The sequence below is a fragment of the Enterococcus sp. AZ089 genome (assembly GCF_050547225.1).
Classification (GTDB): domain Bacteria; phylum Bacillota; class Bacilli; order Lactobacillales; family Enterococcaceae; genus Enterococcus_D; species Enterococcus_D entomosocium.
This window is the reverse complement of sequence record NZ_CP172954.1, coordinates 2,161,373-2,217,529: the sequence shown is the minus strand read 5'-3', so window position 1 is coordinate 2,217,529 and position 56,157 is coordinate 2,161,373. Positions and strand designations below refer to the sequence as shown.

The 56,157-nt window shown below is 43.7% G+C and carries 60 protein-coding genes, 1 tRNA gene and 3 other annotated features (2 of these 64 only partly in view); of the genes, 50 read left to right on the top strand and 11 right to left on the bottom strand.

Annotated features, from left to right (window positions below):
- The 4 genes from IGJ01_RS10370 to IGJ01_RS10355 all read left to right on the top strand — a co-directional run.
- Positions 1–432: the end of an aldo/keto reductase gene (locus tag IGJ01_RS10370; protein WP_005235260.1), read on the top strand. It extends 549 nt beyond the left edge of the window; only the last 432 of its 981 coding nucleotides appear in the window; its start codon lies beyond the left edge, outside the window; it ends in the stop codon at positions 430–432.
- 75 nt (positions 433–507) lie between these two features.
- Entirely contained in the window at positions 508–912 is a 405-nt protein-coding gene (locus tag IGJ01_RS10365; protein WP_005235261.1) for a MerR family transcriptional regulator, read from the top strand.
- 66 nt (positions 913–978) lie between these two features.
- Positions 979–1,539 (top strand): NAD(P)H-binding protein, encoded by a 561-nt coding sequence (locus tag IGJ01_RS10360; protein WP_244731927.1) that lies wholly within the window; start codon positions 979–981, stop codon positions 1,537–1,539.
- Positions 1,540–1,707: 168 nt separating this feature from the next.
- A complete protein-coding gene (locus IGJ01_RS10355) occupies positions 1,708–2,325 on the top strand; it encodes a YitT family protein (protein ID WP_008378566.1) in 618 nt (205 codons plus the stop codon).
- A 52-nt stretch (positions 2,326–2,377) separates the two neighbouring features.
- Here IGJ01_RS10355 and IGJ01_RS10350 read toward each other — a convergent pair whose 3' ends face one another.
- From IGJ01_RS10350 to IGJ01_RS10335, 4 genes are read right to left on the bottom strand one after another with little or no spacing between them, the layout of a single operon-like run.
- Positions 2,378–3,142 carry an ABC transporter permease gene (locus IGJ01_RS10350; RefSeq protein ID WP_086332476.1) on the bottom strand — a complete coding sequence of 255 codons (765 nt, stop codon included), beginning with the start codon at positions 3,140–3,142 and terminating at the stop codon, positions 2,378–2,380.
- Positions 3,139–4,050: an ABC transporter ATP-binding protein gene (locus tag IGJ01_RS10345; protein WP_008378547.1), complete on the bottom strand. Its 912-nt coding sequence runs from the start codon at positions 4,048–4,050 to the stop codon at positions 3,139–3,141. The genes IGJ01_RS10350 and IGJ01_RS10345 overlap by 4 nt, the downstream gene beginning before the upstream one ends.
- Positions 4,047–4,274 (bottom strand): PLD nuclease N-terminal domain-containing protein, encoded by a 228-nt coding sequence (locus IGJ01_RS10340; RefSeq protein ID WP_005235274.1) that lies wholly within the window; start codon positions 4,272–4,274, stop codon positions 4,047–4,049. The genes IGJ01_RS10345 and IGJ01_RS10340 overlap by 4 nt, the downstream gene beginning before the upstream one ends.
- 13 nt (positions 4,275–4,287) lie before the next feature.
- Positions 4,288–5,457 carry a helix-turn-helix domain-containing protein gene (locus IGJ01_RS10335; protein WP_430601043.1) on the bottom strand — a complete coding sequence of 390 codons (1,170 nt, stop codon included), beginning with the start codon at positions 5,455–5,457 and terminating at the stop codon, positions 4,288–4,290.
- 167 nt (positions 5,458–5,624) lie between these two features.
- Between IGJ01_RS10335 and IGJ01_RS10330 the strand changes: the two genes are divergently transcribed.
- Positions 5,625–6,791: a glycerate kinase family protein gene (locus tag IGJ01_RS10330; RefSeq protein ID WP_086373064.1), complete on the top strand. Its 1,167-nt coding sequence runs from the start codon at positions 5,625–5,627 to the stop codon at positions 6,789–6,791.
- Between the two features lie 69 nt (positions 6,792–6,860).
- Here IGJ01_RS10330 and IGJ01_RS10325 read toward each other — a convergent pair whose 3' ends face one another.
- Positions 6,861–7,199: a RidA family protein gene (locus tag IGJ01_RS10325; protein WP_008378531.1), complete on the bottom strand. Its 339-nt coding sequence runs from the start codon at positions 7,197–7,199 to the stop codon at positions 6,861–6,863.
- 269 nt (positions 7,200–7,468) lie between these two features.
- Between IGJ01_RS10325 and IGJ01_RS10320 the strand changes: the two genes are divergently transcribed.
- Positions 7,469–10,033 (top strand): HAD-IC family P-type ATPase, encoded by a 2,565-nt coding sequence (locus tag IGJ01_RS10320; protein WP_086299354.1) that lies wholly within the window; start codon positions 7,469–7,471, stop codon positions 10,031–10,033.
- A 16-nt stretch (positions 10,034–10,049) separates the two neighbouring features.
- Here IGJ01_RS10320 and IGJ01_RS10315 read toward each other — a convergent pair whose 3' ends face one another.
- Entirely contained in the window at positions 10,050–11,501 is a 1,452-nt protein-coding gene (locus IGJ01_RS10315) for a helix-turn-helix domain-containing protein (protein ID WP_005235280.1), read from the bottom strand.
- An 812-nt stretch (positions 11,502–12,313) separates the two neighbouring features.
- Positions 12,314–12,526, top strand: a binding site (T-box leader).
- Between the two features lie 66 nt (positions 12,527–12,592).
- Positions 12,593–12,838, top strand: a binding site (T-box leader).
- A gap of 58 nt (positions 12,839–12,896) precedes the next feature.
- On the opposite strand from IGJ01_RS10315, the gene trpE reads away from it, so the two are divergent.
- The 7 genes from trpE to trpA are packed head-to-tail and all read left to right on the top strand — an operon-like array spanning position 12,897 to position 19,306.
- Positions 12,897–14,303: an anthranilate synthase component I gene (trpE, locus tag IGJ01_RS10310; RefSeq protein WP_034872251.1), complete on the top strand. Its 1,407-nt coding sequence runs from the start codon at positions 12,897–12,899 to the stop codon at positions 14,301–14,303.
- Entirely contained in the window at positions 14,284–14,880 is a 597-nt protein-coding gene (locus IGJ01_RS10305; protein ID WP_005235288.1) for an aminodeoxychorismate/anthranilate synthase component II, read from the top strand. Before trpE ends, IGJ01_RS10305 begins: the two co-directional genes overlap by 20 nt.
- A complete protein-coding gene (gene trpD / locus IGJ01_RS10300; RefSeq protein ID WP_086373063.1) occupies positions 14,880–15,914 on the top strand; it encodes an anthranilate phosphoribosyltransferase in 1,035 nt (344 codons plus the stop codon). The genes IGJ01_RS10305 and trpD overlap by 1 nt, the downstream gene beginning before the upstream one ends.
- Before the next feature lie 26 nt (positions 15,915–15,940).
- Positions 15,941–16,699: an indole-3-glycerol phosphate synthase TrpC gene (trpC, locus tag IGJ01_RS10295; RefSeq protein WP_244731919.1), complete on the top strand. Its 759-nt coding sequence runs from the start codon at positions 15,941–15,943 to the stop codon at positions 16,697–16,699.
- Positions 16,696–17,343 carry a phosphoribosylanthranilate isomerase gene (locus IGJ01_RS10290; protein WP_008378521.1) on the top strand — a complete coding sequence of 216 codons (648 nt, stop codon included), beginning with the start codon at positions 16,696–16,698 and terminating at the stop codon, positions 17,341–17,343. The genes trpC and IGJ01_RS10290 overlap by 4 nt, the downstream gene beginning before the upstream one ends.
- A complete protein-coding gene (trpB, locus tag IGJ01_RS10285) occupies positions 17,340–18,533 on the top strand; it encodes a tryptophan synthase subunit beta (RefSeq protein ID WP_244731916.1) in 1,194 nt (397 codons plus the stop codon). Before IGJ01_RS10290 ends, trpB begins: the two co-directional genes overlap by 4 nt.
- The gene (gene trpA, locus IGJ01_RS10280) at positions 18,530–19,306 is read left to right on the top strand and encodes a tryptophan synthase subunit alpha (protein WP_196043996.1); all 777 of its coding nucleotides are present in this window, start codon (positions 18,530–18,532) and stop codon (positions 19,304–19,306) included. Before trpB ends, trpA begins: the two co-directional genes overlap by 4 nt.
- Before the next feature lie 153 nt (positions 19,307–19,459).
- Here trpA and IGJ01_RS10275 read toward each other — a convergent pair whose 3' ends face one another.
- Positions 19,460–20,317: a PhzF family phenazine biosynthesis protein gene (locus IGJ01_RS10275; RefSeq protein ID WP_244731913.1), complete on the bottom strand. Its 858-nt coding sequence runs from the start codon at positions 20,315–20,317 to the stop codon at positions 19,460–19,462.
- 114 nt (positions 20,318–20,431) lie between these two features.
- Between IGJ01_RS10275 and IGJ01_RS10270 the strand changes: the two genes are divergently transcribed.
- The gene (locus tag IGJ01_RS10270; RefSeq protein WP_016613398.1) at positions 20,432–20,755 is read left to right on the top strand and encodes a hypothetical protein; all 324 of its coding nucleotides are present in this window, start codon (positions 20,432–20,434) and stop codon (positions 20,753–20,755) included.
- A 39-nt stretch (positions 20,756–20,794) separates the two neighbouring features.
- On the opposite strand, the gene IGJ01_RS10265 is transcribed toward IGJ01_RS10270, so the two are convergent.
- The 3 genes from IGJ01_RS10265 to IGJ01_RS10255 all read right to left on the bottom strand — a co-directional run bounded on the left by IGJ01_RS10265 (position 20,795) and on the right by IGJ01_RS10255 (position 22,475).
- Entirely contained in the window at positions 20,795–21,217 is a 423-nt protein-coding gene (locus tag IGJ01_RS10265; protein ID WP_430601042.1) for an HIT family protein, read from the bottom strand.
- Between the two features lie 340 nt (positions 21,218–21,557).
- Positions 21,558–21,631: transfer RNA gene (locus IGJ01_RS10260), tRNA-Arg, on the bottom strand.
- Positions 21,632–21,776: 145 nt separating this feature from the next.
- Positions 21,777–22,475 (bottom strand): O-methyltransferase, encoded by a 699-nt coding sequence (locus IGJ01_RS10255; RefSeq protein WP_008378512.1) that lies wholly within the window; start codon positions 22,473–22,475, stop codon positions 21,777–21,779.
- 575 nt (positions 22,476–23,050) lie between these two features.
- On the opposite strand from IGJ01_RS10255, the gene IGJ01_RS10250 reads away from it, so the two are divergent.
- Genes IGJ01_RS10250 through leuD form a run of 4 tightly spaced genes read left to right on the top strand, consistent with a single transcriptional unit; the run spans position 23,051 to position 27,582 of the window.
- A complete protein-coding gene (locus IGJ01_RS10250) occupies positions 23,051–24,571 on the top strand; it encodes a 2-isopropylmalate synthase (protein WP_194188721.1) in 1,521 nt (506 codons plus the stop codon).
- Positions 24,568–25,632, top strand: coding sequence for a 3-isopropylmalate dehydrogenase (gene leuB / locus IGJ01_RS10245; RefSeq protein WP_430601041.1), 1,065 nt, complete (start codon positions 24,568–24,570; stop codon positions 25,630–25,632). Before IGJ01_RS10250 ends, leuB begins: the two co-directional genes overlap by 4 nt.
- Complete coding sequence (gene leuC / locus IGJ01_RS10240; protein WP_430601040.1) at positions 25,613–26,995, top strand: 3-isopropylmalate dehydratase large subunit; 1,383 nt, start codon at positions 25,613–25,615, stop codon at positions 26,993–26,995. The genes leuB and leuC overlap by 20 nt, the downstream gene beginning before the upstream one ends.
- A complete protein-coding gene (gene leuD, locus IGJ01_RS10235) occupies positions 26,995–27,582 on the top strand; it encodes a 3-isopropylmalate dehydratase small subunit (protein WP_005235316.1) in 588 nt (195 codons plus the stop codon). The genes leuC and leuD overlap by 1 nt, the downstream gene beginning before the upstream one ends.
- A gap of 17 nt (positions 27,583–27,599) precedes the next feature.
- Here the strand turns inward: leuD and IGJ01_RS10230 are convergent, their stop codons facing one another.
- The gene (locus IGJ01_RS10230) at positions 27,600–28,253 is read right to left on the bottom strand and encodes a uracil-DNA glycosylase (RefSeq protein ID WP_008378509.1); all 654 of its coding nucleotides are present in this window, start codon (positions 28,251–28,253) and stop codon (positions 27,600–27,602) included.
- A gap of 169 nt (positions 28,254–28,422) precedes the next feature.
- Positions 28,423–28,493 (top strand) — a sequence feature (ribosomal protein L21 leader region).
- Between the two features lie 19 nt (positions 28,494–28,512).
- On the opposite strand from IGJ01_RS10230, the gene rplU reads away from it, so the two are divergent.
- The 32 genes from rplU to pstB all read left to right on the top strand — a co-directional run.
- Positions 28,513–28,821 carry a 50S ribosomal protein L21 gene (gene rplU, locus IGJ01_RS10225; protein WP_005225751.1) on the top strand — a complete coding sequence of 103 codons (309 nt, stop codon included), beginning with the start codon at positions 28,513–28,515 and terminating at the stop codon, positions 28,819–28,821.
- 26 nt (positions 28,822–28,847) lie between these two features.
- Positions 28,848–29,192 (top strand): ribosomal-processing cysteine protease Prp, encoded by a 345-nt coding sequence (locus IGJ01_RS10220; protein ID WP_005225752.1) that lies wholly within the window; start codon positions 28,848–28,850, stop codon positions 29,190–29,192.
- 12 nt (positions 29,193–29,204) lie between these two features.
- Positions 29,205–29,498, top strand: a complete 294-nt coding sequence (gene rpmA, locus IGJ01_RS10215) for a 50S ribosomal protein L27 (protein ID WP_003126181.1) — start codon at positions 29,205–29,207, stop codon at positions 29,496–29,498.
- A gap of 109 nt (positions 29,499–29,607) precedes the next feature.
- Positions 29,608–30,072: a GNAT family N-acetyltransferase gene (locus IGJ01_RS10210; protein WP_005235322.1), complete on the top strand. Its 465-nt coding sequence runs from the start codon at positions 29,608–29,610 to the stop codon at positions 30,070–30,072.
- A 463-nt stretch (positions 30,073–30,535) separates the two neighbouring features.
- Positions 30,536–31,471, top strand: a complete 936-nt coding sequence (phnD, locus tag IGJ01_RS10205; RefSeq protein ID WP_005235326.1) for a phosphate/phosphite/phosphonate ABC transporter substrate-binding protein — start codon at positions 30,536–30,538, stop codon at positions 31,469–31,471.
- A gap of 95 nt (positions 31,472–31,566) precedes the next feature.
- Positions 31,567–32,355, top strand: coding sequence for a phosphonate ABC transporter ATP-binding protein (gene phnC / locus IGJ01_RS10200; protein ID WP_144330571.1), 789 nt, complete (start codon positions 31,567–31,569; stop codon positions 32,353–32,355).
- On the top strand, positions 32,352–33,134 hold the full coding sequence (gene phnE / locus IGJ01_RS10195; RefSeq protein WP_005235330.1) for a phosphonate ABC transporter, permease protein PhnE: 783 nt from the start codon (positions 32,352–32,354) through the stop codon (positions 33,132–33,134). The genes phnC and phnE (IGJ01_RS10195) overlap by 4 nt, the downstream gene beginning before the upstream one ends.
- Positions 33,131–33,922 carry a phosphonate ABC transporter, permease protein PhnE gene (gene phnE, locus IGJ01_RS10190; RefSeq protein ID WP_008378503.1) on the top strand — a complete coding sequence of 264 codons (792 nt, stop codon included), beginning with the start codon at positions 33,131–33,133 and terminating at the stop codon, positions 33,920–33,922. The genes phnE (IGJ01_RS10195) and phnE (IGJ01_RS10190) overlap by 4 nt, the downstream gene beginning before the upstream one ends.
- 145 nt (positions 33,923–34,067) lie before the next feature.
- A complete protein-coding gene (locus tag IGJ01_RS10185; protein WP_430601039.1) occupies positions 34,068–34,976 on the top strand; it encodes a diacylglycerol/lipid kinase family protein in 909 nt (302 codons plus the stop codon).
- Between the two features lie 96 nt (positions 34,977–35,072).
- A complete protein-coding gene (locus IGJ01_RS10180) occupies positions 35,073–35,606 on the top strand; it encodes a GNAT family N-acetyltransferase (protein WP_008378501.1) in 534 nt (177 codons plus the stop codon).
- A 230-nt stretch (positions 35,607–35,836) separates the two neighbouring features.
- Complete coding sequence (locus IGJ01_RS10175) at positions 35,837–38,611, top strand: sigma-54-dependent transcriptional regulator (protein ID WP_430601627.1); 2,775 nt, start codon at positions 35,837–35,839, stop codon at positions 38,609–38,611.
- Positions 38,612–38,840: 229 nt separating this feature from the next.
- Complete coding sequence (locus tag IGJ01_RS10170) at positions 38,841–39,335, top strand: PTS system mannose/fructose/N-acetylgalactosamine-transporter subunit IIB (RefSeq protein ID WP_026008065.1); 495 nt, start codon at positions 38,841–38,843, stop codon at positions 39,333–39,335.
- 68 nt (positions 39,336–39,403) lie between these two features.
- Positions 39,404–40,396: a mannose/fructose/sorbose PTS transporter subunit IIA gene (locus IGJ01_RS10165; protein WP_008378493.1), complete on the top strand. Its 993-nt coding sequence runs from the start codon at positions 39,404–39,406 to the stop codon at positions 40,394–40,396.
- 30 nt (positions 40,397–40,426) lie between these two features.
- The gene (locus tag IGJ01_RS10160) at positions 40,427–41,230 is read left to right on the top strand and encodes a PTS mannose/fructose/sorbose transporter subunit IIC (protein ID WP_008378492.1); all 804 of its coding nucleotides are present in this window, start codon (positions 40,427–40,429) and stop codon (positions 41,228–41,230) included.
- 20 nt (positions 41,231–41,250) lie between these two features.
- Positions 41,251–42,162, top strand: a complete 912-nt coding sequence (locus IGJ01_RS10155; RefSeq protein WP_005235347.1) for a PTS system mannose/fructose/sorbose family transporter subunit IID — start codon at positions 41,251–41,253, stop codon at positions 42,160–42,162.
- A 116-nt stretch (positions 42,163–42,278) separates the two neighbouring features.
- Positions 42,279–42,644 carry a DUF956 family protein gene (locus IGJ01_RS10150; protein ID WP_005235348.1) on the top strand — a complete coding sequence of 122 codons (366 nt, stop codon included), beginning with the start codon at positions 42,279–42,281 and terminating at the stop codon, positions 42,642–42,644.
- A gap of 74 nt (positions 42,645–42,718) precedes the next feature.
- Complete coding sequence (locus tag IGJ01_RS10145; RefSeq protein ID WP_005225767.1) at positions 42,719–42,958, top strand: GlsB/YeaQ/YmgE family stress response membrane protein; 240 nt, start codon at positions 42,719–42,721, stop codon at positions 42,956–42,958.
- 213 nt (positions 42,959–43,171) lie between these two features.
- On the top strand, positions 43,172–44,236 hold the full coding sequence (locus tag IGJ01_RS10140) for a M24 family metallopeptidase (RefSeq protein WP_430601038.1): 1,065 nt from the start codon (positions 43,172–43,174) through the stop codon (positions 44,234–44,236).
- A gap of 209 nt (positions 44,237–44,445) precedes the next feature.
- Positions 44,446–44,871, top strand: coding sequence for an Asp23/Gls24 family envelope stress response protein (locus IGJ01_RS10135; RefSeq protein ID WP_005225770.1), 426 nt, complete (start codon positions 44,446–44,448; stop codon positions 44,869–44,871).
- The gene (nusB, locus tag IGJ01_RS10130) at positions 44,864–45,328 is read left to right on the top strand and encodes a transcription antitermination factor NusB (protein ID WP_005235350.1); all 465 of its coding nucleotides are present in this window, start codon (positions 44,864–44,866) and stop codon (positions 45,326–45,328) included. Before IGJ01_RS10135 ends, nusB begins: the two co-directional genes overlap by 8 nt.
- 293 nt (positions 45,329–45,621) lie before the next feature.
- Positions 45,622–46,473, top strand: coding sequence for a bifunctional methylenetetrahydrofolate dehydrogenase/methenyltetrahydrofolate cyclohydrolase (locus tag IGJ01_RS10125; protein WP_005235351.1), 852 nt, complete (start codon positions 45,622–45,624; stop codon positions 46,471–46,473).
- Complete coding sequence (gene xseA, locus IGJ01_RS10120) at positions 46,474–47,826, top strand: exodeoxyribonuclease VII large subunit (protein ID WP_005235354.1); 1,353 nt, start codon at positions 46,474–46,476, stop codon at positions 47,824–47,826. It begins immediately after the preceding gene.
- Positions 47,807–48,028: an exodeoxyribonuclease VII small subunit gene (locus IGJ01_RS10115; protein WP_005235356.1), complete on the top strand. Its 222-nt coding sequence runs from the start codon at positions 47,807–47,809 to the stop codon at positions 48,026–48,028. Before xseA ends, IGJ01_RS10115 begins: the two co-directional genes overlap by 20 nt.
- Positions 48,025–48,921, top strand: coding sequence for a polyprenyl synthetase family protein (locus IGJ01_RS10110; protein ID WP_429961320.1), 897 nt, complete (start codon positions 48,025–48,027; stop codon positions 48,919–48,921). Before IGJ01_RS10115 ends, IGJ01_RS10110 begins: the two co-directional genes overlap by 4 nt.
- On the top strand, positions 48,918–49,739 hold the full coding sequence (locus tag IGJ01_RS10105; RefSeq protein WP_016620449.1) for a TlyA family RNA methyltransferase: 822 nt from the start codon (positions 48,918–48,920) through the stop codon (positions 49,737–49,739). Before IGJ01_RS10110 ends, IGJ01_RS10105 begins: the two co-directional genes overlap by 4 nt.
- A gap of 97 nt (positions 49,740–49,836) precedes the next feature.
- A complete protein-coding gene (argR, locus tag IGJ01_RS10100; protein WP_005235362.1) occupies positions 49,837–50,286 on the top strand; it encodes an arginine repressor in 450 nt (149 codons plus the stop codon).
- A 15-nt stretch (positions 50,287–50,301) separates the two neighbouring features.
- Positions 50,302–51,975, top strand: a complete 1,674-nt coding sequence (recN, locus tag IGJ01_RS10095) for a DNA repair protein RecN (protein ID WP_086299368.1) — start codon at positions 50,302–50,304, stop codon at positions 51,973–51,975.
- A gap of 96 nt (positions 51,976–52,071) precedes the next feature.
- Complete coding sequence (locus tag IGJ01_RS10090) at positions 52,072–52,803, top strand: alpha/beta hydrolase (RefSeq protein WP_176285413.1); 732 nt, start codon at positions 52,072–52,074, stop codon at positions 52,801–52,803.
- A 399-nt stretch (positions 52,804–53,202) separates the two neighbouring features.
- Positions 53,203–54,057: a phosphate ABC transporter substrate-binding protein PstS gene (locus IGJ01_RS10085; RefSeq protein ID WP_429961319.1), complete on the top strand. Its 855-nt coding sequence runs from the start codon at positions 53,203–53,205 to the stop codon at positions 54,055–54,057.
- A 97-nt stretch (positions 54,058–54,154) separates the two neighbouring features.
- Positions 54,155–55,075, top strand: a complete 921-nt coding sequence (gene pstC / locus IGJ01_RS10080; protein WP_005235375.1) for a phosphate ABC transporter permease subunit PstC — start codon at positions 54,155–54,157, stop codon at positions 55,073–55,075.
- Positions 55,075–55,959 carry a phosphate ABC transporter permease PstA gene (gene pstA, locus IGJ01_RS10075; RefSeq protein WP_008378478.1) on the top strand — a complete coding sequence of 295 codons (885 nt, stop codon included), beginning with the start codon at positions 55,075–55,077 and terminating at the stop codon, positions 55,957–55,959. Before pstC ends, pstA begins: the two co-directional genes overlap by 1 nt.
- 13 nt (positions 55,960–55,972) lie before the next feature.
- A protein-coding gene (gene pstB / locus IGJ01_RS10070) for a phosphate ABC transporter ATP-binding protein PstB (protein WP_005225783.1) crosses the window boundary here: on the top strand, positions 55,973–56,157 show its 5' portion. The gene runs 622 nt beyond the window's last position; only the first 185 of its 807 coding nucleotides appear in the window; its start codon is at positions 55,973–55,975; its stop codon lies beyond the right edge, outside the window.

Sequence of the window (56,157 nt, the reverse complement as noted above, 5' to 3'; positions counted from 1 at the left end):
ATGCAAAATCACTTAAACTTGCTTTATCGAGAAGAAGAGCGAGAAATGATGCCCTTGTGTGCCGATCAAAAAATTGCCGTGACGCCATATAGTCCTTTGGCTGCTGGACGTTTAACAAGAGATTGGGGTGCAGAGACCAAACGGTACTTAACGGATAAAACCGCCAATCAAAAGTACGACAAAACGATGGAACAAGACCGGGAGATCGTGGCACGAGTCGCAAAGATCGCTGACAATCACCAAAGCAAACGGTCGCAAATCGCCTTGGCTTGGTTATTGCAAAAAGAACAAGTGGTCGCACCAATTATTGGCGCAACAAAAGAAAGCCACTTATTGGATGCTTTACCTGCCCTTGATCTAAAGCTGACTGCCGAAGAGATTGCTTATTTGGAAGAGCCTTACTTGCCTCATGCAGTGGTAGGAGCGGAATAACGAGTAACAAAAGGGCTTCTGGCTCGTAGCATGTAAAACGATCTAGGAAAAAATGCAAAACAAGGAAGTGAAGTCATGAATATCAAAAAAGTCAGTGAACTGAGCGGTGTCTCAGCTGATACCATCCGTTACTATGAAAAAATTGGGCTGATTCCGCCGGTCAAACGCAATAAAAACGGTGTTCGTGAATTTGATGATGACGACTTAAAATGGATCACCTTTACTAGGCAAATGCGTAATGCTGGACTATCGATTGACGGGTTGAGTCATTACCTGGCTTTATTTGAAGAAGGGCGAGGGACGGTTCCTGAGCGCAAGCAGCTCTTAGCAGAACAAATTGCGGTACTCAGGGAGAAAATCTCAGATATGACGGAAGCTGTTGAACGTTTAGAATACAAACTAGAACATTACGACGAGCATGTTCTGCCGACAGAAGAACGATTGCGTCAACGAAAAGCCAATTTGGTCACTAAGTCTTAATGACTGAATTCTCTACTATGGAAATTGAAACGTTCTGCTCAATGGAATCCAATAGAAAGGAAGCTTATGAAACGACTTGCGATTTTAGGTGCTGCTGGAACGATTGGGCAGCTGACACGCCAAACACTTTTAGAAAGAACCAATTTCTCCCTAGTACTCTATGCCCGCCAGGCAACGGAGCGTTTGCAACAGATTGATGCTGCGCGTGAGACGATCATTGATGGTGACTTTCTCGATTTAGGGCGACTCGTTCGGGCATTGCAAGGTTGCCAGTCGGTTTTTTTGACGGATATCCATGATCCGCGGGCAACGCTGCGGGTGGTCGAGGCGATGAAATTAGCAGAGGTCAGCCAATTGATCAGTGTCGCACCAGAAAGAAACCTTTGTCATCCAGAGGCATTAAAGCAATTGGTGTCCGCAACTGATCTTTCCCTTTCCCCGAAAAAGCATCAGCTGTTATTGCAGCAAAAAAATCGCTTGATGTCCTATCAATTGATTAAAGGATCAGAATTGTCGGTTTACTTTGTTCATTTGCCGTCAGAGAAGAAACGTATGGCGAATAGAAGAGCATGGCGGGAATCTGTTGTAGAAGAAATCCTTTCCGCTTGTGATTGCTGTGCAGCTTAACAGCAATCTTAAAGGAATGAAAAAATAGCAGAATACTTTCTTGAAGGTCAGAATCAATTTTTTCATGTTTTCATGAAAAAATTGGTTCTTTCTTTTACGATTTTTTTGATAGAATAGACAGAAGCTTTTATACATAAAAATAGTTGCCAGATCGAAAGGAGAACGTTGATGGAAACACTTATCAAAAAAAATCTTGCTTTATTGCTTGGGGTGCTATGGATCTGCATCGCATTAAACTTCTTCCTTTTACCTCACAGCATTGCTTCTGCCGGTGTCGGGTCGATTGGCTACCTCATCGAAACTGGCTGGTCGATCAATCGCCATATCGTTGTCTGGGGTATAAATTTATTGATGCTGGCCCTTGCGTTTTTACTTTTGAAACGAGAGGTCTTTGTCAATACGGTTATCGGTAGTTTGGCATTTCCCGTTCTTCTAGCACTTTTACCAGAAATTATGCTGCTGCGCTTTTATTCCATCTCATTGATTTTAGGTAGTTTCTTCTTTAGCTTCGGCATCTTTTCGCTCTACAAAATTGGTGCGTCTAATGGCGGCGTGACGATTCCGCCACTAATTTTGGAAAAATACTATGGCATTCGCAGATCTAGTGGGGTTTTCTTGACCAATTTGATCATCATCTTATTGAACCTTCTGATCTTTTCTTGGCAAGAAGCACTTATTTCTGCCTTTTCAATCTACTTGATTGCCTTCTTCATGCGGCTCTTCATGAGAATCGAACAAAAAATGCAGGCCAAGAAATCTGTGAAAGTCCAAGGAACAGCAAAATAGAGTAACATTTCAGAAGCAAAACATCGGTGCAAAAAATCTTCACCGATGTTTTTTAATATTTTCTTTTTCTTAGAACAGCTATGGAACCAGTCAAACAAGCGATGATCAAAAAGCAAGTTAACAACAGTGCTGGCAGCAGTTCCCCTAGTTTGATTTGGTCGGTTAAGTAGTTAGGAAATTGGCTGGAAAGGGAATATGGATTCCAGTTTGTTACTTGACTCCATAGGTTGCCTAACATGCCCATCAGATAACAGACGCCAATAAACAACAAACCTTGATAGATACTTTTAGCAAAGCTGGAACCTAGCAGCAGGATGCTGATTGCTAGTAAACCGAAAAGCCAATAGCTGACCAAAGCGCTAGGGACTTGAGCAGCGCTGGAATCATCGAAATAAATCATCGTATAAAAAGCACTGACACTGGCACTTAGGAGGTAACTCAAAGACCAAAGAATCATTAAATAGCAAGCTTTTGCTATGACGATCGTGGTTTTTGGTAAGCCTCTGGTGATCAGCTGAATAAAGGTACCCTGATTTATTTCGGCTGAGAGCGTATCGGTAAAAAGAATCACAAATACTAGCAGGCCAATCGTGCCGATGTTGCTGTAAAACTGAAGCCACGCATCGATCGATGTCGGATCAGCAATTGTGATTTCAATCGATTCCGGCATCATACTGGCCATCAGATCTGGCATGATTTTGGCAGTAAAGGGAGAAAGCATACCAATCAGGGCAAACAGGATCAAGCAAATCAGTAGTTTTTTGCTGCGAAGACCGCCGAGAAACTCTTTCTTTAAGAAAACAAGAAACGCATTCATTTGATCACCTCCAAATAAATCGACTCTAACGATGGTTCGATTCTTTGAAAGGATTCTGGGACAATGTGTTGTTCGTTCAGCAATTGTAGCAGCTGTGAACCGATATTGGTTCCAGTTTGTTCATCGATCAGTAATTGATTGTTCTTTCTTTTCGCCGAAATGCCATGGATTGCTAACACTTTGGCAAATTTTAAATGGTCTCCTTCGTCGGTAAAGACAATCCCAAAGACGGTTTTTCGATAACGGTTTTTTAAGGAATCCATCGTTTCGAACGCACGGATCTGACCTTTGTGCAAAATTGCAATATAATCTGACAGCTGTTCGACATCTGCGAGAATATGAGAGGAAAAAAGCACTGTCGTTTCTTCTTTGATTTTTTCCAATACATCAAGAAATGCTTTGCGTCCGAGAGGGTCTAGTGCGGATGTTGGTTCATCACAAATCAAGATGGCGGGGCGGTTGATCAGAGCTTGGGCTAACCCTAGACGTTGCTTCATGCCGCGAGAAAAGCCAGCGATTTTTTGTTTCGAAGCTTCCAGGCCTACCAACTCTAAGACTTCCATCACTCGCTGAGGCTGAAAAGATTCTTTATTTGGCTGAATTTTTCCGCAGAAAGTCAAATATTCTACAGCTGTCATAAAAGAGTAAAACTGCGGCACATCTGGCAAATAGCCGATCCAGCGATTGGTCTTGGTTGAGCCAAATTGTACTGGTTCGCCACAGACAGTGATTTCGCCTTCATCAATAGGGAGTAACCCTAAAATCGCTTTCATGGTGGTTGTTTTGCCGGCGCCGTTTTCCCCTACAAATCCCACGACACTCCCTTTGGGGACCGAAAAGGATAGGTCTTGTAGCACTTGTTTGTGCCCAAAACGTTTGGATAAGTGATTGATCTCGATCATCTTCATTGTTGATCCCCTTTTCCAAAAGCAAAATAAAGGATAGGACCGATCAGGCTAACAAAACAGGCGATGAAGAGCCAAAGAATACGAGAGCCAAACTTAAATTGTTCTTGTTTTAAAATATCTCGAACTGCCAAAACGATCAAGATCAATTGCAAAAGAATCAGAGGGATCAGTATGGGCAAATAATCAGATATATTTTCTGGTACGTTTAGTGAAAAACTATTCATGTGAGTCACTCCTTTACGAATTAGATACTTGTTCAGCCAGATTGCTCAAGCGCTGAAACAACTCTTTAAATGGGGGTTTTTCTTGATACGGTTCAAACAAGGGTGTCAGCTGTGCTATTGCAAGAAATTGTTTTTTGACACTACCTGAGTTACGCGGGATCTGACTCCCTAATTCTAATTCACTGATCCACTCATCGATGCTGTTGAAATAATCATCTCCTTTCAAAACGATTTCCTCTGGAGTAGCTTCTAATGTTTTGACATACAGCGTTAATGCTTGTAACAATAAGCTTTCTTTTCCTAAAGCAGCAAACGAAACCATCCCAGCGGCTAGAAAATTCAGTAAAGAGAGGGGATGCAATTCGGCCAGTTGGAAGCTCTCGCTGAGTGCCAGTCCACGTGCATAGGTTTTTTCCAGTTGCTCCTCGTCTTGTGTGAGCATTGCTAAATAATTCGTTAGCAAACTCATAAAAATAATTAAGTACTGGTAAATCGCACTTTGCGTAACGATCTCAGCTTGTTGCAACTGATTTTTTTGCTGAAATGCTGCGGCAATCAACGGTTCGCTAGGTAAAAAAGAGAGAGTTTTCGTGCCAAGGATCGCCAAGACTTCTTCTGGCTTGTTTCTCATCAGAAGACAATAAGCATCGATCTGTTTCGCTTGTTGTGCCAGCTCACTGTCTCCTTGGTCCATGATCCGTTGGTACAGGGTTTCTGCTTCCTTCAAATAGGTATTTTTCTTTGCTTCCATCAAAGCGTCTTCGTAAGTTTGCCCTTTCGGGACGCCTTCTACGGGGACATCCGGCAACAGATCCCAATGATTCAAGTAAAAGGACCCCATTTGTAATAAGAATGGATAACAAGAGTAATACCGTTTGGTAAAACTTTGAGCAAGAGCGAGAACTTCCGTTGGTGTTTTTGTTTGGAAGGCGTCTTTTAATAATTGGTAGATTCGCTGGATCTCTTTAGGTGATAGGTGCGAATCTAAAATCAATAATTCATCGACGCTGCAATCAAAATACGCCGCTAATAAGGGCAGTGAAGTGATATCTGGATACGTCTGTCCCGTTTCCCATTTTGAAACGGATGCTTTTGACACGTTCATAAATGCTGCTAATTCTTGCTGCGTAACGCCTCTGTGTTTTCTTCTCCGGGCGATTTCCTCGCCAATTGGTAAGTCCATAGTACACCTCCGATAGGTTTGTTTGATATACTTCTATCATAAGAGGAGAAGGGATAACTTACAATGGATTACTAGTTAACTTTTGGTTGATTTGATTAACCATAGGTTGATTATTAACGTAGGTGCCCCCATCTCTGACAAAGAGATGATCTAGAAGGAGAGGCAGAATGATGAAAATTATAGCAGCGATTGATTCCTTCAAAGGAAGCGCCACTTCCGCAGAATTAAATCAAGCGGTCTTAAGCGGGTTTTCAGACCAGTGGGAAAAATGTAGTATTCCCATCGCTGATGGGGGAGAAGGCTCGATGGCAGCAGTTTTTGCTGCGTTTGGAGGCAATTACGAAACGGTTCCAGTGACCGACCCATTAGGTGGTAAGTTGCAAGCCCGTATGTTGGTCACAAAAATCAATGAAGAAAAAATCGCTTTGATTGAATCTGCGGAAGTGATCGGATTGCAACTCGTGGAACCTAGTGACGAGACCACCCGCAATAGCTCTTCTTTTGGTTTAGGCCAAATGGTCTTAGCAGCTTGCAGACAAGGAGTGAAAAAAATTTACCTGACCCTTGGCGGTAGCGGCACTTCTGATGGGGGCGTAGGCTTTTTACTTGCGTTAGGAGCAACCATTCAAAGAAACGTGCGAATGGAAAACAATCCTTTGCTACAGGCAGAATCTCTGGAGCTCAGCCAGTTGAACCCTCTGCTTGCACAAATTGACCTGTTTGCTTTAGCCGATGTAACAAATCCTTATTCAGGTGAACAAGGATTTGCGTCAGTTTTTGGTTCACAGAAAGGGGCAACCAAAGAAACGATCCAGCAGTTGGATCAACAAGCAAAGCGTTTGGCTGAACACATCAAGCGGACCACGGGGATCGATTTGGAAGTCCCTGGTGCTGGTGCAGCTGGGGGCCTTGGTGGTGCGGTTTATTTGGCAGGTGGTCAGTTGGTTCCGGGATTTTCGACGATTGCTTCCTTGATTGGATTTGAGGAAAAAATCAAAGGAGCAGACTTATTGATCACCGGTGAAGGTCGTATCGATGGCCAAACAGCTAGGGGGAAAGTACCCTATGGTGTCGCTTTGATCGCTCAAAAACGCCAACTCCCAATTGTTGCAATCTGTGGCTCCCGAACCGAACGTCTCGGTGAACTGTCGCAATTGCTTCCAACAGTCTTCAGTATCCAACAAGGACCAGTTTCCTTGGCAGAAGCGATGGAAAAAAAGCGAACCTTGATTAATGCTCAACAGATTGCTCAAGCCATCGCCGGCTTTGTGGAGCAGTGGCAAAAAAAGACCGGATCAGCTCCTTCAGAAGTCACTGATTTTCCAACCAAATAAGAAGCAAACACCAAAAAACTTCGTAGGGAAGGCAATCGCCAGTACGAAGTTTTTTGGTGTTGCGCCTTTTTAAGCCAAGGTGGCTTGTGCTTCAATCTCCACTTTAAATTCAGGGGCAACCAAGCCGGCAACGATGACGAGACTCATGGCCGGTTTGTTTTCTGCCAAAATGGTTGTGAATGCCGTACGGACAGCAGCTAAGTAAGCAGCATCCGTTAAAAAGACGGTCATTTTGACCACTGATGACCAAGACAGTTGATTGGCTGATAAATGCTCTTCGATTTTCTTCAAAACGATGGCTGTTTGCTCTTGCGGGTCCTCAGGTGTGGCTCCGTCTTGTGACGGCGTTTGACCAGAAATGAAAAGAAAAGGTCCCTGCGTGATTTTTGTATCGGTATAGATTGCCATTAATTTGGCTCCTTTCTTCTATCTTACCTTTGGATGATAGGGACAGATAGCAATTGATTGGGTGTGTCTTAGTTTACTTGATTACACCTGCAAAAACAATCAACAAACGTTTTCTGTTGGTTTTGTGAAACCACGGGACGAAGCCGCCCTTCCCCTTTAATAAAAACACTCATTTTTTTCAGGCTCCACTGAAATTATCGCCAGAATTTTATGGTTTTAATGTCTTATACTATGTTCAGATCAAATAAATAAACAAGGAGGAAAAAAATATGAATTGGTACAAAAACACAACAGAAGAACTATTACATACGTTGCAAACAACACGGCAGGGCCTTTCCTCCGAAGAACGCAACCAGCGTTTAGCAAAGCAAGGTGAAAATAAAATTACTGAGGCTGCGCAGATCCCTACATGGAAGAAAGTCGGCAAGCATTTTACAGACTTACTGATGTTGGTCTTAATCGTCGCAGCCGTTTTAAAAGGGGTTTCGGGTGATTATATCGAAAGCGGCATTATTATGGCGGTCGTCGTCATCAATGGATTAGTCGGCTACTGGCAAGAGCGTAAAGCCCAAGAGTCACTGGATGGGTTGAAGCAATTCATGGGGCAAGAAGCAACAATTTATGTTCATGGCCGCAAGAAGAAAATTGCTGTTTCTTCCTTAGTAAACGGAGATTTAGTCGTTTTAGGACCAGGAGATGTCGTACCAGCAGATATGCGCTTGATCGAAACCCATGATCTTGTGATTGAAGAGTCTATCTTAACCGGCGAATCTGAGCCAGTTCAAAAAATGACCGAACCCATTACTCAAGAAAGTACGATTGGTGACCAGCGGAACATGGCGTTTTCTGGTACCCATGTAGAAAGCGGAACTGCCAGCGGGATCGTCGTTGAAACAGGAGACGATACACAAATCGGCCAGATCAATCAAGCAATTCAGTCTGTGAAAGCGCAAGAAACCCCGTTGATCAAAAAAATGAAGCAATTGAATCACCAAATCTTTAAAGGCATTATCGGATTAGTGATTTTCTTGATCTTCTTTACTACCTTCCGCTACGGCTTTGATCTTGATCTCTTGTTCTCATCAGGTATCGCATTAGTTGTAGCAATGATTCCTGAGGGCTTGCCAGCCGTGCTGACCATGATTTTATCGATGGGTGTCAAGGAAATGTCTGAGGAGCAAGCAATCATCAAAACGATGCCATCAGTGGAGACACTAGGTGCCATGACGGTGATTTGTTCAGACAAAACAGGAACCTTGACCAAAAATGAAATGACGGTCGTCGATGTCTTAGTTGAGTCAAACGTGGATAAAGCAACGGTGCTTGATATCATGGCAAATTGTCAAGATTTGAAGCAAGACGAAGGACAAAAGGCGGCTGAACTCGTTGGAAACCCAACCGAAAAAGCCTTGTTACAATACGCAGAATTAGCGCAGCAACCATTGCGTAAAACAGTCGATAAAATTCCTTTTAGTTCCTCTTACAAGTACATGGCAACACGCCATCAAAATCAAGAAGAGCCGAATGACTCGGTAGTGTTTGTCAAGGGTGCGCCCGAAGTGTTGCTTGAGAAAAGCCAACTGACTTCAGATCAAAAGCAATGGTGGTTAGATGAAAGTGCAAAATTAGCAGCGAAAGGGCAGCGACTGATCGGCTTTGCGCATCTGACGCTGTCGGCACAGGAGTCCTTGTCCCACGAAGCACTCATCAATTTAACCTTTGTTGGGATCGCTGGCATCATTGATCCTCCGAAAGACAGTGCCATCAAAGCAGTAAAAGAGTGCTTGCAAGCGGGCATCCAAGTCAAAATGATCACAGGAGATCATGGCAAGACCGCTCAAGCTATCGGCAAGCAAATTGGATTGAAGCACACGAATCACGTGTTGGAAGGGCTGGAAATCGATCTGCTGTCTGAGGAGGAGTTGCAGCAAGCAGTCCAAAAGACAGATATCTTTGCTCGAACGACCCCAGAGCATAAATTACGGATCGTTAGTGCTTTGCAGGCGAATGAAGAGATTGTCGGAATGACCGGCGATGGTGTAAACGATGCACCAGCGCTGAAAAAAGCCGACATTGGGATCGCTATGGGGATCAAAGGCAGTGAAGTAACCAAGCAAGCAGCCGATATGGTTTTGGCAGACGATAATTTTCATACGATCGCCAATGCCGTCCGAGTGGGTCGACGGATCTACGATAATTTGAAGAAAACCATCAACTTCTTCTTACCAACGGCTGTTGCACAAGGATTGATCGTTATTGCGGCACTCTTGTTGAACCGACCACTGCCACTGACACCTGTACAAATTTTATGGGTAAATATGGTGACAACCATCACGCTTTCTTACGCACTCGGTTTTGAGAAGGCAAGTGCGGATGTCATGAATCGACCACCACGGCCAATCAAAGAAGGTATCTTATCTTGGTACAGTCTGTTCCGCATCTTCTATGTCTCGCTGTTAATCATGATTCCTTCCTACGTCTTAGCGATTCAGTTTGAAGGAACGGTCCTTCAACAAAGCATGCTACTGCAAAGTATCGTCTTTGCTCAAGCAGTCTACTTACTGAACTGTCGTGAGCTGGTAAAGCCGGCGTTGAATCGCCAACTCTTTGCCAATAAAGCACTCTTAGTCTCCCTGGCACTACTGATTGTATTGCAGGCAGCGATTTTCCTAACACCTATCGGACACCAGCTTTTAGGGATTGGTTCTTTGACGCTGATGCAGCAGTTGAGTATTGCAGCCAACGGGGCACTTCTTTTCACAGTCGTCGAAGGTGAGAAATTTATTACAAACAAGCTGCAAGGACGTCAAAAAGCTGCCCCAGTGAAACAATAAAGGCAGCTTGATGATTCTAGTGATAACTTAAATAATAGGTTTGAATGAGCTCAGTCACTTGATTGAGCTCATTTTTGGTCGGTACCATCGATAAATAAAAGACTGGGACAGGGGCATCATCTAATGGGAAGTTTGACAAAACAAAATCAACGTCGGTTGCCGATAGCCCTTCTAGTTGACCTGGTTCGATCGCCGATAGTAGAATACGTGCTCCGAGAAAGTCATTCAATTCTTGCATAAGGTAAGCTTTCCATGCTGGCTCCCCTTGAAAGATAAAGTATCCCTTTGCCCGGATAGGGTTGATTTGTAAAATAGCCTGTTGGATCAACAAGGTGGTGGTTGACCATAAAGGAAAACTCGTTTCCCTTTGACTGTTTGTCTGTTCTTCTAAAAAGTCATGGATCGTTGCTTCTATCGGTAGCGAATAGGGCTGATTCAAGCGCTGGATCTCGTGAAATTCTAACCCAAACCATTCTGAAAGTTTGGCAGACTCTTGCGTTTTGATCAAGAGCAGCAACAGATTCTCAATCAGCTGCGTCCCGCTAGCGAGAGGTAGCTGCAACGAGCGGGCTAATTGTTCGACAAAATGGGTCGTTTTATCGTGAATGGTTTGATACGTTTCAAGAGTCGCTTGAATCGTTTGGGACCAATCGTTATTGTAGTTCCAGCTTTCTAAAAAACAGTAGAAGCTAAAGAAGTGTTCGCTGCATTCTAAATATACGCCTTCTTTTTGGTAGAGATAACTTAATGGCTGTTGGAAAAGACCGTAGAGGGGATCATCCCCATTAAATTCGAAGGAATCCATGCGGCAATTGGCCTTGATACGGATTGTATTGATAAAAAACCAGCAAGTACCGAAGATTTGTTCTACGTCGATTTGGAGTTTATCTTTGCCCAGACGCTGTAAAAAATGTTGATAGTGGGACTCATGAATTGTATATTCCTCAAAAAAGTAATTGTTATGGGTATAAGGCAGTAAAAGTCGATGGAAAAAGACCCGAATATTGATCTCACTTCCTTCAAAGCGGATCACGCGATTTGTGATGCGAATCCGTAAGGAAAAATCCGTCAAACTTTTATTTAATTTTGTAATATGCCGCCGCAAAGTTTCATAGGAAGTTCCCGCTTGGCCAAGAATTTCTTGCGTGCTAAGTTCGCTGGAAAAAAGCAATGCTTTCATTAAAGAAACACCGATCGATTGAGGGAAAAACGTTTCCCATAGCTGACTCATCAACAATGGCCCATCATGGGTCAAAGCAAAGCCATTACTGGCGGCTTCAATCTGCCAACCTTCGGGTAATTGTTGACGAATATAGGTTATATCAGAAAAAACCGTTCGTTCCGTCGTATCGATCAATTTTGCTAGTTGCTTGGCAGTGATCATTTTGTGATTCGCCAGTTGTTCCAAGAGAAGGATCTGACGTAATAAATCCTTCTCGGTAATGATTTTTTTCATCATCCCATCCATGACAAAAACTTCCTTTCTGAGTCTTTCGTGTTCTTTTTGATTTTATACGAAAAAGGCAAGTTTTGCTATTTCCAATTCACCGAATGATGTTTTTCTATTAAAAAAGATGGAATGGGTATCCTTCTGAGTAACTGTCTAAAGGAATGAGGTTTTTTATGTGTTTTAACGGTTAGAGGTCTATCATATGTTCGTATTTCTTCATTCGCAAATACAAAGAATAACTTTCTTTCGATAATTTTATTTTTGAGGAAAAAAGACTCTTTTTGCGAGAGGCGTAGAGTTTTCGATGGAGAGCAGAGTCGATGATCCATTCAATTTCTGCTTGTTCTTCCTCTGATAAATCGGCATTTTTCTCATTGGATTGAATGAGAGAGTAAGTAAATTCTAAGCAGCTCATTTTATAAATAAAGGTGGAGAAATATAATTTGTCTATGTGCATTTAATCACCCTTTCTTATATCCGGTTCAATCATATAGAATAATATTTTGAATAACAATTCTGTTTTTTCATGATGTCATGAAAATTTTGGGTAAATGTCTATTTTTTGGTAAAAGATAGCGAATATTTCGTAGCTTGATCTTCACGAAAGGGTTATAAAAAAACAAATATTATTTAAATGGATCAGCAACTATAATTAAGTAATCTGAAAGAAGTGAAGGGCATTTTTGGCCTAAAGAATGTGTCGTCATTTTGGTTAAGACAAACCGTTGCAGGATGTTTTCTTGTTTTGTCAAAAGGAGTCAAAAAAATAAAATTCGCTTTTTCCTGTTGACAGATCAACAAAAGCCGCGTAATATAGCTACCAATAACTCATTAAGACTAGACAAAAGAGAAGTATGAGGACGTTCGTCTTGCAGAGAGCTGATGGTGGTGCAAATCAGCAGATTGACGCTTCAGAAATGGACTTTTGTGTCGAAAGGCTGAAATCAGTAGGCTTTTTCCGGGAACTCCCGTTACAGAGAACGATCGTTGATAGACGATCTAGAGAACCAATTGAGGTGGCACCGTGAGTAATCGCCCTCAGGCAGACAAGTTTGTTTGCCTGAGGGCTTTTTTGTTTTTCTTGCCCTTCAACCAATAAAAAAATAAACGTAAAATCAAACTAAGAGAAGTACTTGAGTCTTTTTTGGTTACAGAAAGTCGGCGGTGATGAGAGTCCGGCACCAAGAAATCAAGGAAATGGCCTTAGCCGATCATTTTTTGAACCCTTTTTTGGCAGTAGGAAAATGCGGGAACTCCCGTTATAGAGGAAGACCGTTGTTAGACGGTTGATAGAGAAGAAGTTGTTTATTTGGGCAACTTCAATTGAGGTGGTACCGCGATCATTCGCCCTCAAGCAGACGTTTTTATGGCGTTTGCTTGAGGGCTTTTTGTTTACAAAGAAAGGAGCAGCTTATGTATCGAATGGAACGAATCAACAGCGATTGTTTGACACCTGTCTCAGTTTTTTTACGGATTCAAGGGGCGCATAAATGTTTATTGGAAAGTATTCCCAGAGAAGAAGATACCGGACGCTATTCGATCCTTACCTTTGATCCCGTTCAGAAAATGACCTTTAAGGATGGTGTTTTTCAAGTGGAGGATCTTTTGAAAAAAACGGTCAACAAGTACCCGTGTCAGGACCCTTTAAAAGAAATGGAAGGGTATGTAGTCAAAAAGGAAATTAGCGCTTTACCGAATCTACCGCTGCAAAGTGGGGCTATCGGGTATGCGGGCTATGATATCGCCGCTTGCTATGAAGACATCGGACAACTGCCCGCAGATGAATTGCAAGTGCCTGATATGGCCTTTTGGCTTTTCGAAACTTTTCTCGTTTTTGACCATCAGACGGAAACTTTAACGATCATTCTTGAAAATTGCTATAGCCAAAGAGGAACCGTCGAGATGGAGCAGGTAATGCAAGCAGTGAAGCAGCAGTTAAGGACACCAGTCGCCGCTGAGACCCGTGTATTGTCAAACGAAAAACTGCATTTTACTAGCAATGTCACACAGCAAGCCTTTGAAGCGATCGTTCAAGAGGCGAAAGCCCGAATTACGGCGGGAGACATGTTCCAAGTCGTTCCTTCGCAACGTCTGAAAGCGTCATTTAAACAAGAGCCCTTTGACTATTACCGCAAACTACGAGTGACAAATCCTTCCGCGTATCTCTATTATCTTGATTTCGATCACGGATTTAAAGTGATTGGTAGCTCACCTGAAAGCCTGATTCGCGTTCAAGGCGACGAAATCACCACGAATCCGATCGCTGGTACCCGCAAACGAGGTGCAACCAAAGCAGAAGACGAAGCTTTGGCAAATGAACTATTGGCAGATGAAAAAGAACGTGCAGAGCATCAGATGCTGATCGATCTTGGGCGCAATGATTTAGGGCGGATCGCTGAACATGGGACGGTTCATGTTCCTTTATACATGGTGATCGAGAAATACCGCTATGTCATGCATATCGTTTCGGTAGTGGCTGCCAAGCGCAGAGCAGGTGTGACGGCAATGGATGCCTTGAAAGCAACCCTGCCAGCAGGCACGGTCAGCGGGGCACCAAAGATTCGTGCCATGACTCGCATCTATCAGTGGGAAGCTGTTCGAAGAGGGGTCTATGCTGGTGCAGTTGGTTATTTTTCACGAAATGATCAAGCGGATTTTGCCATCGGGATTCGGACATTGGTATTGAAAGACGAGATCGCTTATGTCCAAGCAGGGGCGGGGATCGTTTATGATTCTGATCCTTCATCTGAATACCAAGAAACATTACACAAAGCCAAAGCACTATTGGAGGTGTCAGCCAATGATTTTACTCGTCGATAATTATGATTCCTTTACGTATAACTTAGTCCAGCAATGTCCAGCGGATACGATCGTCTTGCGAAATGACGATCCAGAGCTTTTTATTGTTGCAAAAGAAGCAGATGGCATCATTTTTTCCCCGGGACCAGGCCGTCCCGAAGAGGCAGGATTCATGATTTCTTTGATCAAAACATACCATGATAGCAAGCCGCTTTTAGGCATCTGCTTAGGTCATCAAGCCATTGGTGAAGCGTTTGGTGCCAAAGTGGTCCAAGCACCAGCTATTATGCATGGCAAGCAATCGACCCTTACGTATCAGAAAAAAGGCGTATTCGAAACCTACCTAGGAGATATGACTGTCATGCGCTATCACTCGCTTGTCATTGAGCCAGCGACACTTTCAGCGGAATTTGAGGTGTTGGCTGAAACAGAAGGGATCATCATGGCGATTCAGCATCGCGAAAAACCAATCGTAGGACTCCAATTCCATCCAGAATCAATGGGAACAAACGAGGGGGCATTTTTCATAGAACAGTTTCTTAAACTCGTCTCGGATAATACAGAAAAAACACAAGATGAAAAAAGGAGGAATCTTTAATGCAAGCACTAAAAAAGCAGCCGCCGCAACAAATCACTCAGCAATTATTTAATGGCCGTCATTTAAGTTATCAGGAGATGCGTCACTTTGCTCAAGGAATTTTAAGCGGGGTGTTTTCAGAAAGTCAATTGGGCGCAGCATTAGTTGCGATGAAGATCAACGGCATCACAGCTGCCGAATTGACTGCTTTAGCAGAAATTATGTTAGAGCATGCCGTGACCATTCCTTATGAAGGAGGAGACACCATGGACAATTGCGGCACTGGTGGCGACCACGCCAATAGTTTTAATGTCTCCACTACGGCTGCCTTCGTTTTAGCAGCTGGGGGAATCACGATGGCAAAACACGGCAATCGCAGTATCTCTAGTCGTTCAGGCAGTGCTGATGTCTTAGCATGCTTGGGGGTGGCAATTCAAGCATCACCAGAAAAAATCGCCGATCTATTAGCGACAGTCGGCATCGCTTTTCTCTTCGCCCCGTCGTTGCATCCGGGCATGAAAGCAGTGATGAAAATACGGCAAGAATTAGCGACACCAACGATTTTTAATCTATTAGGCCCTTTGATCAATCCTGTGCCATTGACTACGCAACTGATCGGTACTTACGCTGGCGAGAGCTTGGTAGACACCGCTCAGGCGTTAGGCAGTCTTGGTCGGCAACGAGCAATGGTGATCCATGGATGTAATGGGATGGATGAAGCCAATTTGGCTGGTGAAACGGCGATCAGTTTTTATCACGAAGGAAAGGTGACGAATTTTTCTTTGGATCCGCAAGCGTATGGCTTTACGCCAGCACCGATCGAGGCGATCGTCGGCGGAGATGCGGCTCAAAACGCCGCGATTTTAACAGCAGTTTTGAAAAATCACCCTTCCGTTTATCTAGAGACAGTGGTCTTAAATGCAGGGTTAGGCTTTTATACCAACGGCAAAGCCGCCACCCTAGCGGAAGGCTTTGCGATGGCACGAGCGTGTATCGCTTCGGGCGCGGCCTACGACAAACTGCAGATGCTGATTCGTCAGTCAAATAGCCATTAACTACGAGAGCTGTAAGGAGGAGAATCATGGATTTTTTAGAAACGATCATCCAGAAAAAAGTTGAAGAAGTTGCCGCGATGCCACAAGAAATCGAAAAGGTCGTAGCGAAACGTCCATCATTTTATCAGCAAGTCAAGGACCAACCACAAAAGATGCACCTCATTGCTGAAATCAAGCGTGCTTCACCCTCAAAAGGAGACATCAACCAAGGAATCGACCCAGTCACACAAGCGGAAACTTATGAAGCCGCGGGTGTCAGCGGGATTTCCGTTTTGACCGACCAGCAGTTTTTTAAAGGCTCGCTGGCAGATCTTGAAGCAGTCAGTAATGCCGTTTCGGTGCCTATACTATGCAAAGACTTTATTATCGACAGAAAACAATTGATTCGCGCCAAGAATGCGGGTGCCAGTATTGTTTTATTGATCGTGGCCGCTTTAAAACCAGAACGCTTAGCCATACTTCATCAAGAGGCAATAGCACTAGGGTTGGAAGTACTCGTTGAGACTCATAATGCGGCTGAATTTCAACAAGCCCAAGCCTTAGGGGCCAAAATCATCGGCGTCAACAATCGTGACCTAAAAACCTTTGACGTTTCCTTGGATGTCAGTGTTGCTTTAGCACCTCAGCCGTCAGAGGCGGTTTACATCAGTGAATCTGGTATTCGAACTGCCTCCGATGTGCTGCAGCTTGCACCGTTTTATCATGGAGTCCTCGTTGGAGAAACGTTGATGAGAAGCAATCGAATTGCTGAAACAGCTGCAGATTTGCAGGTGAGCCGCCGATGACCAAAGTGAAAATTTGTGGACTCACCGAACGGCTGCATGTCGAAACTGCCATCAGTGCAGGAGCAGATTACCTTGGCTTTGTTTTTGCCGAAAGCCGTCGGAGAATCGATCCGACACAAGTCCGCAAGATAACGGAGCAAGTACCCCAAAATGTAGGGAAAGTTGGGGTTTTCGTTTCTCCAAGTTTTGAAGAAGTGCAAGCGGCAATTCAAGCCGCCCAGCTGACAGCGATTCAGCTCCATGGAAAGGTTCTGCCATCTTTGCAAACAGCCATCCAGACAGGCATTTTTGCGCATCAAAAGATCGCAGTGATCCAAGCCTTTGATGGAGAAGCAGAGACTTTAGAACAAGATTTCCTAAGCTGCGATGCAGATTTTGGGTTATTGGACGCTCCAGTAAGAGATCACCCTTATGCTGGCGGCAACGGCCAATCCTTTGATTGGCAAAAAGCGGCGAGAAAACCGTTACCGTTGTCTGAGCGATTTTTTATTGCTGGCGGTTTGCACGCGGAAAATGTAGAAGAGGCGATCCAACTTTTTAGGCCTTATGCTGTCGATGTTTCTTCAGGCGTTGAAACCCAGGGGAAGAAAGACAGTCGGAAAATCGAACAATTTATTTACTTAGTAAAGGAGAAGATAAAATGACCCAATACCCCACAGAAGCAGGTTTTTATGGTTCTTTTGGCGGGCAGTTTGTGCCAGAGACATTGATGTATGCAGTCAAGCAATTGGAAACTGTCTATCGTGAAGCACAAGCGGACGCAAGTTTTCAAGCAGAATTACAGGAATATTTGCAAGAGTATGTAGGAAGAGAGACCCCCCTTTATCATGCACAGCGCTTGTCACAACACTTAGGCGGTGCCAAAATTTATCTGAAGCGAGAAGATTTGAATCATACGGGCGCCCATAAAATCAATAATGCGCTAGGGCAAGTGTTATTAGCAAAGCGGATGGGGAAAAAGAAAGTGGTAGCGGAGACCGGTGCTGGACAGCATGGCGTCGCCACAGCGACTGCGGCCGCGTTGTTCGGTATGGAATGCACGATTTTTATGGGTGCGGTAGATGTTCAGCGGCAAGCACTAAACGTCTTTCGAATGGAATTGTTGGGAGCAAAAGTGGTTTCAGTCACTTCAGGCAATCAGACATTGAAAGATGCTGTCAATGAAGCGCTGCGTTACTGGGTCGCAACCGTCGAGGACACCCATTACGTGATGGGTTCCGTACTCGGTCCGCATCCTTTTCCAGAGATCGTTCGAGATTTTCAAAGTGTGATTGGCAGTGAGACACGACGGCAACTATTAGAAAAAGAAGGACGACTACCGACGACAGTCGTTGCTTGTGTTGGCGGCGGCAGCAATGCGATGGGAATGTTTTACCCTTTTATCGATGATCAGACCGTTCGTTTGATTGGCGTTGAAGCAGCTGGGAAAGGTGTGGATACTACTGAGCATGCGGCGACCTTGACGAAAGGCAGTATCGGTATTTTACATGGTACCAAAATGCATCTGCTGCAAGACGATGATGGGCAAGTGATCGAACCTTATTCGATTTCAGCTGGTTTGGATTATCCAGGGGTCGGTCCCGAGCATTCTTACTTGAAGGAGATTGAGCGAGCGGAGTATTTCGCTGTCACTGATGAAGAAGCCGTTGACGCCTTTTATCACTTGTCTCAAATCGAAGGCATTATTCCTGCTTTGGAAAGTGCTCATGCCGTTGCCTATGCCCTAAAGCTAGCCCCAATCATGACACCCGAAGAACGCTTAGTGATCTGCTTGTCTGGGCGAGGGGACAAAGATGTTCAACAAATCAAAGACCGGAAAGGAGCAGCGAAATGACCAGCAAAACATTGACGATGAAACTGAAGGAGCGCCAAAAACAAGGCAAGCCACTATTTGTTCCTTATATTATGGCGGGGGCCAACGGACTGGAACGCCTGCCAGCAGAAATCGAGCTGTTGACGACACATGGCGCAGCGGCCATTGAAATCGGCGTGCCCTTTTCAGACCCAGTCGCAGATGGACCCGTCATCCAAGCAGCTGGAATGCAGGCATTAGCCAATGGGACCACTTTAAAAAAGATCATTGCTGCGCTGCAAACCATCCATTCCGAGGTTCCACTGGTATTGATGGGGTATGCCAATTCATTCTTTCATTATGGGATTGAACAGTTAGCAAATGAGTTAAAAGCGACAAATGTGAAAGGGTTGATTATTCCAGATTTACCTTTTGAACATCGATCACTAGTAACGCCTACTTTTGATGCGGCGGATCTCGCGCTGATCACACTGGTCTCTTTGACCAGTCCTCCAGACAGAATTCAGACGCTGATCGAAGACGCGGAAGGATTCGTTTATGCTGTGACAGTGAACGGTGTCACTGGAGAAGATCGCCAATACAACGAACAGCTGGATCAGCATTTGCAAGCCATTTCGGAAAAAAGTCCGATTCCAGTATTAGCTGGTTTCGGGGTCTCGACCCACGCAGATGTGCAGCGCTTTGCCAGTGTGTGTGAGGGGGTAGTGATCGGTTCAAAAATCGTAGCAGCGCTACAAAACGAGCCACTGCCTAAAGTCAGTGAGCTGTTAGCAAAACTTGTTGGTAAGCCATAGAAAACAATGTGAAGGAAAGAACCCGAATTGGGTTCTTTTTTTATGAGAAAACTAGTATTCGAGGTACTGATGGGCTGCTATGGAAAAAAGAACGTGATGTGTGAAAAGGAAAAGAAAAAAGGCTGATTGAAGATCAGCCCCAAATTGTCGTGATTATGCCAGTGTATCCGTGTCGATGGTTACTGTCTCGCAAAAATGCCCTCTGCCCCCAACGTAAACATGTTGGATTACCTTTCGCGAAGTCGTAGCTAGTTTGACAAAGATTTCAGAAGGTTCACCTAAATTGCTGCCTTGTTCAAAGCGATACACTTCTTTTTCGAGGGCACACTTTTGATACAAGAAGCAAGCCAAAGCGGCATTGGAAGTGCCTGTGGCAGATTCTTCATTGATGTCAAACAATGGGGCAAAGTTACGGCAAACGATTCGTTCTTTTTCCATTGCATATAAGTGCATGCCAACTACTTGTTGAAGCGCACTTACTTTTTTTATTTCCTCAAAATTAGGTGTAACTTGCTGCAACTGGGCCGTTGTTTTGATTGGAATAAGGATATCCTTTAATCCAGTAGAAACGATTTGAATAGGAATTTGATCATTGATAGCATTGGTATCAAAACAGTCAGTTAATTGTTCTAGTGAAAGTACATCTGAAAACAGTGGTTTGTTCTGTTCCATGAAAATGACACCGTCTTTGATGGTGATCGACAAACGTCCGGCGTTGGTGTCGATGCGATACTGTTGCGTGGAAAGTTTGTTTAGATACGATAATAGTGCAAAGGAGGCAATTGTTGCATGTCCGCATAAGTCAACTTCTTCTTTTGGCGTAAAATAGTCAAATCGGAAATCGGCCTGCGGGGATTTCGATAAAAAAGCTGTTTCTGAAAAGCCTAACTCTTTTGCGACGGCTAACTTTTGTTGTGGCGTAAGAGGCTGTTCCAACAAGACGACTCCAGCCTTGTTGCCACCCGTTTGATTTTTACTAAACCCACTTGCGATATGTACCGTTATCTCCATAGGACACCTGCTTTCTTTGTTTTTGTTAAGCATAGCATAATTTTTGCAGGGATAGGTTAAGAAAACGGATTGGTTAAGCGTGTTATACTGAAGGTAAGACAGAGGAGGGACTATATGAAGAGAGCGATGATCCTTTACCCAATCATTTTTGTAGACTTTCCCTTCGGATATGAACACCAAGATTTACGTCAGTTGATCGACACGGTGATTTATTTGAAAACACCACTAGATATTGCTTTTGCTCGTCAGATTAAACGGGATTATACGAACGAATCAAAAGAAGCGATTTTGACTTGGGCAGATACTTATCTTTCCTATGCAAGGGAGCTATTTGTTTTACACGAACAGATCATTGCTGAAACAGCCGACTATGTACTGGATGGTGCTCTACCAGCTGATCAGCTAGCAGAACAAGTCAAGTATTATCAAGTATTTTAAGAAGCGCTTTTAAGCAAGATTTAGTCTACTGAGTTTTGTTTAATCTCCCTTACTATCTGTTTCAGAGGTCAAAAATGCCGCTACTTCCTCTAAAGAGAGCGCTGCTCCATTGAATGTGGGCCACGCATTGATACCGTCACATTTTTTTCTCGGAATCAAGTGAAGATGAAAGTGAGGGACTGATTGACCCGCTGCTTGATTTGCTGCGCTTAGCAAATTAATCCCATCAAATCCTAAGCGAGTGACACAATGATCTGCTATTTTTTGAACCGTTTGAATGAGGTGAGCAAGAAGAACGGGGTCGCAATCTAAAATACTGGTGTAATGTTTTTTAGGAATAACCAGCATATGATAATCCACGTCTTTGGCATGATCAAGGAAGGCGCAAACAATGTCATCTTCATAGATTACATGGCTTTTTATTTTTCCAGAGACGATGCGGCAAAAAGGACATTCTTCCATCAAAATTCCTCCTATGGAATAAATTTTGTTAGTTGTGTTCGAGAAGTATAATATCTAAAAATGTGAAGCTACGGGATTATGGGAAACCATAAACGATCTTTGTAATTAAGCCGCTCTTTGAGAGGATAATATCATATTTATTTAGCAGTTAAAACTATATGTGATAATTAATGATGTTTTAGATAATTAGTTAATAGGTTGTTTGCAAAAGAAAAGCTCCGTGCTGCTGATTTGTGGTAAAAGTGACGTTTGAAAAAAGTGGTTTTTAAAAATTTATCAAAAAAAATCGCTAGGAATCAAGATTCCTAACGATCTGCTAGTGCAATGCACGATAATATAACGTTCCAGGAGGGATTCGAACCCCCGACCGTTCGCTTAGAAGGCGAATGCTCTATCCGGCTGAGCTACTGGAACAAATAATTTTCAGCGAATGCTCACTTCGCCTAAGCTGTTGAAATCAATCAGCAACAAATAACATTATAGAAAAAGGGCGCAGCAATGTCAATCGCTTTTCGCCCTTTTCTTATTTTTTCTTTGAAAAAAGGAAGCGCAGCTGCCCTCAACCTTTCTCAGGTTCCTCAAGAATTACGCTATCTGCTTCTTTCGTAATGAGAATCACGCCATCTCCCAAAGGGACAAGCGTGGAGGTCAGCTGAGGATGGTTCATCACAGTATCCAAGAAAAGATTCAATTTGCGATGGATCGCTCGCTGGTTGCGAGGAATTTCTTCGATGGGTTGTAGAATCGTTCCAGCTTGAAATACGTCATCCACCATCAGCACACCGCCTTTGCGTAATAGACGCAGACATTCTGGTAAAAATTCAATGTATTTTGATTTGGCGCTGTCCATGAAGATAAAATCATAAGGGCCACTCAATGTAGGTAGAACGTCTGCCGCTTGTCCTTCTAATAGCGTGATTTTTTCTTCATTTCCTAAGCGAGCGTAAGTTTCTTTGGCTTTGCGGATCATGACGTCAAAGCGATCGATCGTTGTGACATGACCATCTTTCACACATTGCGCCATCAAGCTTGAAGAAAAACCGATCGCTGTGCCGATCTCAAGGATTTCTTTTGGCTGGAGTTGTCCTAATAAAAACTGCAAAAAGACCACTGTTTCATGTGGGATGATTGGCACTTCTTTTTTATGAGCGGCTTGCTCGATTTCACCAAGTTCGCCGGGTAATTGTTTTTGTTTTTCACGCATAAACGCCACTAGTTCAGGTTTGACTACTGGACGATGCATCATTTCGTTGCGCATCTTCATCCTCCTAATTTATCGCTGTCCCCTATTATACGAATAACTCACCTTAAGTTCAATCTTTTCGAGTCTTTGGAACAACAAAAAAACCAGTCATAAGACTGGCAGGATAAAGGGGTGAAAAATATTTTTGGGATATTTCTATCATAACGGTGTTATGTGGAGGTTTGGTTAAAATCCTGTGAAGATCTCGTCAGGTTCTGCTTAAATTTTCATCAAGAAGAAAAGCAACCCATCAACAGGGCAAAAACGAACTTTTTATCGAAATATTCAGAAAATTCAGGGAAAAGTGTTGACAGAGGAACCTGCTGTTTGGTATCTTCATAACAAGATAAAAAAAGTGATAGGTGACGACGATGGATAAACGATTGAAACAAACAGCTGCATTTTTATTATTATTATCGTAAGGACTCTTTTTCTATGACCCGCCTTTTTTAAGGCATCATTTGAAGAGTCCTATTCGCATTGCATGAAGGAAACCCTTTATGGAGTGCTTTTTTTATACCATTTTTTCAATTGTGTTTGAATGAGGTCGCGCCAAGCGTGCTCCTACCACTGCTAAGGAGGAAATAGTGATGAGAAAAATCCAGTTTTTTGATACGACATTGCGAGACGGTGAACAGACCCCGGGAGTCAACTTTAATACGAAAGAGAAGGTTCAACTGGCGCTGCAATTAGAAAAATGGGGCATCGATACGATCGAAGCAGGTTTTCCGATTGCATCAGAAGGAGATTTTCAAGCAGTCAAAGCGATTGCTGGGGCGGTGACGAAAATGACCGTTGCAGGACTTGCCCGTTGTCAGAAAAAAGACATTGATCGTGCCTATGAAGCTCTTTATCAAGCCGTCGATCCACAGATCCATGTCTTTCTAGCAACGAGTAAGGTGCATCGCCAGTACAAGCTGAATATGACGAAAGCAGAAGTACTCGCTTCCATCAAAGAACATGTGACTTATGCGCGTGAACGCTTTGAAAAAGTTCAATTCTCGCCAGAAGATGCCACCCGCACCGATAAAGCCTTCTTGCTTGAGGCGGTTCAAACAGCGATTGATGCCGGCGCGACGATCATCAATGTGCCCGATACAGTAGGGTTTACCAATCCTACAGAATATGGTGCGCTTTTTGCCTATTTGATCGCCAATATCAAAAGCGAGCAGCAGATCATTTTTTCTTCCCATTGTCATGATGACTTGGGAATGGCGACAGCCAATGCGCTGGCGGCTATTGAAAATGGTGCTGATCGGGTGGAAGGAACGATCAACGGGATCGGCGAACGAGCGGGCAATACTGCATTAGAAGAAGTGGCCTTGGCGTTGCATATTCGCAATGATTTCTATCAGGCTACCTCCAACATCAAATTAAACGAAACAAAACGAACCAGCGATCTGGTGGCACGTTTGTCAGGAATCACGGTACCGAAAAACAAAGCGATCGTCGGAGGCAATGCTTATGCCCATGAATCAGGGATTCATCAAGATGGCGTCTTGAAAAATCCTGAGACCTACGAAATTATTACCCCACAGTTGGTGGGGGTAGAAACCAACTCGTTGCCTTTAGGCAAACTTTCTGGCCGCCATGCGTTTGTCGATAAAATGCAGCAACTGGGCTACCAGTTTGACCAAGAAGAAACCAACGAATTGTTTAAACGCTTCAAAGAATTGGCAGATAAAAAGAAGCAAGTGACCGAACAAGATTTGCTGGCTTTGGTGGCCGATCAAGGCCGCAGCCAAGAAGGCGGCTGCGAGTTGGACGCCGTTCAGCTACAATACGTGTCCAATGGCCATCAAGGAGCAGTGGTTTCTATCATCAAAGACGAGGAAAAACAAGTGGCATCAGCCATCGGTGCCGGCAGTATCCAAGCTATCTACAACTCGATCGATCAGATTTTCCAGCAGCAGCCGAAGTTGTTGAATTATGAGATCACTGCCTTGACCAGTGGGGAAGATGCGCAAGCGGAAGTGCACGTGGTCATTGAATGCCAGGAAACCAATGAAAAAATCAGCGGGATCGGCTTAGACTTTGATGTCTTGCAGGCGTCAGCCAAAGCATATGTACAGGCTAGCGCAGCTCTAAAGAATCGAGGTGTCCTTGTTTGAAAAAGATCGTGGTTTTAGCAGGAGATGGCATCGGACCAGAAATTATGGACAGTGCCCTTGCGGTATTGAAAGCGGCTTGTCCTGACCATCTCCAGCACTTTCATTTTGACCAGCGGCCATTTGGTGGAGCGGCGCTGGCACTTACTGGAGAGCCATTGCCGCAAGAAACACTACAAGCTTGCCAGCAGGCGGATGCGGTCCTTTTAGGAGCCATTGGTGATCCAGCTTGGGAAAACGCACCGAGAACACCCGAGAAAGGACTTTTGAATCTGCGTCAAGCGTTAGGTCTATACGCCAATATTCGACCCATCAAAGTAGTTGATGCGGTGATTGCTTTGTCTCCCATCAAAGAAACGATCCTTCGAGGGACAGATTTTGTCATCGTTCGTGAGTTGACTGGCGGTATCTATTTTGGCGAAAAAGCAGAAAAACCTGAAGAAGCCTACGACATCAATCATTATCACCAAGCAGAGATTCGACGGATTTTGCGTAAAGCCTTTGAGATCGCCCGTACGCGGAAGAAGCGGGTTCTCTCTGTCGATAAAGCAAATGTGTTGGCGACTAGCCGGCTTTGGCGCCGATTAGCGGAAGAAACGGCACAGGAATTCCCGGATTGTCAGTTGACTCATCAATATGTTGATTCCGCCGCTATGAAAATCATCCAAAATCCCAAAGACTTTGATGTAATCGTGACCGAAAATCTCTTTGGCGACATTTTAAGTGATGAAGCCTCGGTTTTGCCGGGGTCATTAGGGGTGCTACCAAGCGCAAGCCATGGCGCAGAAGGGGTTTCTTTATATGAACCGATCCATGGCTCGGCACCGGATATTGCTAGGCAAAATTGTGCCAATCCGGTTTCCATGATTTTGTCTGTCGTGATGATGCTAAGAGAGTCCTTTCAAGAGGAACAGCTGGCAGATACCATCGAAAGTGCGTGTTATGAGGTAATGAATGCGGGGATCTTGACGCGTGATTTAGGTGGGACGGCAACGACAACTGCCTTTACAGAAGCGGTTATTGCACAGTTAGGAGTGAGCAATTATGGGGAAAACGCTGTTTGATAAACTATGGGATCGGCATGTGATCACAGGAGAAGAAGGGCAGGCGCAGCTGCTTTATGTCGATCTGCATATGATCCATGAAGTGACGACGCCGCAAGCCTTCGAAGGCTTGCGGCAAGCGGGACGGACAGTTCGCTGTCCCGAAAAAACCTTCGCAACAATGGATCATAATGTGCCTACCAAAGATATTTTTACCATCACCGATCTGGTTGCAAAAAAGCAAATGGATACGTTACGTAAAAACTGTCATGATTTTGGGATCGAATTGTGTGACAATGGCTCTGCCAACCAAGGAATTGTCCATATGGTTGGCCCAGAAGTAGGCTTGACCCAACCAGGAAAAACGATCGTTTGCGGTGATTCCCATACTGCCACCCATGGTGCTTTCGGCGCGATCGCATTTGGGATCGGTACGAGTGAAGTGGAGCATGTCTTTGCGACACAGACGATTTGGCAGACAAAACCGAAACGCATGGGAGTTGAGATCACCGGTCAGCTGCAGCCGGGGGTGTACGCCAAAGATATTATTTTGGCATTGATCGCGACGCATGGCACAGATTTTGGTGGTGGCTATGCCGTAGAATTCTTTGGCGAAACGATCCGCAACCTGACGATGGAAGAGCGCATGACCATTTGCAATATGTCGATCGAAGGTGGGGCAAAAATGGGCTTGATCGCACCTGATGAAACGACCTTTGCTTATGTGAAGGATCGACGCTTTGCGCCACAAGCGTTTGCCAGTGCGGTGACGGATTGGCAAACCCTTTATACCGATGAAGGTGCCAACTATGATGCCCTGATCACCTTAGACGCAGCAACCTTAGAACCTTACATCACTTGGGGCACCAATCCAGAAATGGGAGTACCGGTCAGCGAAACGTTTCCTGAAGTGCGAGATCACAATGATCAGCAAGCCTATGAATATATGGCACTGCACCCCGGACAGACGGCTGCCGATATCCCCATCGAATACATCTTTATCGGATCGTGTACCAATGGTCGTTTGTCTGATCTGCAAGAAGCAGCGGCGATTTTGAAAGGTCACACCATCAAAGAAGGGGTCACTGGCATTATCGTTCCTGGTTCACGCCCTGTTCGTAAAGCAGCGGAAGCTATCGGTTTAGACAAAGTCTTTATTGAGGCTGGTTTTGAATGGCGGGAGCCTGGCTGTTCCATGTGCCTAGGAATGAATCCTGATAAAGTACCAGAAGGCGTCCACTGTGCCTCCACGTCAAACCGCAATTTTGTTGGACGGCAAGGGAAAAACGCTCGGACGCACCTTTGTAGTCCAGCAATGGCGGCAGCAGCTGCGATTCATGGGCGTTTTGTCGATGTACGAGAAGTGGTTGGAGGTGTTGGTTAATGGAAGCTTTTACGCAATTTGAAGGTACGACGCTGCCTTTGATGAATGACAATATCGATACCGATCAAATCCTACCGAAAAATTATTTGAAGCGCGTCGAAAAAACGGGGTTTGGCGAATTTTTATTTGACGATTGGCGCTATTTGCCGCAACGCAAGCCTGATCCAGCATTTATCTTGAATGATCCAGCATATCAGACCGCTCAAGTCCTCGTCACTGGTGATAATTTTGGTTCTGGCTCTTCTCGAGAGCATGCGGCTTGGGCGCTGTTGGATTACGGCTTCAAAGCCGTGATTGCTGGTAGCTTCGGTGATATTTTCTATATGAATGCCACCAAAAACGGGCTGCTGCCCATCGAGCTGCCTTTGACTGTTCGCCAAAGGATCGCCTCGCTGCCTGCTTCTGAAAAAATCAGCATCGACTTGCCGAGGCAATGTGTGATCGTTGCCGGGGAGGAGCATTTCTTTGCAATCGATGCTACCTGGAAACACAAATTGATCCACGGTCTCGATGAGATCAGTATCACCTTGCAGGAAGCGGCGAAAATCACCGCCTATGAGCAGACGATTCCAGCGTATTGGCAGTAGGGCTAGGGGACTGGTCGTTATTCGTTGGCTGGTATTTGTGAAAGAATGTTTCTTAACCCTCGCCAATCAGCTTCGATTTGCGGAGTCAACGTCCGATTATAAAAGATCGCAGCGGGATGATACATCGGCACGATCAGATATTCTTTTTCCGACCATTGATAGCCATCCTTTGTCGGATTGCTTTCTTGAATTTTGGAACGGATCACTTCGCCATGGTGGTCTTTGATATAATAGGCGTTGCCTAATAATCGCTGTAGTCCGATATTGCCAACAGTTGCAATGACGGGCGGATCCACGATGGACAACTCGTAGTCAAGCAGTGGTGCGTGTAGCAAGACTTCCTTTTTGGTAGGTGTCCGATTGGGATGGACGATCTCATGGGCACCGCTGCGCTTGTTGATTCGTTCTTTGACGGAATATGGACGGCTGCGGACAGCGCTGGTGATGTAGACATCCTCACGGGTCAAACCGGCTAAAGCCAACGATTTCATCAATTCTTTTCCTGCTTGTCCGCTAAAAGGAATAAAATTCTCGATTTCGGTTCGACCAGGGGCTTCACCAACGATCATCAATTTGGGCTGCAGCGGTCCTTGACCTGGAACAAATCCTTCCAACGGATAACTGCGGGATGCCTGTTGAACGGCAGTGGCTAATTCTTTGGGGTATTGCATGAAAACTCCTCCCATTCTGTTTCGCTTGTGCTCTTTCTTCTATAGTAATAGAAAATAAAAAATGCACAAAAGGAAATGTCTAGTAGCAAAAGAATTCTGTCTTTTCCTTAATTAGTGATTGACTTTAGGAAAACATTTTGATAAAGTTAATCTGTTGTAATTGTGGACTCCACAGCTACAACCGCACAGAACAAGTAGTAAGTACGAAAGTCACTTGGGATGGCGAGTCTAAGTATATTATAAGGAGGTGCTGTAGAGCATGTACGCAATTATCAAAACTGGTGGGAAACAAGTAAAAGTTGAAGTGGGTCAAGCAATCTACGTTGAAAAATTAGACGTTGAAGCTGGACAAAAGGTTACTTTTGATGAAGTTATCTTAGTAGGTGGCGAATCAACAAAAGTAGGTGCCCCAATCGTTGCAGGAGCAACTGTTGAAGGAACTGTTGAAAAACACGGCAAACAAAAGAAAGTCGTAACTTTCAAATACAAACCTAAAAAACATTCACACCGTAAACAAGGTCACCGTCAACCTTACACAAAAGTTGTTATTGACGCGATCAACGCTTAATTCTTACGAAAAGCAGGGTAACGAATATGATCAAAGGGACATTCAAACGAAATGACTCTGGTCGGATTGTTTCTTTTGAACTAGCTGGACACGCACAAGCAGGAGAATACGGCAAAGACATCGTCTGTGCTGCAGCATCCGCTTTAGCGATCAGTGCAGTCAATGGGATCGATGCTTTGGCTGGCGTTGCGCCAAAAGTTGAAGCAGATAACGAAAATGGTGGGTACTTATTAGTCACACTGCCTTCTCGTTTGACCCAAGAGCAGTCGAATATCGCACAAATTCTTTTAGAAAATTTGTTGATCGGCTTGCAATCAGTTCAAGAAGAGTACAACGATTATATCCAAATCAAAACTACTAAAGAAAACTAGGAGGTGCATCTCATGTTGATGAAAATGAATTTGCAATTCTTCGCTCACAAAAAAGGTGGGGGTTCTACTTCTAACGGACGTGACTCTCAATCAAAACGTTTAGGTGCGAAACGTGCTGACGGTCAAACCGTTTCAGGCGGATCAATCCTTTATCGCCAACGCGGTACTAAAATTTACCCAGGGGTAAACGTAGGTATCGGTGGAGATGATACATTGTTTGCAAAAGTTGACGGCGTTGTTCGTTTCGAACGTAAAGGCCGCGACAAAAAACAAGTATCTGTTTATCCAGTAGCGCAAGAAGCATAAGAAAATGACATCCAGATTACGTAAAAGTAACCTGGGTGTTTTTTTATACACCAATGAAACCGTTTTAACGAAATAGTTATTTATAATAGCTTAGATAAGGAGTGAAGCAATGATTCAATTAAAAGAAATCACGAAGGAAAACTATCGTGCGTGCATGAATTTGAAGACAACGAAGGAGCAAGAAGATTTTGTTGCGCCCAATTGGTACTCAATGTTAGAGGCGATCTATGAGGAACCACGTCAGGCATTTGCCCTCTACAATGGTGAGGATATGGTCGGCTTTCTCTTATTTAGTTTTTACGAAGCGGATGAGGATTATCCAAAAGCTTCGTGGTGGATCGAGCGGTTTATGATCGCAGAAAAATTCCAAAATCAAGGGTTAGGCAGTCAGGCGTTTCTTGCTGGGTTAGATTGGTTCAAAACCCATATCCAAGCGCAAGAATTAAGGATCTCCGCTGTAGATGGCAACGAGATCGCAACAAAGCTTTACGAACGAAACGGCTTTGTCTTGACAGGTGAAATGATTGATAACGAGCATGTACTCTTGTTGCAGCTGCCAACGGATCAAGGGTAAATGACTCTTTCTACAGTAAAAAATGAGGTCAAAGGCAGAGGTTCTTAAGGGGATTCTCTGCTTTTTTTATTGGTGTTTTTCCGGTCCAAAAAGTGTGCCGTCATTTTCTGGCTAGATTTTTCAAGAAATTTTGTGCACTTAGGGTAAGAATTACGAGTATATCCATGCTTTGTTGTTCACAAAGTTCCTTTTGCTATTAACGGAATCTTTACACGTTGACAACACAAACCTTATATTCATTTGATACTCTGAGGAAGTAGAACAAATGGAAAGAAACTTTCGAAAAACGTTGATTATTGAGAATGTGCTCACGAATGATTTTGGTCGAAACACGAACATTATCAAAAAAGAAAACGTTCGTAATTCGAAAAAGATTGTTTTTGATTCGTTGGTTTTTTATAATCAAAAAGGAAAGTTCGGAATTCCGTGAGTTCGATTTTTTTAATGAAAAGGAGAAAAAGTGATGAAAGTTTGGAAGAAAACGGCAATGTTTGGTTTAGGTTTGGTGGCAGCAGTTACGCTGGCGGCATGTGGCTCAGGTGGAGCAAGTACTGACTCGGCGGCTGAAGAAGCAGGATATGTACCAGAAAAGTTGACCGTTCAATTTGTTCCATCACAAGCAGCAGAAACATTAGAAGCAAAAGCAAAACCACTTGAGCAATTATTAAGTGATGAATTGGGGATTCCAGTCACTGTGAGTGTTTCCACTGACTACAATACAATCGTCGAAGCAATGGCTTCGAAACAAGTAGATGTAGGCTTTTTACCGCCGAATGCCTATGTTTTAGCAAATGAACAAAGCAATGTTAAGGTGCTATTACAAGCACAGCGTTATGGCATCAAGCAGCCTGGTGGGGAATCAACGGATGAATTGGTTGATAGCTATCGCTCAATGATCGTCGTAAAAAGCGGCAGCGATATCAAAGAGTTGGAAGATTTAAAAGGCAAAACGATTGCCACGCAAGATGTTACTTCTTCTGCCGGTTATGTTTGGCCAGTAGCAGAAATGAAAAAAGCAGGCATCGATATCAATACGGATGTGACGACTGTTCAAGTCAAAGGCCATGACCAAGCGGTCTTATCTGTCTTGAATGGCGACGTTGACGCAGCGTTCGTTTTTGAAGATGCCCGCAACACGGTCAAAAATGATTACCCAGAAATCATGGATGAGGTAGAACCAATGTACTTTACCGAACCGATCCCGAACGATACGATCAGTGTCCGCAGCGACATGAGTGAAGAGTGGGACAAAAAAATCCAAGATGCCTTTATCGCGATCGGTAAAGATGAAGAAGGAAAACAAATCATCTCTGATATTTACTCTCATGAAGGATACGTTGTTTCACAAGACAGCAATTTCGACATCGTAAGAGAGTATGCGGAACAAGTCGGACAATAACTAATAGATGAATAGATCGGGAGGGTACCGGTAGTTGAGGTACCCTTTTCGAATGGAAAGCAATTTTTACCTAATGGAAAGAAAGTAGGAGAATCATGGCTCTAGAGAACGAAACGATTATTTCATTTCAGAATGTGACCAAGCAATACCCAAATGGGGTATTAGGTTTGAAGGACTTAAACATCGATATCAAAAAAGGGGAATTTGTCATCGTAGTGGGTTTATCAGGAGCAGGAAAATCAACGATGCTGCGCTCCATCAATCGACTGCACGAGATCACGAGTGGCGAGATTTTAATCGATAGCAAGTCGATCACAAAAGCAAAAGGAAGAGAGTTGCGCTTGATTCGTCGAGACATTGGCATGATTTTCCAAAGCTTTAATTTGGTGAAACGTTCGAGTGTCTTGCGAAATGTCTTAACTGGGCGAGTAGCTTATCACCCAACGATCAAAATGTTGCTTGGTTTGTTCCCGCAAGCGGATAAAGAGCTGGCTTATCAATCGCTGCAGCGGGTCAATTTAGCAGAAAAAGTCTATACTCGAGCCGATGAATTGTCTGGCGGTCAGCAGCAGCGGGTTTCGATTGCCCGTGCTTTGACGCAAGAGCCGAAGATTATTTTAGCGGATGAACCGGTTGCTTCCTTAGATCCTTTAACCACTGAAAAAGTCATGAATGACTTAAAACGGATCAATCAAGATCTGGGCATCACTATCGTAGTCAATTTACATTCTGTCCAATTGGCAAGAGAATACGGCACACGGATCATCGGGTTACGAGATGGGGGCTTGGTTTTTGATGGCCCTGTCAGTGAAGCGACCGATCAGCGATTGAAACAGATTTATGGTAGCGAGATCATGGAAGAGCAGGAAGGGGCAGGACAATGACGACAAATACGTTGCCGAAACGCAGCGGACTATGGAAAAATGTTCTGTGGCTCGTCATTTTTTTAGTGGTATTGTTCGTTAGCGGCTCTATTTCTGGCGTTGATTTGGCACGGTTCTTTAGCAACAGCAGTCAAATGAATGTCATTTTACAAAAGATGGCTCATCCTGATTGGGCATATGCCAAAATCATTGTTGAGCCGATTTTGCAAACCATCCAAATGGCGATCATCGGCACAACCTTTGGTGCACTGGCGGCCTTTCCGTTTTCACTTTTAGCAGCACGAAATATCATGACGAATCATTGGATCAGCGGTTGTTTCCGTTTTGTTTTAAATATCATTCGGACAGTACCTGATTTGATGCTGGCGGCTTTATTTGTTGCCATTGTCGGAATCGGTCCCGTTGCCGGGGTGATCTCCATCTCTGTGTTTTCTTTTGGGATGATCACCAAATTGTTTTATGAATCGATTGAAACGATTGATGAAGGTCCGATCGAAGCAATCACGGCTTCTGGAGGATCGAAGTTTGACATCATCCGCTATGCAGTCGTACCGCAAGTCATGAGCCATTTTCTTAGTTACTTGCTTTATGCCTTTGAGATCAATGTGCGGGCATCGACGATTCTTGGGTATATCGGCGCAGGCGGAATCGGTGTTTTCTTACAACGATCTTTAAGCCAATTTCGATATGACCAGACGTCGATTATCGTCTTAGTGATTTTTGCAGTTGTTTTGGTGATTGATACCATCAGTAATAGATTAAGGGAGCGATTGTTATGATGTTGCCAGCAGAACCGAAAAAGAAAAAAATACGGAATTGGCTGATCGCAGTAGTCGTTATCCTCCTTTATATTTGGGCTTTTGCTGGCGTGCCTTTTGCGGGTGTTAAAGAAAATGTCGGTCAAATTGTCGGCTCAATCTTTTATGGCCTGATCCATCCTGATTGGGGCTATGTTTATACCGGTGATGGCGAAGATTTGATCAGTTTGATGATCGAAACCGTTGCGATCGCCTTTGTGGGTACGTTTTTATCCTCAATATTAAGTATTCCTTTTGCCTTTTGGGCGGCGCGCAGCAAAAACAGCCCTCGCTGGCTATCAGGTTTCGGTAAAATCGTGCTGACGGCGATTCGAACGTTTCCAGAAATCGTCTTAGCGATCATGTTCATCAAAACAGTGGGTCCCGGATCCTTTGCTGGTGTTTTGGCAGTTAGTGTCCATTCCATTGGGATGTTGGCGAAACTCTATAGCGAAGCGATCGAGAACATGGATCACGGTCCTTCAGAATCGGTCGTTAGTGCGGGAGGAAATCGTTGGGATGTGTTAGGCTTTGCGACATTGCCACAATTGATTCCAGAATTTCTTTCTTTTACCTTGTATCGTTTTGAACTGGCTGTCCGTTCAGCTTCGATCTTAGGGATCGTAGGGGCAGGTGGGATCGGTACGCCGATGATCTTTGCCATCAATGCGCGATCATGGAGCCGTGTAGGAATCATTTTATTAGGGATCGTTGTGACGGTCACGATCATTGATTTTATTTCTGGGCGCTTGCGTAAACGATTGGTTTAATAAAATGAGGTGCGTACTCGAAAAAACACAGTCTGCATAGGCTGTGTTTTTTTGCAGCGGATAGGCGGATGTCGTTTAAGACAGGTTTCGTGAAACTTGTTATACTGGATTCATAGAAAATGAACCCAAACAAGGAGGCTGTTTTATGAAAGCATTATTGATCGTCAATCCAAGTTCTGGTGGGGAACAAGCGAAAGAATTTGAGGAGATGGCAGAAGAAAAGCTGCGGGAAGCTTTTTCAGAAGTCGTTGTCAAACATACCGAAAAAGAAGGAGATGCTACACGTTTTGCCTCTGAGGCAGCAGCAGAATTTGACAGTGTCTTCGCAATGGGCGGTGATGGTACCGTCAATGAAGCGGTCAATGGCTTAGCTCCTCATGACAAACGACCAAATTTCGGTTTCTTCCCGCTGGGCACAGTAAATGATTTAGCCAGAGCATTAGCGATTCCACTAGATCCCAAGGAAGCCATCGAATCATTTGCAGTGGATCACACCCGCAAAATCGATATTGGGCAGGTTAATCAAGACTATTTTACCAATGTAGTGGCGATTGGTATGATTCCAGCGGCGATCAACAATGTGGAAGTTGAAGAAAAAACCAAGCTGGGAAAAATGGCCTATTTTGTTTCTGGTCTACGGGAAGTGCGGAAAAATGAAAGTCATCCGTTTGAAGTGACCGCCGAAAATAATGGCAAAAAAACGACGATCGCTGTGGAAAGCAGTACGATGATCGTTGGTTCATCCAATACGATCGGCGGTTTCGAATCTCTTTTGCCTAAAGCGAGTACCGATGACGGCAAATTACATCTGATCTACTTAAAGGATACGAATCTTTGGGAAACTGTCAAAAGCGTGCCTGAGCTTCTCAAAGGAGTTACGGAATCAAATGATGTTCTTGGTTATCAAACTTTTGATAAAGCAACGATTCGTTTGACGGATGGGGCAACGATCGAAACGAATGTCGATGGTGATCCAGGGCCGGAATTGCCAATCACAGTAGCGGTGCTGCCGCAACATCTTACCGTGTATTGCGGAGTTGAAAAAGCCCGTTAAATCATTCATAACTAGGAAACGATCCGTCAAAAGCGGATTGTTTTTTTTATTCAGAAAGAGTATACTGGGAAAAAATTTACTGAAAGAAGGGGTTCTATGACGATACGTTCTGCCACGATTGCAGATGCCCAAGCCTTGACAGCAATCTATGCTTATTATGTAGAAAATACACCGATTACCTTTGAAACGGAGGTGCCATCGGTTCAAGAATTCGCGGAACGCATCGCCAAGACCTTGAAACGCTACCCGTATCTCGTTGCAGAAGAGGCTGGTGAAATTGTCGGTTATGCCTATGCGTCAGCCTATAAAGAACGGGCGGCGTATGATTGGACCGTTGAAGTAACCGTTTATTTAGCGCCGGATGCCAAAGCAAAAGGGCTCGGCACCGCTCTTTATCAAGGGCTTGAAGAAAAACTAAAAGCGCAAAACGTGGTCAATCTGACTGCGTGTATTACAGGAGGCAATCAACAAAGCGAGGCTTTTCATGAGAAGCTTGGGTATCGGAAAGTTGCTGATTTTTCGCATGTCGGCTATAAGTTCAATCAATGGCACGATGTGATTTGGATGCAAAAAGAACTGCAACGATTTCCAGACCAGGTGCCAACGTTCATTCCCAATGAAAAAGCCTAACACATCCTGACTTTTGAATATCTTTTTTTGGCAAAATGCTTTATGCTGAGAGTAGCATGTGAAAGGACGTTCTATTGTTCTTTCGAACAAAGTATTTTGCTTTTTCTGTGTGGAAAAAAAGTTGCTTTTTTATAGAAAAATGAGTAAAGTATTCAAGTGGAAAAAACAAGGAGGCGAAGCTGTTGGGCAAGCGAATCGAACGGATTTATCAATATATCGTCGAAAATACGATGAGCGGCTTAGGGGAAAAGAAGGGGTTGTCTACTTCAGAAGTTGCCGATCATTTAGCCATTCAGCGCAGTAATGCCAGTAAGGATTTAAATAAGCTTGTTAAAGAAGGGCGCGTCGAAAAAAGCGACTCGCGGCCTGTTCGTTATTGGGCGGCAGGGGTCGATCCCAGCAGTAAGGAAAAGTATGTCCCAAGCTACAAAGAAAGTCGCCCGCAAAGAGAAAAAGCCTTCCCTCAACGAGTACAAGGAAAACCCTCTGACCGAGATATTTTTGCGACGATCATCGGTGCCAACGGAAGTATGAAAAACGCTGTTGAGCAGGCGAAAGCAGCGATCTTGTATCCGCCGAAAGGGCTAAACTGCTTGATCACAGGGCCTACTGGTTCTGGGAAAACGTACTTTGCCCATGCGATGTTCCAGTTTGCCAAAAGCAATCAAGTAATTGCCGATGACAAAGAATTGATCGTCTTTAACTGTGCGGACTATGCAAATAACCCAGAGCTTTTGATGAGCCATTTGTTTGGTTATGTACGGGGGGCATTTACGGGTGCCGATCAAGAGAAGATTGGTATTATTGATCAAGCGGATGAGAGTATGTTGTTTCTCGATGAGATCCATCGATTACCGCCAGAAGGGCAAGAAATGATTTTTTACTTTATGGATCATGGAACCTTTAGCCGTCTAGGAGAGACGGGCAAAAATCATCAAGCGAATGTCCGAATCGTTGGTGCTACTACCGAAGACCCCAACTCAACGCTATTAGATACCTTTACCCGACGCATCCCCATCAATATTCAACTGCCCTTTTTTGAGAAACGACCCGCATCAGAAAAAGTCGATCTCGTTCGGGTATTAGTCGGGCAAGAGGCGACCCGTATTCAGCGGACGATCTCCTTGACAGAAGATGTGGTCAAAGCGTTGATCGGCAGTGTCAGTTTTGGGAATATCGGTCAATTGAAATCCAATGTCCAGCTAGTCTGTGCACGGGGCTTTTTGAATCATATGCAACAAGATGAGATTGAAATCGATTTGATCGATTTGCCAGAAGGGATTCGTTCAGGATTGATCGTTTTGGGGAATCGCCGCAATGAGCTGGCAGAGCTCTCTAAGATCCTTGAACCGAAGATCAGCATTCAACCGAATCAAAACTTAAACAATATTCAATCAGATTCCTATGAATTGCCTTATAATCTTTACGATATTATCGGCGACAAGGCTGCTCTGCTAAAAGCAGATGGGTTAGATCAAGAAGCGATCAATCATTTTATCTCAACAGATATCAATGTTCACTTAAAGTCTTTTTATAAAGATCACGGGTTTTCCTTTAACTCGGTCAATAAACTAAGTGAATTTGTCGATCAGAAAGTGATCAGTGTAACAAATCAAATCTATGAGCTGGTTCGACAACGCTTAAATTATGATTTTCAGCAAAATTTCATCTATGCCATGAGCTTACACATCAGCTCGTTTTTGAAAAAAATCCATTTGGGAGAAGAACGACAAACCAACGACAATATTCGTCAGATGGTAGCTGATTATCCTCAAGAGTTTGAAGTCGCCAAAGAAGTCCGCGATTTTATTGGTGATAGTTTCCAAGTGGCGATTCCTGAGAGCGAATCTTATTATTTAGCGGTTCTTCTGGTTTCTCTTAGAACCTCTCATTCCTCTGGGAAAATCGGCGTCGTCGTTGCAGCCCACGGCAACAGCACAGCCAGTAGCATGGTACAAGTGGTCAAACAATTGCTGGAAGTCGATCAAGTGACAGCGGTGGACATGCCGTTAGATATGCCCCCGGCTGTGGCGTTGAAAAAAATCGTGGATAGTGTACGGGCAGTCAATGATGGCAGTGGGGTGATCCTTTTAGTCGATATGGGGTCCTTAGCGACCTTTAATAATGAAATCCAACGAGAAACGGGTGTGGCTGTTCGAACAGTCGATATGGTGACCACCTCCATCGTCCTAGAGACGGTCCGTAAAGCGTCAGTGATCGGCACGGACCTCGATCAGCTCTATGATTCATTACGGAAGTTCCGCGGGTATGGAGCGGTCACTGTGGAAGAACCAGTGACACAAAACCACCATCCTAAAGCGATTCTAGCGGTCTGCGCTTCGGGAAAGGGAACGGCGCAGCGCATCAAAGAATTGATCCAAAGCTCATTGTCAAAACGTCAAAACCAAAATGTCGAAGTGGTGACGTTATCGGTGGCGGATCTGAGGACGGACTTGGATCAGATTCAACAGCGCTACCGTCTGATTGCCGCAACAGGGATCATCGATCCCCATATCGACGCACCGTTTATTTCATTAGAACGTTTTATTGATCAAGATGTTGATCTACTGTTGGATGATATCCTATTAGAGAATGATTTGAGTTTTGAAGATGAAGTACAGCTAGATGATCGGCAGGCGAAAGAAATCTGTGTCCGGTATTTAGAGGAAAACTTTACCTATGTCAATGCGAAAAAAGTAGTAGAGCCGTTGTGGAAATTTGGCGAAGAGATCATTCACGATTTGGATTTGGTAGGGGCGCAGCAAGGCTTTCAGATCAATTTTGTGATGCATGGCGCAGGTATGCTGGAGCGGATCTTACTGCGGCAGCCATTGACTGTTTCTGAAATTGATTTAACAGCGATGGAGGAGAATCCGCTTTATGGCCAATTGCATGTGCATGTCCAATCGTTTTCACGCTTGATGAATATCGAAGTGCCTAAGACTGAAGAGTACTATCTGCTAGAGCTGATCAAAAACCATCACGAAAAAGAAATGTATTTTTAAATCTTACAAATAATACAGATACACTAAAAAAGATACAGTATTTTTTAGTGTATCTTTTTTAGTGTATTATCTGAATGCTGATTCTTAAGGTTTTTTCAAGAATAGTGTATCGGAAAAACTTGGCACGCTTCTTGCTTCTATATAAGTGGATACAGGAGGTGATTGAAAAAAGAACAGATCCTCAATATGAAAAGCGGATCGATGGATGTAGGAGGCTTGCACAATGGGAATGGATATACGTCTTGCCCGAATCGACGATCGGTTGATTCATGGTCAGGTCGCCACAGCTTGGTCGAAAATGACTGGTATCAATCGAATCATCGTGGTCAGTGATGAAGTCGCAAATGACCAATTACGAAAGTTTCTCTTGAAAGAAGCTGCTCCACCAGGGATCAAATCCAATGTGGTGACAGTAGCGAAAATGCTTGAGGTGGCGCATAACACATTATTTAATACGCAAAAAGTCATGTTATTATTTACCAACCCTCAAGATGTCGTGACTCTGGTTAAAGGAGGCATTGACATTCGTTCCGTCAATATCGGCGGTATGAGTTTTTCAATGGGAAAACGAATGATCACTAATTTCGTGTCAGTCAATGATCAAGATCTTGCTTCATTGCTTTACTTGCAAAACCAAGGCATTGAAGTGGAGATACGCAAAGTTCCAGCTGATCGTAAAATCTTTTTGAAGGATATTTTGGAAAAAGAAGGTAGTCACCCTTAGTTTTTCGATGTTGTTTTTTCTTTCGTATTCGTGTCACATTTTTCAATTTTGATATAGGAGGTAAAAAGATGGTAGGAATTATCCTAGCAAGTCATGGAGAATTTGCTAACGGCATTTTGCAATCTGGTTCAATGATCTTCGGCGAACAAGAAAATGTTAAAGCTGTTACATTGATGCCAAGTGAAGGTCCAGATGACATCAAGGCAAAAATGCAAGAAGCAATTGCTACATTTGACGATCAAGAAGAAGTATTATTCTTAGTTGATCTTTGGGGTGGTACTCCTTTCAACCAAGCGAACAGCTTGTTTGAAGATCACAAAGACAAATGGGCAATCGTTGCTGGTATGAATTTACCAATGGTGATCGAAGCCTATGCTTCACGTTTTTCAATGAATACAGCGCATGAAATTGCTGCGCATATCGTTGAAACAGCTAAAGAAGGGGTCAAGGTCAAACCAGAAGAACTTGAACCAGAAGAAGCTTCAGCACCAAAAGCAGTGCAAGACGATCAACCTAAAGGATCACTTCCTCCGGGAACTGTTCTAGGCGATGGCAAAATCAAAATCGTACTTGCTCGTGTCGATTCACGTTTGTTGCATGGTCAAGTTGCTACAGCTTGGACAAAATCAGTGAATCCATCTCGGATCATCGTTGTTTCTGACGCGGTGGCAAAAGATGACTTGCGTAAAAAACTGATCGAACAAGCAGCTCCTCCAGGAGTAAAAGCGAACGTCATTCCAGTGGACAAAATGATTGAAGTTTCTAAAGACCCTCGTTTCGGGAATACGAAAGCTTTACTATTATTTGAAAACCCACAAGATGTATTACGTGCTGTTGAAGGTGGCGTTGATATTACTGAAGTGAACGTTGGTTCAATGGCTCACTCTGTTGGGAAAGTTGTTGTAAGTAAAGTATTGTCGATGGGTACAGATGATGTGAATACATTTGAAGATTTGAAAGAACGCGGCATCAAATTCGATGTGCGTAAAGTACCAAATGACTCTCGAGACAACATGGATGAAATCTTACGCAAAGCCAAAAATGAATTGGCAAATAAATAGAAACGTATTCAACTAAATAGGAGGTCTATCATGACTATTATATCTATGGTATTAGTAGTACTCGTTGCCTTTTTAGCTGGTATGGAAGGGATCTTGGATGAATTCCAATTCCATCAACCGCTAATCGCGTGTACTTTGATCGGTTTAGTGACCGGTAATTTGGAAGCATGTATCATTTTGGGCGGATCATTACAAATGATCGCACTTGGATGGGCAAATATCGGTGCCGCTGTTGCACCTGATGCTGCATTGGCGTCTGTCGCATCTGCAATTATTTTAGTTTTAGGTGGACAAGGAACTGCTGGTGTTGATACAGCGATTGCCGTTGCGATCCCTCTAGCTGTTGCTGGGTTGTTCTTGACAATGATCGTTCGTACATTGGCTGTGCCAATCGTTCACTTTATGGATGCTGCTGCTGAAGAAGGCAACATTCGTAAAATCGAAATGTGGCACGTGATCGCTGTATGTATGCAAGGGGTTCGTATTGCGATTCCTGCAGCTGCATTGTTGGCTATCCCTGCTGCAACTGTTCAAAACTTCTTAGAATCAATGCCTGCATGGTTAACTGATGGTATGGCTATCGGTGGTGGTATGGTTGTTGCCGTTGGTTACGCAATGGTTATCAACATGATGGCAACTCGCGAAGTATGGCCATTCTTTATTATCGGTTTCGTAATCGCAGCTATCTCTCAATTGACATTGATCGCTATCGGTGCCTTGGCAGTAGCAATCGCATTGATCTACTTGAACCTAACTAAAATGGGCGGATCATCAAATGGAGGCGGCGGCAGCAACACTGGCGACCCTCTAGGCGATATCTTGAATGACTATTAGAATCGAAGGAGGAGAAAAAAATGGCAGAAAAAATTCAATTAAATAAAAAAGATCGTTTAGCCGTAGCATGGCGCTCTACCTTCATTCAAGGTTCATGGAACTATGAACGTATGCAAAATGGTGGTTGGGCATTCTCAATGATTCCAGCAATCAAAAAATTATACAAAACAAAAGAAGACCGTGCCGCTGCTTTGAAGCGTCACTTAGAATTCTTTAATACTCACCCATATATCGCATCACCAATCTTAGGTGTAACTTTAGCGTTAGAAGAAGAACGTGCCAATGGCGCGCCTGTCGATGACGTAGCGATCCAAGGGGTAAAAGTTGGGATGATGGGTCCTTTAGCCGGTGTCGGTGACCCTGTGTTCTGGTTTACTGTACGTCCGATGTTAGGTGCATTAGGTGCTTCTCTTGCTTTAGGCGGAAACATCTTAGGGCCAATCATCTTCTTCGTTGCTTGGAACATCATCCGTTGGGCATTTATGTGGTACACACAAGAATTCGGCTACCGTGCTGGTTCTAAAATCACAGATGACCTTTCAGGTGGTTTGCTACAAGATGTAACAAAAGGTGCTTCTATTTTAGGGATGTTCGTATTAGGGTCACTTGTTCAACGTTGGGTATCGATTTCCTTTGCACCAGTTGTCTCAAGCGTACCGCTTGATGAAGGTGCTTATGTCGACTGGGCGAACTTGCCTTCTGGTTCAGCTGGTTTGCAACAAGCCTTCCAACAAGTAGCTGAAGGCCGTGCATTGACTGATACAAAAGTAACAACATTGCAAAACAACTTGGATCAATTGATTCCTGGTTTAGCTGCACTATTGCTTACTTTATTATGTATGTGGTTATTGAAGAAAAAAGTTTCTCCAATCGTCATTATTATCGGTCTATTCTTAGTCGGTATCGGTGGACACTTGATCGGATTGTTATAATCTTTTCAATGATAGGTGCTTGGGGAGACCCAAGCATCTTTTTATTTATTCGCCAAACATGCCGGAAACACGTATAATAGGTAATGATAAGACGATATAGAATGGAGTAAGCGCAAATGGTACAATCCCTTAATACAAAAGTTGATTTGACGATCGATGCTACGTCTTTTTTAGGTATCAATGAATACGGTAAAATAATGATCGGCGATAATGCCTTTGAGTTTTATAATGATCGTGACAAACGCAAGTTTATTCAAATACCTTGGGAAGATGTCGACTATGTGATCGCTTCGGTCTTGTTCAAAGGACGCTGGATCCCACGGTATGCGATTCGGACCAAAAAGAATGGGACATATACCTTCTCATCAAAAGAACCAAAAAAAGTTCTGCGGGCAATTCGCGAATACGTTGACCCAGATCATATGGTCCATTCTCTTGGCTTTTTCGATATCTTGAAACGGGCAATTACCCGTAGAAAATAACAAGAGAGCATATGTTTTTCCAATTGATTCTCAATATGTTACCCTTTTTATAAGAAAGTTTAGGAGGGGTTATTATGCACTTTTTATGGACATTGATCGTGGGAGCGGTCATCGGTTCAATCGGTGGCGCCATCGCAGGAGAAAAACGCGGTTGCATTTTTGATATCGTGGCAGGACTTGTGGGCGCATCAATCGGACAAGGCTTATTCGGCACTTGGGGACCGCAAGTGGCAGGAATGGCAATCGTGCCAGCAATCATTGGGGCAGTCATTTTCGTGGCTGTCGTATCATTCTTTTTGGGACGTAAAAGATAATTATCAAAGAAGCAATCCGTTGATTGGGTTGCTTTTTTTGTGGATTAAAGTTATCTAGAAAAGAACAACGAGAGAGCCAACTAGAGTCTTTTTAAAACACCATTCTTTAGGTTCGTATTGTTTGATTTTTTAGAAAACTTTTCGCTTACTTTCCGCTTTTTCTGGAAGTTTGTTATAATACTATCGTATAGAACAAGAAAGTAGGGACGATACATGTTAAGAGTTGAAAAATTACGTGAAGCAATGAGAAAAGATTCGATTGATGGGTTCTTGATCATCAGCCCATACAATTTGCGTTACTTGACAAACTTTACTGGTACAACTGGTTTAGCAGTCATTACGTTGGACAAAGCTTTTTTTGTAACAGATTTCCGATATACAGAGCAAGCAGCGGCCCAAGCCCAAGGATTTGAGATCGTAAAAAATAGTGGACCGATTTTTGAAGAAGTTGCAACTATCTGCCAAAAGGAAGAAATCAATGTCTTAGCATTTGAAGAAAGTTTCGTCAGCTTTGCTGAATACTCCGTCTTAGAAGACTTGATCGAGGAATCCTCATTAGCTCCTGTATCTGGTATGATCGAGGCATTGCGGGAAGTCAAAGATGAGGAAGAGATCTCATTGATCCAACAAGCCTGCCATATCGCCGATCAAGGGTTCGAACATATTTTGAAAATGATCCGCCCAGGAATGACCGAAATCGAAGTGGCGAATCAGTTAGATTTCTTTATGCGTTCATTAGGTGCCACAAGCGTATCTTTTGAAACGATCGTGGCCAGTGGTCTTCGTTCAGCAATGCCCCATGGGGTTGCCAGTGAAAAAGTGATTGAACAAGGCGATCTGATCACGTTAGACTTTGGCTGTTACTACCAAGGCTATGTGTCTGATATGACTAGAACCTTTGCTGTGGGGGATCCTGGCGATAAATTGAAAGAAATTTATCAAATCGTACTAGAAGCGCAAGAAAAAGTCTTGGCAGCAGCAAAACCTGGAATGACCGGAATTGAACTAGATGCGATCGCCCGGGATCACATAGCTTCCTTTGGCTACGGGGATGCTTTTGGTCATTCAACAGGCCATGGGATTGGTTTAGAAATCCACGAAGGACCAAATGTCTCCTTCCGCGCTGATAAAGCATTTGTTGTCGGAAACATCATTACAGATGAACCAGGTATCTATCTTCCAGGAATTGGCGGCGTTCGTATCGAGGATGATCTTTTGATCACTGAAACTGGTAATAAAGTGTTGACACATTCACCGAAAGAATTGATCATTCTCTGATTCATCGACCTTGTTTTTCAGAAAATTCATTGAGAATAGTGGGTTATTATAGATTCTCAGTGCAGAAAATGATAAACTTAGAGCGAGAAGAAACACTGTGCCATGGATGTTATTGATTGAATCAAGCGCTGGCTTGTTTCAAACGGAAAAAACGAGCGATTTTTTTACAAACAATACGGTACAGCTGTTTAGAATGGAGGCAAAAACGTATGAATGAAGATAAAAACCTTGTATTAAATGCAAGTCCTGAATTAGGCGAAATCGTCATCGCGCCAGAAGTTATCGAGATCATTATTGGGATCGCTGCTTCTAAAGTGGAAGGTGTCTATGGGATGCGAGGAACACTGGCAAACAGTGTCACTGAATTACTAGGCCGCGCAGCTCATGGCAAAGGAGTCTACTTAACGATCGATGAAACAGGGATCAAAGTGGATATCTACTGCTATATCACTTATGGGATGTCAGTGCCTAAAGTGGCAATGGAGATCCAAGAACGGGTCAAACAGCAAGTCTTATTTATGACAGATGTGCAACTGGCTGAAGTAAATGTTCATGTTGTGGCAGTCGTGCCAGAAAAAGTAGATTTACCAGACATCGAAGAATTATTTGGAAACGACGAGGAAGAAAATGAGTAAAGAATTATCACGGCATGAAATACGGAAAATGGCGTTACAAGCTTTATTTCCACTAGACTTTAACAAAGATTTAACGAAACAAGATGCCATCATGCATGCCATCGAGTTGGAACACCATGAATTGATTGATGAAGAACAAGAGCATTTTGTCCCTGTTTATTTAGATCAATTAGTGGCAGGTGTCTGTCATTACAAAGAAGCCTTGGATGAAGTCATTCAAAGTCATCTAAAAGCCGGTTGGAAAATCCAGCGTTTATCAAAAATGGACGTGACGATTTTACGAATCGCTTTGTATGAAATGATCTATGTGGATAATGTGCCGAATCGTGTGGCTTTGAATGAAGCGATCGAATTAGCGAAAACCTTTAGTGACGATCAGTCAAGAAAGTTTGTCAACGGTATTTTATCGACAGTCAATCAAGAGCTAGAAACAAAAAACAACCAAGTAAGTGAGTAATTTTCAGCCTTAACACTATCGAACAAAAGAAAACAGCCTTTATTCGATCGAGGCAGAAACCGAACGATTTGTGAGCAACCGCCTTGTTTTGACGGTCCTGCTTGATCGTTCGGTTTTTTTGCATACACTTTGTCGGTTTGCCCTCGTTTTTTCCGAAAAAAGGGAGCCTTAGACGGTGTTTTTCTTTTCAGAAAATGCTATGATAGAAAACATGAAGAAGCAGATCGACAAACGATTGGTGCGTTTCTTTTTACAAAATAAGTCAGTATAATCAGGTTGGAGGAGTTGTCAGAATGGGTACATTGATCAATGGAAAAGAATTGGCTGAAAAAATGCAAGCGGCGTTTCTTTCAGAGACAGCAACACTAAAAGAGCAGGGTGTGACACCGGGATTAGTTGTTTTACTTGTTGGAGAAGACAAAGCAAGCCAGACTTATGTGAAAAATAAAGAACTAGCTGCGGCGAAAATCGGCATCAATTCCCGTGTTGCCCGCTATCCTGAATCCATTACTGAGGCAGAATTATTAGCAGAAATCGAACAGTTCAATAACGATGATGCCTTTCACGGCATTTTGGTTCAACTTCCTTTGCCAAAACATATCAATGAAGAAAAAGTGCTGTTAGCCATCAAACCGGAAAAAGATGTCGATGGTTTTCATCCAATCAATTTAGGAAAATTATTTGCCGGTGTACCTGACCGAATTCCTTGTACCCCTTATGGCATCATGAAAATGTTTGCTGCGTATGGGATCGAATTGGAAGGGAAAAATGCTTTAGTTATCGGCCGCAGCAACATTGTCGGAAAACCGATGGCGCACTTGCTCTTAGGGGCAAATGCCACCGTGACTATTGCTCATTCAAAAACCAAAAATCTGCCTGAGTTAGCGAAGCAAGCGGACATTTTAGTCGTGGCGATCGGCCGCGGTCATTTTGTCACAAAAGACTTCGTAAAAGAAGGGGCCGTGGTGATCGATGTAGGAATGAATCGGGATGCCAATGGCAAGTTGATCGGCGATGTGAAATTTGATGAAGTCGAACCGATCGCTAGCTATATCACCCCGGTACCTAGAGGTGTAGGACCAATGACGATCACGATGTTGATGGCCCAAACGATCGAGGCAGCAAAGGAGACAATGAAAAACTAAATGGCGCAAGAATATTTAACGGTGACCGCATTAACAAAATATATCAAGCGTAAGTTTGACGTCGATCCGTATTTAGAGCGGGTTTATTTGACGGGGGAGATCTCTAATTTTCGTCGTCGCCCCAATCACCAATACTTTAGTTTAAAGGATGATGGTGCAAAAATTTCGACCGTCATGTTCAAGGGCGCTTTTGACAAGCTGCGCTTTCAACCAGAAGAGGGCATGAAAGTCATGGCGGTTGGACGTATCACCTTGTATGAGGCAAGCGGAAATTACCAAATGGTGATCGATCACATGGAACCAGATGGTGTCGGTGCCCTTTATCAAGCCTATGAACAATTAAAGCAGAAATTGGCAGCGGAAGGATTATTTTCTGCACCGAAGCAGTCGTTGCCGAAATACCCGAAACGCATCGCAGTCTTGACCAGTCCTAGTGGGGCGGTGATCAGAGATATCATCACGACGACCCAGCGGCGTTATCCCATTGCTCAGATCGTTTTGTATCCAACCGTGGTACAAGGCAACAAAGCCGCGGATGATGTGGTGAAAAATATCCAACGAGTCGAAGCCGATGGTACCTTTGATACTATGATCATCGGACGTGGGGGTGGGTCGATTGAGGACCTCTGGCCTTTCAATGAAGAACGAGTGGCAAGAGCCATTTTTGACGCAAAAACCCCCGTTATTTCTTCAGTGGGGCATGAAACCGATACGACGATTGCCGATTTAGTGGCGGATGTGCGGGCGGCAACTCCGACCGCAGCTGCCGAATTAGCAGTGCCCGTCCTATCAGAAGAGATTTTGCGGATCGAAGAAAGACAAGCCCGATTAGAGCAAGCTTTTATGCACCAGATCCAGTACAAACAAGAACGCTATCAGCGAGTGATTGGATCATATGTTTTTCGACAACCAGAGCGCTTGTATGAGGCACAGTCCATCAAACTCGATCAGTTGCAGCAGCGGATGCAGCAAGGTCTGCAAACCTTGCTTTATGACAAGGATCGCCATGCACAGCAATTGATTTCACGGTTAGCACAACAACAACCAAAAGCGCGATTGCAAGCTAGTAACCAAGAGGTCAGTTATCTTTCCCAACGCTTAATGAAAGCCATGAAAGATATTTATGCAGCAAAAGAAAATCAATTTGCAAATGCAGTCCAATCTCTTGATTTGCTAAGCCCACTGAAAATCATGGGTCGGGGCTACAGCTATACCACGAAAAATGAGCAGGTGATCAAATCGATTGATACGATCGAGCCAGAAGACCAGCTGACGATCCATTACCAAGATGGCCAAGCACTTGTCGAAGTTATTAGTACAGAAGGAGTTAATCATGGCAAATCCAACATTTGAAGAATCATTACAAGAATTAGAACAAATTGTAACCCGTTTGGAACAAGGGGATGTTCCCTTAGAAGAGGCACTAGATGCTTTTCAAAAAGGGATGGTTTTGAGTAAGCAATGCAAGGACACTTTGAGTAAAGCAGAAAAGTCCTTAACAAAAATGATGACAGAATCTAACGAAGAAGTGCCTTTTGAAGAGGAAAACCAATGAGTGCTTTAACAGAATTCACAAAAGAACACGCCCCATTGATTGAAGAAGTCATGGAGCGCTTTGTCAAAGAACACACCTCTGATCAACGATTGTTTAAAAGCATGCAGTATTCGATCCAAGCTGGCGGCAAACGTATTCGCCCGCTTTTATTGGCAGCAACAGTCGCCGCTTTTCACAAACCCGTCAATACCTCGGTGTACCAGTGTGCGGCAGCCCTAGAAATGGTGCATACGTATTCGCTGATCCATGATGATCTGCCAGCAATGGACAACGATGATCTGCGTCGAGGCAAACCTACCAACCATAAGGTTTTTGGTGAAGCTTTAGCGATTTTAGCTGGAGATGGTCTTTTGACGGCTGCATTTCAATTAGTCGCTATGGCGGAGATCGAAGCCAATCAAAAAGTCTTGCTGCTGCAGCAATTGAGTAAAGCGGCGGGAACACAAGGCATGGTCGCCGGCCAAGCAGCTGATATTCAAGGAGAAAACCAAGCCCTTAGTCTTGAGGAACTGATGTCCATTCATGAACGGAAAACTGGAGAATTGATCCGCTTTGCGGTGATTGCTGGAGGTGTCTTAGCCGACCAGACGGAAGAAGTTCTGCATGAATTGGATCGCTTTGCCCAGCATATTGGGTTAGCCTTTCAAATTCGCGACGATCTGCTGGATGCCACTAGTACGACCGAAGAGCTAGGCAAAGTTGTCCGTCGAGATGACGAATTGGCGAAAAGTACCTATCCTGCTTTACTTGGCTTAGCAGGCGCGCAGCAAGCCTTGACAGAAGAATTAGGCAAGGCCAAAGAAATTCTGGCGCAATTAAGTCAATACGGTCAATTTACGCCGGATGTTTTATTGGCATTTGTGGAACGATTTGAGATTCGAGGGAACGCATGAAGAAAGAACGAGTAGATGTTTTAGCTGTCCAGCAAGGCCTGTTTGAGACCCGAGAGCAAGCCAAACGGGGAGTGATGGCTGGATTGGTGTACAAAGAAAAAAATAATGAGCGCCTAGATAAGCCGGGAGAAAAAATTGCCGCAGATACGCTGCTGCAGATCAAAGGCAAAAAGCTGCCTTATGTTTCTCGTGGTGGTCTCAAGTTAGAAAAAGCACTCAAAGTCTTTGATTTTGACGTAACCGATAAAATCATGTTAGACATCGGCGCATCCACCGGTGGTTTTACTGATGCGGCATTGCAAAATGGTGCCAAAAAAAGCTATGCATTGGATGTCGGTTACAATCAGTTAGCCTGGAAGCTGCGGCAAGATGAGCGAGTGATCGTAATGGAGCGGGTCAACTTCCGTTATGCAAAACCAACTGATTTTTTAGACGGTCTTCCAGATGCCGCTACGATCGATGTTTCTTTTATTTCACTTAAACTGATTTTACCCCCGCTATATGATATTTTGGTAGCGGATGGCGAAGTGATGGCGCTGATTAAACCGCAATTTGAAGCGGGCAAAGAAGCAGTCGGGAAAAATGGGATCGTTCGTGATCCCAAAACCCATGAACGAGTTTTGGAGGAAGTACTAGCATTTGCTAAGAAAACAAACTTCGATGTCTTAAACCTAAGTTTTTCACCAATCACTGGTGGCGAAGGGAATATCGAGTTTATCGTACATTTAAAGAAAAGCCTGCAAGAAGGTACCGCAGCAGGGATCGATATCCCGAAAGTTGTTGCATCAGCACATGAGACCTTTCATCAACCAAAATAAAGAATGGAAGAGAGTGGACATTTTACTTGTCGGCTCTCTTTCTTTCTTGCGCAAAATAGGATAAAATTAGTAGGAATTCATTCAGGAGGAACAAGAGATGAGAAAAAAAGAACGGCATCGCTTGATTACACGATTGTTAAGTGAACAAGATATTCAGAAACAAGAAGATTTTGTCGAGTTGTTAAAAGATCGCGGCGTCTCAGTCACACAAGCAACCATATCAAGAGATATCAAGGAATTGAAGTTAGTGAAAGTTCCTTCCCAAAAAGGTGGCTATCGCTACAGTATCCCGCAAGAGACAACGGAAGACGTGAGTGGTAAACTAGATAAAATCCTAAAAACGGCTTTTGTTTCTGTCGATCGAATGGACAAATTTGTGATCCTGCGCACACTGCCCGGCAATGCCTCGGCTTTGGCGAATTTAATCGATAAACGTTATGCCAAGGAATTATTTGGCACGTTAAACGATGATGACAACGTCTTGATGATCACTAGAACAGAAGCAGATACCGAGAACCTATTCAGGGATTTCCAACGTTACGTTTAGAAGAGGAGGCAAGGGATGCTTTTAGAATTGTCGATCCAAAATTTTGCGATTATTTCCAACTTGCACTTATCTTTCCATGAGGGAATGACGGCACTGACAGGTGAGACAGGTGCCGGGAAATCAATTATTATCGATGCGATGGGTTTGCTAGCAGGCGGTAGAGGTTCCAGCGACTATTTGCGTCAAGGAGCAGAGAAATGCCGTTTAGAAGGGATCTTCGAATGGCCGAATCAGCAGGAGTTCAAAGACTTGACCGCAGATTTAGGTATTGATGAAGAAGAAGTTTTGATCGTACAACGAGATATCTCTCAATCGGGGAAAAATATTTGTCGTGTCAATGGTCGAACCGTTACCTTGTCGGTTTTGCGTCAAATCGGTTTATTCTTGGTCGATATCCAAGGACAAAATGAGCATCAAGAGCTGCTGCAGCCAGAAAAACATTTGACCTTGATGGATGGGTTTGGGGATGATAGCTTTAAAGCGGAGCTTGCGGATTACCGTCAAGCCTATCAAAGCTATCGCTCTTTAGAAAAACACGTCAGGACCATTCAAGAAAATGAACAGCTATATGTCCAGCGAATGGACATGTTGCGTTTTCAACAAGAAGAAATCGCCCAAGCAGAATTGATGGAAAATGAAGAAGAACTGCTGATCGATGAACGAGAAAAACTGACCAATTATCAAAAAATCGTGGATGCTCTAGGGCAAAGCTATGGTGCCTTATCTGCCGAAGAAGTCAATAGCCTAGATGGGGTCAGTGTAGCTTTATCCGAGATCCAGTCAATCGCCCATCTTGATCCGGCTTACGAAAAAATCAGTGAAGTGATCCAAAGTGCGTATTACTTGTTGCAAGATGCAGCTACTGATATTTCGCGGCAAGTCGACAATCTTGAATTAGATGAAGGCCGACTGGAAGAAGTCATTTCGCGGCTGGAAACGATTCGTCAATTGAAGCGCAAATACGGGGAGTCGATTCCTGTGATTCTTGCTTACTATGATGAGATCAGTAAAGAAATCAGCGAGTCTGCCTATACAGAAGGTCAGTTGGAGCAATTAGAAGAAGAGCTTGCCCAAAAAGCTGAAGCAGTTTGGCAGCTGGCGGAAGCCTTGCACGTCAAACGACGTGAACTGGCTCATCGTTTAGAAAAAGAAATCGTTCAAGAGTTAAAAGAGCTGTATATGGAGCACGCACAATTTGAAGTACGGTTTGCACCTGGCTCAAAACAATTGAGTAGCAGCGGATTTGACACCGTAGAATTTTATTTGACCACAAATCCTGGTGAAGGCATGAAGCCGTTGGTGCGGGTTGCTTCTGGGGGAGAACTTTCACGGATCTTACTGGCCCTCAAATCAATTTTCTCTCGGAAACAAGGAATCACCAGTATTGTTTTTGACGAAGTTGATACTGGGGTCAGTGGCCGAGTAGCCCAAGCAATTGCTGAAAAAATCGCCAAGATCGCAGCCAATTCGCAAGTTTTGTGTATCACTCACTTGCCGCAAGTAGCTGCTGTAGCGGATAATCAATATTTTATTGAAAAAGCAATTCAAGAAGGACGGACAGAAACCCACGTCCGTAAACTATCTAAAGAAGAACGGGTGGCAGAGATCGCCCGTATGCTCTCAGGTGCAGAAATCACCGATTTAACGGTCGAACATGCACGAGAACTATTGGCCCTTGCACACCGATAAAAATTGGGAAACATTCGTAGAAAGATTCAGGAGATGATGGACCAGCAAGTTTCGTCTGCCATCCTTTCCTGATCTTCTTTTTTGCAGGAGGATATGATGAGAAAAAGAACAAAATTTTTGATTGGTGTATTGGTCACCGTTGTTATTTTAACTATTGCCGGTTGGATCGGTTGGCAACAACTACACTACCCAGCAGTTGATGCTGCAGTCACAGCTGCGAAAGAGGCAGAAGATGAGGGGAATGTCCTTTATTTTGCTGGAGATGAAGAAAAGCCATTGGTCATTTTCTATCCCGGCGCCCTTGTCGATGCGGAAAGCTATAGTGTATGGGCAGCAGGTTTAGCGGAAAAAGGCTATCCTGTCGCGATCGTTAAAATGCCCTTTAACATGGCTGTTTTATCAGGCAATCGTGCAGAAGAGGTCTTGAAAGAAATTCCCCATAACTCCTATGTCATTGGTGGTCATTCATTAGGTGGGGTAATGGCGAGCCGTTTTGCAGCGAATCAATTGGCTGCAAACGACAAGGATTTAAAAGGGGTCTTTTTCTTCGCAAGCTATCCCGATGAAAAAGGGTCTTTGGCTGATCAGTCGATTTCTGTGCTATCGTTGACAGGGAGTCAAGATCAGGTGGTCAATCAAGAAAATTGGCAAGCTGCCCGCAGCTTCCTTCCAGAATCTACCACGTTCCAAACGATCGAAGGCGGCAATCATGCTGGCTTTGGTACCTATGGGTTACAAAAAGGAGAAGCCGCCGCTGATTTATCAAATGAAGCACAGCAAAAAGCCATCGTTGAGCAGATGGCTGCGTGGCTAAGTGAATTAGAGTAAAAAAAGACGGCAGAAGATGCATAGAAATGCTTCTTTCTGCCGTTTCGATTCAACAGACATTTTGGGGAAATGTTGATGAAATCGTGAAAACGCTGAACATAACAACATATTGTACTTGATTGGGGAAGCAAGATTAATAATTATGTTCTTTTAAAATACGTTTCCTCTCACAGTATAGCATAGCATACCTTCTGGATGCACGTAATTTAATTAAGAAATTCTGTCATTTTTTTTACGAAACAGTTATTTTGAAAAAGAAAAAAAGCGTTTTAAATAAACGAACGGACGCTGTTCCAGAAAAAAAAGCAAATAATAATTTTCATTAAATTCAACTAATGGTAAAATGAAAATAATTGATTTTTAAGATCAATGACTTACGAAAGTACAAGGAGCGTTATGATGAAAAAATTTAAACTTCTAAGTCCTATTATCGGATTGGTTATTTTACTCTCAGGATGTGCAAGCTGGGCAGATAGAGGAGAATCGATCACCGCAGTCGGTTCCTCTGCTTTGCAGCCGCTAGTAGAAACAGTTGCAGAAGAATTTCAAAACTCAAATCCAGGACGGTTCATCAATGTCCAAGGAGGCGGAAGCGGAACCGGACTAAGTCAAGTCCAAGCCGGTGCAGTCGATATCGGAAATTCTGATTTGTTTGCGGAAGAAAAGCCAGGAATCGATGCTGATGCCCTTGTTGATCATCGGGTGGCAACGGTGGGAATCACACCAATCGTTAACAAAGGAGTTGGTATCACAGACATTTCCGCAGAAGATCTAAAAAATATCTTCTTAGGAAAGATCACCAATTGGAGCGAAGTCGGTGGAAATGATCTGCCGATCGTTTTATTGAACCGGGCGACAGGTAGTGGTACGAGAAGCACGTTTGAAAAATGGATCATGGATGGCGAAACCGCTATTCCTTCTCAAGAGCAAGATTCTAGTGGGATGGTACGCTCGATCGTTTCTGATACACCAGGGGCTATTAGCTACGTTGCATTTTCTTATGTGACTGATGAAGTCAATGTCCTTTCAATTGATGGCGTTGAACCTACGATTGAAAATGTGACGACGAATGATTGGAAAGTTTGGGCGTATGAGCATATGTATACAAAAGGAGAACCAACCGGATTAACTGCTGAGTTTTTAGAATATATGCTTTCTGACGAAGTCCAAGAGCATATCGTTGGGGATCTAGGCTATATTCCAATTTCCATCATGCAGGTGGAAAGAGACTGGGAAGGCAACATTGTTGAATAATCTTTACACAAAATTTACACAAGCTTTAACAGAAATTGATGTTGAACCGATAAACTAATGGTTATGAGTTTAGTTTGATTTTTGAGGAGGAACCCTCGTGGAAAATGTAAAAGAAGTGTTAACAAAAAAATCTAAGCGCGCAAGAATGGAACAAAGAGGAAAACTAATCAGTTTTCTTTGTATCGCGTTGATTGTTTTGGTTGTGATCTCCATTTTTTATTTCGTTGCTAGCCGAGGATTAGCGACATTCTTTGTAGACAAAGTCAATGTGTTTGACTTTTTGTTTGGTACCCAATGGAATCCGAGTGCTGTGGGACCTGATGGACAACCGTTAGTTGGTGCCTTGCCGATGATTCTAGGATCGTTCTTCGTAACGTTCTTATCAGCGATCGTGGCAACACCTTTTGCCATCGGTGCAGCCGTCTTTATGGTAGAAATCTCACCTCGTAATGGAGAGAAGATCTTGCAGCCGGTCATCGAACTTTTAGTCGGTATCCCTTCAGTTGTTTATGGATTCATCGGTTTGTCTGTCGTTGTACCAGCAGTCCGCTCCGTTTTTGGCGGTACTGGTTTTGGGATCTTGGCAGGGACGTTTGTCCTGTTTATCATGATCTTACCGACAGTGACTACGATGACTGTCGACGCTTTGCGGGCAGTTCCACGGCATTATCGTGAAGCTTCGTTAGCTTTAGGTGCGACTCGCTGGCAAACGATTTACAAAGTTGTTTTACGAGCAGCTGTTCCTGGTATTTTAACAGCGGTTGTTTTTGGAATGGCGCGGGCGTTTGGTGAAGCATTGGCGATTCAAATGGTTATTGGTAATGCGGCATTGATGCCAACTAGCTTAGTGACACCAGCTTCAACATTGACTTCTATCCTAACGATGGGTATCGGAAATACGATCATGGGGACAGTCCAAAATAATGTTTTATGGTCATTAGCCTTGATCTTGTTATTGATGTCCTTACTATTTAACATTGTTATTCGCTTTATTGGGAAGAAAGGAGCCTTGAAATAATGAATGCAAAACGTTCAGATAAAATTGCTACCGGCGTCTTGTATGCCGTTGCTGGAATCATTGTTTTGATTTTGGCTTCCTTATTACTGTACATTTTGGTTCGGGGGGTTCCTCACATTAGCTGGGAATTTCTGACCTCTTCTTCAAAAGCGTATCAAGAAGGCGGCGGGATCGGCATCCAATTGTTCAATTCCCTTTATTTGCTTTTAGTAACAATGATCATTAGCTTCCCGATTTCTTTAGGAGCGGGGATCTACTTATCAGAGTATGCAAAGAAAAACTGGTTGACGGATATCATTCGGACATCGATCGAGATCTTGAGCTCACTGCCTTCAGTGGTTGTCGGTCTCTTTGGTTTCTTAGTCTTTGTTATTCAGTTTGGTTATGGCTTTTCAATTATTTCTGGTGCCTTGGCATTGACCTTCTTCAATTTGCCACTATTGACGAGAAATGTAGAAGAATCACTTCAAGCGATTCATTACACGCAACGTGAAGCAGGCTTGTCTCTTGGTTTGTCACGTTGGGAAACGGTCACACGCATCATTGTTCCAGAAGCAACACCAGGGATTTTGACTGGGGTCATTCTAAGTTCTGGTCGGATTTTTGGTGAAGCAGCAGCGCTGATCTATACTGCAGGACAAAGTGCACCGGCCCTTGATTTTACAAACTGGAATCCATTGAGTGTTTCCAGCCCGATCGGTCTTTTCCGACAAGCGGAGACGCTGGCAGTCCATATTTGGAAAATCAATACAGAGGGCACGATGCCTGATGGCGCACAAGTTTCAGCTGGAGCTTCGGCAGTATTGATCATTGCCGTCTTGCTATTTAACTTTGGCGCCCGTGCAGCTGGCAAACGGTTGTACAAGAAAATGACGTCAGCATAAGGAGAATGACAGTATGAACGATTACAATTGGGATGATCGAAATATCATTACCTTCGATAAACCAGAAGATGTGGCGCTTTATACCACTGACTTGCATGTATGGTATGGATCAAATGAAGCCATCAAAGGCATTGATCTACAATTTGAAAAGAATAAAATCACCGCATTGATCGGTCCCTCTGGTTGCGGAAAATCAAC

Coding starts and splice junctions, on each gene's coding strand:
- IGJ01_RS10180 (WP_008378501.1), top strand. CDS start 35,073: ATGACGATACGTTCTGCCACGATTGCAGATGCCCAAGCCTTGACAGCA.
- leuC (WP_430601040.1), top strand. CDS start 25,613: ATGGGGAAAACGCTGTTTGATAAACTATGGGATCGGCATGTGATCACA.
- nusB (WP_005235350.1), top strand. CDS start 44,864: ATGAGTAAAGAATTATCACGGCATGAAATACGGAAAATGGCGTTACAA.
- IGJ01_RS10365 (WP_005235261.1), top strand. CDS start 508: ATGAATATCAAAAAAGTCAGTGAACTGAGCGGTGTCTCAGCTGATACC.
- IGJ01_RS10105 (WP_016620449.1), top strand. CDS start 48,918: ATGAAGAAAGAACGAGTAGATGTTTTAGCTGTCCAGCAAGGCCTGTTT.
- IGJ01_RS10345 (WP_008378547.1), bottom strand. CDS start 4,050: ATGAAGATGATCGAGATCAATCACTTATCCAAACGTTTTGGGCACAAA.
- IGJ01_RS10350 (WP_086332476.1), bottom strand. CDS start 3,142: ATGAATGCGTTTCTTGTTTTCTTAAAGAAAGAGTTTCTCGGCGGTCTT.
- IGJ01_RS10115 (WP_005235356.1), top strand. CDS start 47,807: ATGGCAAATCCAACATTTGAAGAATCATTACAAGAATTAGAACAAATT.
- IGJ01_RS10340 (WP_005235274.1), bottom strand. CDS start 4,274: ATGAATAGTTTTTCACTAAACGTACCAGAAAATATATCTGATTATTTG.
- argR (WP_005235362.1), top strand. CDS start 49,837: ATGAGAAAAAAAGAACGGCATCGCTTGATTACACGATTGTTAAGTGAA.
- phnD (WP_005235326.1), top strand. CDS start 30,536: ATGAAAGTTTGGAAGAAAACGGCAATGTTTGGTTTAGGTTTGGTGGCA.
- phnE (WP_005235330.1), top strand. CDS start 32,352: ATGACGACAAATACGTTGCCGAAACGCAGCGGACTATGGAAAAATGTT.
- IGJ01_RS10110 (WP_429961320.1), top strand. CDS start 48,025: ATGAGTGCTTTAACAGAATTCACAAAAGAACACGCCCCATTGATTGAA.
- leuD (WP_005235316.1), top strand. CDS start 26,995: ATGGAAGCTTTTACGCAATTTGAAGGTACGACGCTGCCTTTGATGAAT.
- IGJ01_RS10125 (WP_005235351.1), top strand. CDS start 45,622: ATGGGTACATTGATCAATGGAAAAGAATTGGCTGAAAAAATGCAAGCG.
- IGJ01_RS10145 (WP_005225767.1), top strand. CDS start 42,719: ATGCACTTTTTATGGACATTGATCGTGGGAGCGGTCATCGGTTCAATC.
- xseA (WP_005235354.1), top strand. CDS start 46,474: ATGGCGCAAGAATATTTAACGGTGACCGCATTAACAAAATATATCAAG.
- phnE (WP_008378503.1), top strand. CDS start 33,131: ATGATGTTGCCAGCAGAACCGAAAAAGAAAAAAATACGGAATTGGCTG.
- IGJ01_RS10185 (WP_430601039.1), top strand. CDS start 34,068: ATGAAAGCATTATTGATCGTCAATCCAAGTTCTGGTGGGGAACAAGCG.
- IGJ01_RS10360 (WP_244731927.1), top strand. CDS start 979: ATGAAACGACTTGCGATTTTAGGTGCTGCTGGAACGATTGGGCAGCTG.
- IGJ01_RS10270 (WP_016613398.1), top strand. CDS start 20,432: ATGAAGAGAGCGATGATCCTTTACCCAATCATTTTTGTAGACTTTCCC.
- IGJ01_RS10175 (WP_430601627.1), top strand. CDS start 35,837: ATGAGCGGCTTAGGGGAAAAGAAGGGGTTGTCTACTTCAGAAGTTGCC.
- IGJ01_RS10325 (WP_008378531.1), bottom strand. CDS start 7,199: ATGGCAATCTATACCGATACAAAAATCACGCAGGGACCTTTTCTTTTC.
- trpD (WP_086373063.1), top strand. CDS start 14,880: ATGCAAGCACTAAAAAAGCAGCCGCCGCAACAAATCACTCAGCAATTA.
- IGJ01_RS10305 (WP_005235288.1), top strand. CDS start 14,284: ATGATTTTACTCGTCGATAATTATGATTCCTTTACGTATAACTTAGTC.
- IGJ01_RS10220 (WP_005225752.1), top strand. CDS start 28,848: ATGATCAAAGGGACATTCAAACGAAATGACTCTGGTCGGATTGTTTCT.
- IGJ01_RS10265 (WP_430601042.1), bottom strand. CDS start 21,217: ATGGAAGAATGTCCTTTTTGCCGCATCGTCTCTGGAAAAATAAAAAGC.
- IGJ01_RS10275 (WP_244731913.1), bottom strand. CDS start 20,317: ATGGAGATAACGGTACATATCGCAAGTGGGTTTAGTAAAAATCAAACG.
- rpmA (WP_003126181.1), top strand. CDS start 29,205: ATGTTGATGAAAATGAATTTGCAATTCTTCGCTCACAAAAAAGGTGGG.
- IGJ01_RS10090 (WP_176285413.1), top strand. CDS start 52,072: ATGAGAAAAAGAACAAAATTTTTGATTGGTGTATTGGTCACCGTTGTT.
- trpE (WP_034872251.1), top strand. CDS start 12,897: ATGTATCGAATGGAACGAATCAACAGCGATTGTTTGACACCTGTCTCA.
- IGJ01_RS10230 (WP_008378509.1), bottom strand. CDS start 28,253: ATGCAATACCCCAAAGAATTAGCCACTGCCGTTCAACAGGCATCCCGC.
- IGJ01_RS10330 (WP_086373064.1), top strand. CDS start 5,625: ATGATGAAAATTATAGCAGCGATTGATTCCTTCAAAGGAAGCGCCACT.
- trpA (WP_196043996.1), top strand. CDS start 18,530: ATGACCAGCAAAACATTGACGATGAAACTGAAGGAGCGCCAAAAACAA.
- IGJ01_RS10140 (WP_430601038.1), top strand. CDS start 43,172: ATGTTAAGAGTTGAAAAATTACGTGAAGCAATGAGAAAAGATTCGATT.
- IGJ01_RS10320 (WP_086299354.1), top strand. CDS start 7,469: ATGAATTGGTACAAAAACACAACAGAAGAACTATTACATACGTTGCAA.
- trpC (WP_244731919.1), top strand. CDS start 15,941: ATGGATTTTTTAGAAACGATCATCCAGAAAAAAGTTGAAGAAGTTGCC.
- IGJ01_RS10290 (WP_008378521.1), top strand. CDS start 16,696: ATGACCAAAGTGAAAATTTGTGGACTCACCGAACGGCTGCATGTCGAA.
- IGJ01_RS10255 (WP_008378512.1), bottom strand. CDS start 22,475: ATGCGCAACGAAATGATGCATCGTCCAGTAGTCAAACCTGAACTAGTG.
- rplU (WP_005225751.1), top strand. CDS start 28,513: ATGTACGCAATTATCAAAACTGGTGGGAAACAAGTAAAAGTTGAAGTG.
- IGJ01_RS10210 (WP_005235322.1), top strand. CDS start 29,608: ATGATTCAATTAAAAGAAATCACGAAGGAAAACTATCGTGCGTGCATG.
- IGJ01_RS10165 (WP_008378493.1), top strand. CDS start 39,404: ATGGTAGGAATTATCCTAGCAAGTCATGGAGAATTTGCTAACGGCATT.
- IGJ01_RS10085 (WP_429961319.1), top strand. CDS start 53,203: ATGAAAAAATTTAAACTTCTAAGTCCTATTATCGGATTGGTTATTTTA.
- IGJ01_RS10135 (WP_005225770.1), top strand. CDS start 44,446: ATGAATGAAGATAAAAACCTTGTATTAAATGCAAGTCCTGAATTAGGC.
- IGJ01_RS10155 (WP_005235347.1), top strand. CDS start 41,251: ATGGCAGAAAAAATTCAATTAAATAAAAAAGATCGTTTAGCCGTAGCA.
- IGJ01_RS10170 (WP_026008065.1), top strand. CDS start 38,841: ATGGATATACGTCTTGCCCGAATCGACGATCGGTTGATTCATGGTCAG.
- pstA (WP_008378478.1), top strand. CDS start 55,075: ATGAATGCAAAACGTTCAGATAAAATTGCTACCGGCGTCTTGTATGCC.
- trpB (WP_244731916.1), top strand. CDS start 17,340: ATGACCCAATACCCCACAGAAGCAGGTTTTTATGGTTCTTTTGGCGGG.
- IGJ01_RS10160 (WP_008378492.1), top strand. CDS start 40,427: ATGACTATTATATCTATGGTATTAGTAGTACTCGTTGCCTTTTTAGCT.
- IGJ01_RS10355 (WP_008378566.1), top strand. CDS start 1,708: ATGGAAACACTTATCAAAAAAAATCTTGCTTTATTGCTTGGGGTGCTA.
- IGJ01_RS10315 (WP_005235280.1), bottom strand. CDS start 11,501: ATGGATGGGATGATGAAAAAAATCATTACCGAGAAGGATTTATTACGT.
- IGJ01_RS10250 (WP_194188721.1), top strand. CDS start 23,051: ATGAGAAAAATCCAGTTTTTTGATACGACATTGCGAGACGGTGAACAG.
- IGJ01_RS10335 (WP_430601043.1), bottom strand. CDS start 5,457: ATGGACTTACCAATTGGCGAGGAAATCGCCCGGAGAAGAAAACACAGA.
- phnC (WP_144330571.1), top strand. CDS start 31,567: ATGGCTCTAGAGAACGAAACGATTATTTCATTTCAGAATGTGACCAAG.
- recN (WP_086299368.1), top strand. CDS start 50,302: ATGCTTTTAGAATTGTCGATCCAAAATTTTGCGATTATTTCCAACTTG.
- IGJ01_RS10150 (WP_005235348.1), top strand. CDS start 42,279: ATGGTACAATCCCTTAATACAAAAGTTGATTTGACGATCGATGCTACG.